Origin of the sequence: Micrococcus endophyticus, from assembly GCF_014205115.1 — a bacterium.
Lineage (GTDB): Bacteria > Actinomycetota > Actinomycetes > Actinomycetales > Micrococcaceae > Micrococcus > Micrococcus endophyticus.
Window position 1 is genome coordinate 2,436,175 of record NZ_JACHMW010000001.1, and the last position, 53,499, is coordinate 2,489,673.

57 protein-coding genes and 2 pseudogenes (2 of these 59 cut by a window edge) are annotated in these 53,499 nt (G+C 72.1%); 31 read left to right on the forward strand and 28 right to left on the reverse strand.

Going from position 1 to position 53,499, the window contains the following annotated elements:
* Nucleotides 1-153: the beginning of an L-lysine exporter gene (gene lysE / locus HDA33_RS11250; protein ID WP_184173297.1), read on the reverse strand. The gene continues 462 nt to the left of window position 1, outside the view; 153 of the gene's 615 nt are visible here — the first part of the coding sequence; it begins with the start codon at nt 151-153; its stop codon lies off the left edge, out of view.
* A gap of 71 nt (nt 154-224) precedes the next feature.
* Here lysE and HDA33_RS11255 point away from each other — a divergent pair, with 71 nt between their 5' ends.
* Nucleotides 225-1,100 (forward strand): ArgP/LysG family DNA-binding transcriptional regulator, encoded by an 876-nt coding sequence (locus tag HDA33_RS11255; protein ID WP_184173299.1) that lies wholly within the window; start codon nt 225-227, stop codon nt 1,098-1,100.
* Nucleotides 1,101-1,125: 25 nt separating this feature from the next.
* On the opposite strand, the gene HDA33_RS11260 is transcribed toward HDA33_RS11255, so the two are convergent.
* Nucleotides 1,126-2,196: a GNAT family N-acetyltransferase gene (locus HDA33_RS11260; RefSeq protein WP_184173301.1), complete on the reverse strand. Its 1,071-nt coding sequence runs from the start codon at nt 2,194-2,196 to the stop codon at nt 1,126-1,128.
* A 408-nt stretch (nt 2,197-2,604) separates the two neighbouring features.
* Nucleotides 2,605-3,933: a pentapeptide repeat-containing protein gene (locus tag HDA33_RS11265; protein WP_184173303.1), complete on the reverse strand. Its 1,329-nt coding sequence runs from the start codon at nt 3,931-3,933 to the stop codon at nt 2,605-2,607.
* Nucleotides 3,934-4,590: 657 nt separating this feature from the next.
* Between HDA33_RS11265 and HDA33_RS11270 the strand changes: the two genes are divergently transcribed.
* Complete coding sequence (locus HDA33_RS11270) at nt 4,591-5,250, forward strand: hypothetical protein (RefSeq protein WP_184173305.1); 660 nt, start codon at nt 4,591-4,593, stop codon at nt 5,248-5,250.
* A 413-nt stretch (nt 5,251-5,663) separates the two neighbouring features.
* Nucleotides 5,664-6,236 (forward strand): recombinase family protein, encoded by a 573-nt coding sequence (locus HDA33_RS11275; RefSeq protein ID WP_184173307.1) that lies wholly within the window; start codon nt 5,664-5,666, stop codon nt 6,234-6,236.
* Nucleotides 6,237-6,275: 39 nt separating this feature from the next.
* On the opposite strand, the gene HDA33_RS11280 is transcribed toward HDA33_RS11275, so the two are convergent.
* The gene (locus HDA33_RS11280; protein WP_184173309.1) at nt 6,276-6,512 is read right to left on the reverse strand and encodes a hypothetical protein; all 237 of its coding nucleotides are present in this window, start codon (nt 6,510-6,512) and stop codon (nt 6,276-6,278) included.
* On the opposite strand from HDA33_RS11280, the gene HDA33_RS11285 reads away from it, so the two are divergent.
* Nucleotides 6,496-6,768, forward strand: coding sequence for a hypothetical protein (locus HDA33_RS11285; protein ID WP_184173311.1), 273 nt, complete (start codon nt 6,496-6,498; stop codon nt 6,766-6,768). The two genes, HDA33_RS11280 and HDA33_RS11285, sit on opposite strands and share 17 nt — an antisense overlap.
* On the opposite strand, the gene HDA33_RS11290 is transcribed toward HDA33_RS11285, so the two are convergent.
* Nucleotides 6,765-7,217 carry an acyl-CoA thioesterase gene (locus HDA33_RS11290; protein WP_184173313.1) on the reverse strand — a complete coding sequence of 151 codons (453 nt, stop codon included), beginning with the start codon at nt 7,215-7,217 and terminating at the stop codon, nt 6,765-6,767. The genes HDA33_RS11285 and HDA33_RS11290 overlap by 4 nt on opposite strands.
* Nucleotides 7,218-7,303: 86 nt before the next feature.
* Between HDA33_RS11290 and HDA33_RS11295 the strand changes: the two genes are divergently transcribed.
* Complete coding sequence (locus HDA33_RS11295) at nt 7,304-7,666, forward strand: hypothetical protein (RefSeq protein WP_017488148.1); 363 nt, start codon at nt 7,304-7,306, stop codon at nt 7,664-7,666.
* Nucleotides 7,667-7,770: 104 nt separating this feature from the next.
* Here HDA33_RS11295 and HDA33_RS11300 read toward each other — a convergent pair whose 3' ends face one another.
* Together HDA33_RS11300 and HDA33_RS11305 are read right to left on the reverse strand one after the other, a co-directional pair.
* Complete coding sequence (locus HDA33_RS11300) at nt 7,771-8,457, reverse strand: SGNH/GDSL hydrolase family protein (RefSeq protein WP_221432998.1); 687 nt, start codon at nt 8,455-8,457, stop codon at nt 7,771-7,773.
* A gap of 174 nt (nt 8,458-8,631) precedes the next feature.
* The gene (locus HDA33_RS11305) at nt 8,632-9,111 is read right to left on the reverse strand and encodes a hypothetical protein (RefSeq protein ID WP_184173317.1); all 480 of its coding nucleotides are present in this window, start codon (nt 9,109-9,111) and stop codon (nt 8,632-8,634) included.
* Between the two features lie 246 nt (nt 9,112-9,357).
* On the opposite strand from HDA33_RS11305, the gene HDA33_RS11310 reads away from it, so the two are divergent.
* From HDA33_RS11310 to HDA33_RS13060, 3 genes and pseudogenes are all read left to right on the forward strand, one after another.
* Nucleotides 9,358-11,013: an ABC-F family ATP-binding cassette domain-containing protein gene (locus tag HDA33_RS11310; RefSeq protein ID WP_184173319.1), complete on the forward strand. Its 1,656-nt coding sequence runs from the start codon at nt 9,358-9,360 to the stop codon at nt 11,011-11,013.
* Nucleotides 11,013-11,375 (forward strand): annotated as a pseudogene (locus HDA33_RS13055) (MFS transporter); the annotation flags it as partial. The gene HDA33_RS11310 and the pseudogene HDA33_RS13055, both read left to right, overlap by 1 nt.
* A 34-nt stretch (nt 11,376-11,409) precedes the next feature.
* The gene (locus HDA33_RS13060) at nt 11,410-11,985 is read left to right on the forward strand and encodes a hypothetical protein (RefSeq protein ID WP_338104368.1); all 576 of its coding nucleotides are present in this window, start codon (nt 11,410-11,412) and stop codon (nt 11,983-11,985) included.
* On the opposite strand, the gene HDA33_RS13110 is transcribed toward HDA33_RS13060, so the two are convergent.
* Complete coding sequence (locus HDA33_RS13110; protein WP_184173321.1) at nt 11,902-12,378, reverse strand: zinc-ribbon domain-containing protein; 477 nt, start codon at nt 12,376-12,378, stop codon at nt 11,902-11,904. The two genes, HDA33_RS13060 and HDA33_RS13110, sit on opposite strands and share 84 nt — an antisense overlap.
* Between HDA33_RS13110 and HDA33_RS11325 the strand changes: the two genes are divergently transcribed.
* Both HDA33_RS11325 and HDA33_RS11330 read left to right on the forward strand, forming a co-directional pair.
* On the forward strand, nt 12,362-13,315 hold the full coding sequence (locus HDA33_RS11325) for an IS3 family transposase (RefSeq protein WP_184173323.1): 954 nt from the start codon (nt 12,362-12,364) through the stop codon (nt 13,313-13,315). The genes HDA33_RS13110 and HDA33_RS11325 overlap by 17 nt on opposite strands.
* A gap of 49 nt (nt 13,316-13,364) precedes the next feature.
* Nucleotides 13,365-13,847: a beta/alpha barrel domain-containing protein gene (locus HDA33_RS11330; RefSeq protein ID WP_017488143.1), complete on the forward strand. Its 483-nt coding sequence runs from the start codon at nt 13,365-13,367 to the stop codon at nt 13,845-13,847.
* Between the two features lie 106 nt (nt 13,848-13,953).
* Here the strand turns inward: HDA33_RS11330 and HDA33_RS11335 are convergent, their stop codons facing one another.
* The 6 genes from HDA33_RS11335 to HDA33_RS11360 all read right to left on the reverse strand — a co-directional run bounded on the left by HDA33_RS11335 (nt 13,954) and on the right by HDA33_RS11360 (nt 20,446).
* Nucleotides 13,954-15,009 (reverse strand): type II glyceraldehyde-3-phosphate dehydrogenase, encoded by a 1,056-nt coding sequence (locus HDA33_RS11335; protein ID WP_184173324.1) that lies wholly within the window; start codon nt 15,007-15,009, stop codon nt 13,954-13,956.
* 88 nt (nt 15,010-15,097) lie between these two features.
* On the reverse strand, nt 15,098-15,781 hold the full coding sequence (locus tag HDA33_RS11340; protein WP_002854313.1) for a DUF305 domain-containing protein: 684 nt from the start codon (nt 15,779-15,781) through the stop codon (nt 15,098-15,100).
* 59 nt (nt 15,782-15,840) lie between these two features.
* Nucleotides 15,841-18,078 (reverse strand): copper-translocating P-type ATPase, encoded by a 2,238-nt coding sequence (locus tag HDA33_RS11345; protein WP_144824176.1) that lies wholly within the window; start codon nt 18,076-18,078, stop codon nt 15,841-15,843.
* Nucleotides 18,079-18,153: 75 nt separating this feature from the next.
* On the reverse strand, nt 18,154-18,483 hold the full coding sequence (locus tag HDA33_RS11350; RefSeq protein ID WP_184173326.1) for a heavy-metal-associated domain-containing protein: 330 nt from the start codon (nt 18,481-18,483) through the stop codon (nt 18,154-18,156).
* Between the two features lie 71 nt (nt 18,484-18,554).
* The gene (locus HDA33_RS11355; protein ID WP_184173328.1) at nt 18,555-19,724 is read right to left on the reverse strand and encodes a HAMP domain-containing sensor histidine kinase; all 1,170 of its coding nucleotides are present in this window, start codon (nt 19,722-19,724) and stop codon (nt 18,555-18,557) included.
* The gene (locus HDA33_RS11360) at nt 19,721-20,446 is read right to left on the reverse strand and encodes a response regulator transcription factor (protein ID WP_017488138.1); all 726 of its coding nucleotides are present in this window, start codon (nt 20,444-20,446) and stop codon (nt 19,721-19,723) included. The genes HDA33_RS11355 and HDA33_RS11360 overlap by 4 nt, the downstream gene beginning before the upstream one ends.
* 156 nt (nt 20,447-20,602) lie before the next feature.
* Here HDA33_RS11360 and HDA33_RS11365 point away from each other — a divergent pair, with 156 nt between their 5' ends.
* Nucleotides 20,603-21,469 carry a F510_1955 family glycosylhydrolase gene (locus HDA33_RS11365; RefSeq protein WP_184173329.1) on the forward strand — a complete coding sequence of 289 codons (867 nt, stop codon included), beginning with the start codon at nt 20,603-20,605 and terminating at the stop codon, nt 21,467-21,469.
* 148 nt (nt 21,470-21,617) lie between these two features.
* Nucleotides 21,618-22,843 (forward strand): IS3 family transposase gene (locus tag HDA33_RS11370; protein WP_184173331.1). Its coding sequence is split into 2 segments (ribosomal slippage): nt 21,618-21,891 and nt 21,891-22,843, totalling 1,227 coding nucleotides; the frame shifts between segments, so codons are not numbered across the junction.
* 162 nt (nt 22,844-23,005) lie between these two features.
* Here HDA33_RS11370 and HDA33_RS11375 read toward each other — a convergent pair.
* From HDA33_RS11375 to arsB, 6 genes are read right to left on the reverse strand one after another with little or no spacing between them, the layout of a single operon-like run.
* A complete protein-coding gene (locus tag HDA33_RS11375) occupies nt 23,006-23,638 on the reverse strand; it encodes an arsenate-mycothiol transferase ArsC (RefSeq protein WP_184173334.1) in 633 nt (210 codons plus the stop codon).
* Between the two features lie 27 nt (nt 23,639-23,665).
* Nucleotides 23,666-25,087, reverse strand: coding sequence for an FAD-dependent oxidoreductase (locus HDA33_RS11380; protein ID WP_184173336.1), 1,422 nt, complete (start codon nt 25,085-25,087; stop codon nt 23,666-23,668).
* Nucleotides 25,080-26,093 (reverse strand): thioredoxin-disulfide reductase, encoded by a 1,014-nt coding sequence (trxB, locus tag HDA33_RS11385; protein ID WP_158493944.1) that lies wholly within the window; start codon nt 26,091-26,093, stop codon nt 25,080-25,082. Before trxB ends, HDA33_RS11380 begins: the two co-directional genes overlap by 8 nt.
* A gap of 14 nt (nt 26,094-26,107) precedes the next feature.
* Nucleotides 26,108-26,548: an arsenate reductase ArsC gene (locus HDA33_RS11390; RefSeq protein WP_017488131.1), complete on the reverse strand. Its 441-nt coding sequence runs from the start codon at nt 26,546-26,548 to the stop codon at nt 26,108-26,110.
* A gap of 43 nt (nt 26,549-26,591) precedes the next feature.
* Nucleotides 26,592-27,035, reverse strand: a complete 444-nt coding sequence (locus HDA33_RS11395) for an arsenate-mycothiol transferase ArsC (protein WP_017488132.1) — start codon at nt 27,033-27,035, stop codon at nt 26,592-26,594.
* A 28-nt stretch (nt 27,036-27,063) separates the two neighbouring features.
* Complete coding sequence (arsB, locus tag HDA33_RS11400) at nt 27,064-28,185, reverse strand: ACR3 family arsenite efflux transporter (protein ID WP_420826921.1); 1,122 nt, start codon at nt 28,183-28,185, stop codon at nt 27,064-27,066.
* Between the two features lie 82 nt (nt 28,186-28,267).
* Between arsB and HDA33_RS11405 the strand changes: the two genes are divergently transcribed.
* The 3 genes from HDA33_RS11405 to HDA33_RS11415 all read left to right on the forward strand — a co-directional run bounded on the left by HDA33_RS11405 (nt 28,268) and on the right by HDA33_RS11415 (nt 30,074).
* Nucleotides 28,268-28,651, forward strand: a complete 384-nt coding sequence (locus HDA33_RS11405; protein WP_246416954.1) for an ArsR/SmtB family transcription factor — start codon at nt 28,268-28,270, stop codon at nt 28,649-28,651.
* Between the two features lie 41 nt (nt 28,652-28,692).
* Nucleotides 28,693-29,805 carry an ArsO family NAD(P)H-dependent flavin-containing monooxygenase gene (locus HDA33_RS11410; protein WP_184173944.1) on the forward strand — a complete coding sequence of 371 codons (1,113 nt, stop codon included), beginning with the start codon at nt 28,693-28,695 and terminating at the stop codon, nt 29,803-29,805.
* 68 nt (nt 29,806-29,873) lie between these two features.
* Nucleotides 29,874-30,074, forward strand: a complete 201-nt coding sequence (locus HDA33_RS11415) for a hypothetical protein (RefSeq protein ID WP_158508148.1) — start codon at nt 29,874-29,876, stop codon at nt 30,072-30,074.
* Between the two features lie 24 nt (nt 30,075-30,098).
* Here HDA33_RS11415 and HDA33_RS11420 read toward each other — a convergent pair.
* The 3 genes and pseudogenes from HDA33_RS11420 to HDA33_RS11430 form a co-directional block, all read right to left on the reverse strand.
* Nucleotides 30,099-31,324, reverse strand: a protein-coding gene (locus HDA33_RS11420; RefSeq protein ID WP_184173331.1) for an IS3 family transposase whose coding sequence is annotated in 2 segments (ribosomal slippage) — nt 30,099-31,051 and nt 31,051-31,324 — 1,227 coding nt in all. Because the reading frame shifts where the segments join, the coding sequence is not laid out codon by codon here.
* Between the two features lie 45 nt (nt 31,325-31,369).
* A complete protein-coding gene (locus HDA33_RS11425) occupies nt 31,370-31,987 on the reverse strand; it encodes a class I SAM-dependent methyltransferase (protein WP_338104351.1) in 618 nt (205 codons plus the stop codon).
* A 145-nt stretch (nt 31,988-32,132) separates the two neighbouring features.
* A pseudogene (locus HDA33_RS11430) lies at nt 32,133-32,264 on the reverse strand (ArsR family transcriptional regulator); the annotation flags it as partial.
* A 78-nt stretch (nt 32,265-32,342) separates the two neighbouring features.
* Between HDA33_RS11430 and HDA33_RS11435 the strand changes: the two are divergent.
* The 3 genes from HDA33_RS11435 (at nt 32,343) to HDA33_RS11445 (ending at nt 33,833) form a co-directional block, all read left to right on the forward strand.
* Nucleotides 32,343-32,717, forward strand: a complete 375-nt coding sequence (locus HDA33_RS11435) for an ArsR/SmtB family transcription factor (RefSeq protein ID WP_036334148.1) — start codon at nt 32,343-32,345, stop codon at nt 32,715-32,717.
* The gene (locus HDA33_RS11440; RefSeq protein WP_002854089.1) at nt 32,717-33,628 is read left to right on the forward strand and encodes a cation diffusion facilitator family transporter; all 912 of its coding nucleotides are present in this window, start codon (nt 32,717-32,719) and stop codon (nt 33,626-33,628) included. Before HDA33_RS11435 ends, HDA33_RS11440 begins: the two co-directional genes overlap by 1 nt.
* Nucleotides 33,629-33,692: 64 nt before the next feature.
* The gene (locus HDA33_RS11445) at nt 33,693-33,833 is read left to right on the forward strand and encodes a hypothetical protein (RefSeq protein ID WP_002854087.1); all 141 of its coding nucleotides are present in this window, start codon (nt 33,693-33,695) and stop codon (nt 33,831-33,833) included.
* 271 nt (nt 33,834-34,104) lie between these two features.
* On the opposite strand, the gene merA is transcribed toward HDA33_RS11445, so the two are convergent.
* Entirely contained in the window at nt 34,105-35,568 is a 1,464-nt protein-coding gene (gene merA, locus HDA33_RS11450) for a mercury(II) reductase (RefSeq protein ID WP_002854085.1), read from the reverse strand.
* A gap of 56 nt (nt 35,569-35,624) precedes the next feature.
* On the opposite strand from merA, the gene HDA33_RS11455 reads away from it, so the two are divergent.
* From HDA33_RS11455 to HDA33_RS11465, 3 genes are all read left to right on the forward strand, one after another.
* On the forward strand, nt 35,625-36,014 hold the full coding sequence (locus tag HDA33_RS11455; protein WP_002854084.1) for a heavy metal-responsive transcriptional regulator: 390 nt from the start codon (nt 35,625-35,627) through the stop codon (nt 36,012-36,014).
* A 223-nt stretch (nt 36,015-36,237) separates the two neighbouring features.
* Nucleotides 36,238-36,597 (forward strand): Cd(II)/Pb(II)-sensing metalloregulatory transcriptional regulator CmtR, encoded by a 360-nt coding sequence (gene cmtR, locus HDA33_RS11460; RefSeq protein WP_017488126.1) that lies wholly within the window; start codon nt 36,238-36,240, stop codon nt 36,595-36,597.
* The gene (locus HDA33_RS11465) at nt 36,594-37,196 is read left to right on the forward strand and encodes a cadmium resistance transporter (protein WP_184173338.1); all 603 of its coding nucleotides are present in this window, start codon (nt 36,594-36,596) and stop codon (nt 37,194-37,196) included. The genes cmtR and HDA33_RS11465 overlap by 4 nt, the downstream gene beginning before the upstream one ends.
* Nucleotides 37,197-37,522: 326 nt before the next feature.
* Here the strand turns inward: HDA33_RS11465 and HDA33_RS11470 are convergent.
* A protein-coding gene (locus tag HDA33_RS11470; protein WP_184173340.1) for an IS5 family transposase occupies nt 37,523-38,417 on the reverse strand; the annotation gives its coding sequence in 2 pieces (ribosomal slippage) (nt 37,523-38,065 and nt 38,067-38,417; 894 coding nt in all).
* A 35-nt stretch (nt 38,418-38,452) separates the two neighbouring features.
* Nucleotides 38,453-38,914 (reverse strand): GNAT family N-acetyltransferase, encoded by a 462-nt coding sequence (locus HDA33_RS11475; RefSeq protein ID WP_184173342.1) that lies wholly within the window; start codon nt 38,912-38,914, stop codon nt 38,453-38,455.
* A 339-nt stretch (nt 38,915-39,253) separates the two neighbouring features.
* On the opposite strand from HDA33_RS11475, the gene HDA33_RS11480 reads away from it, so the two are divergent.
* From HDA33_RS11480 to HDA33_RS11520, 9 genes are all read left to right on the forward strand, one after another.
* Entirely contained in the window at nt 39,254-39,889 is a 636-nt protein-coding gene (locus HDA33_RS11480; protein ID WP_184173344.1) for a biotin transporter BioY, read from the forward strand.
* A gap of 4 nt (nt 39,890-39,893) precedes the next feature.
* Nucleotides 39,894-41,258: an AMP-binding protein gene (locus HDA33_RS11485; protein WP_184173345.1), complete on the forward strand. Its 1,365-nt coding sequence runs from the start codon at nt 39,894-39,896 to the stop codon at nt 41,256-41,258.
* Nucleotides 41,255-42,418 carry a thiolase family protein gene (locus HDA33_RS11490; RefSeq protein ID WP_184173347.1) on the forward strand — a complete coding sequence of 388 codons (1,164 nt, stop codon included), beginning with the start codon at nt 41,255-41,257 and terminating at the stop codon, nt 42,416-42,418. The genes HDA33_RS11485 and HDA33_RS11490 overlap by 4 nt, the downstream gene beginning before the upstream one ends.
* A 13-nt stretch (nt 42,419-42,431) precedes the next feature.
* On the forward strand, nt 42,432-43,244 hold the full coding sequence (locus HDA33_RS11495; RefSeq protein ID WP_184173349.1) for an energy-coupling factor ABC transporter ATP-binding protein: 813 nt from the start codon (nt 42,432-42,434) through the stop codon (nt 43,242-43,244).
* The gene (locus HDA33_RS11500) at nt 43,241-43,876 is read left to right on the forward strand and encodes a CbiQ family ECF transporter T component (protein ID WP_184173351.1); all 636 of its coding nucleotides are present in this window, start codon (nt 43,241-43,243) and stop codon (nt 43,874-43,876) included. The genes HDA33_RS11495 and HDA33_RS11500 overlap by 4 nt, the downstream gene beginning before the upstream one ends.
* Nucleotides 43,877-44,047: 171 nt before the next feature.
* Nucleotides 44,048-44,443, forward strand: coding sequence for a PadR family transcriptional regulator (locus tag HDA33_RS11505; protein WP_184173353.1), 396 nt, complete (start codon nt 44,048-44,050; stop codon nt 44,441-44,443).
* Nucleotides 44,440-45,582: a hypothetical protein gene (locus tag HDA33_RS11510; protein ID WP_017489741.1), complete on the forward strand. Its 1,143-nt coding sequence runs from the start codon at nt 44,440-44,442 to the stop codon at nt 45,580-45,582. Before HDA33_RS11505 ends, HDA33_RS11510 begins: the two co-directional genes overlap by 4 nt.
* Nucleotides 45,583-45,904: 322 nt before the next feature.
* Nucleotides 45,905-47,167, forward strand: coding sequence for a hypothetical protein (locus HDA33_RS11515; RefSeq protein ID WP_184173355.1), 1,263 nt, complete (start codon nt 45,905-45,907; stop codon nt 47,165-47,167).
* Nucleotides 47,164-49,866, forward strand: a complete 2,703-nt coding sequence (locus HDA33_RS11520; RefSeq protein ID WP_184173357.1) for a hypothetical protein — start codon at nt 47,164-47,166, stop codon at nt 49,864-49,866. Before HDA33_RS11515 ends, HDA33_RS11520 begins: the two co-directional genes overlap by 4 nt.
* Before the next feature lie 140 nt (nt 49,867-50,006).
* On the opposite strand, the gene HDA33_RS11525 is transcribed toward HDA33_RS11520, so the two are convergent.
* Nucleotides 50,007-52,541 (reverse strand): HAD-IC family P-type ATPase, encoded by a 2,535-nt coding sequence (locus tag HDA33_RS11525; RefSeq protein ID WP_184173359.1) that lies wholly within the window; start codon nt 52,539-52,541, stop codon nt 50,007-50,009.
* A gap of 103 nt (nt 52,542-52,644) precedes the next feature.
* Nucleotides 52,645-53,211 carry a DinB family protein gene (locus tag HDA33_RS11530; RefSeq protein WP_184173361.1) on the reverse strand — a complete coding sequence of 189 codons (567 nt, stop codon included), beginning with the start codon at nt 53,209-53,211 and terminating at the stop codon, nt 52,645-52,647.
* 168 nt (nt 53,212-53,379) lie between these two features.
* Between HDA33_RS11530 and HDA33_RS11535 the strand changes: the two genes are divergently transcribed.
* Nucleotides 53,380-53,499, forward strand: partial view of a PadR family transcriptional regulator gene (locus tag HDA33_RS11535; protein WP_184173363.1) — the 5' portion only. It continues 315 nt past the right edge of the window; only the first 120 of its 435 coding nucleotides appear in the window; it begins with the start codon at nt 53,380-53,382; its stop codon lies beyond the right edge, outside the window.

The window sequence follows — 53,499 nt, forward strand, 5'->3', positions numbered from 1 at the left end:
GATCAGCACGGCGTCCGAGGCCATGCACACCAGCACGACGGCGCCCACATGCTCCCGGCGCACGCCCTGGCGGAGCACTAAGGCGTTCTGGGCGCCGATGGCGACGATGAGGGCGAGTCCGGTGAGCAGGCCGGTGCCGGCGAGGGTCCACATAGGTGAGGACGCTAGAGCCCGGCCGGGCCTGAGCCAAACGAAGAGAACGACAGACGCCTAAGCTCTGCTTCATGAACCTGGATCAGCTGCAGGCGCTGCGTGCGATCGCGGACGAGGGCTCGTTCGAGGCGGCCGCGTACGAGCTCGGCGTCAGCGCCTCCGCGGTCAGCCAGCGCATCCGCGCCCTGGAGCGGGAGGTGGGCCAGGTGCTGCTCCGGCGCGGCACACCCTGCGAACCGACCGAGGCCGGTGTCGGCCTGGTGCGCGTGGCCCGGCACATGCGGGTGCTCGAACAGGAGGCGTGGGCCGGGCTGGGCCGCACGGCGGCCGGGCGCAGCGTCACCTCCCTGGCCGTGCCCGCCGACGTGCTGGGCACGTGGTTCGGGCCGGTCCTGGCGGAGGCCGCCGACTGGGACGACACGGTCCTGGACCTGCACGTCGAGGACCAGGACCACAGCGCCCGGCTGCTGCGCCGAGGCGAGGTGCTGGCCGCCGTCACCACGGAGCCGCAGCCGGTGCAGGGGTGCGCGGCGGGGCCGCTGGGGAGCATGCGCTACGTCCCGCTCGTGGCGCCCGCCCTGCTCGCGCGGCACGCGGCGGGCGACGTCGTCGACCTCGGCGCGATGCCCATGATGCGCTACAACGCGAAGGACGACCTGCAGCGCCTCGCGCTGAGCGGCGCCGGGCTGGACGTCGCCCCGCCCACGCACCTGGCGCCGTCGTTCGACGGGTTCCACCGGTCTGTCCGGGCCGGCCTGGGGTGGGGGATGCTCGTGGACGCCCAGGCCGTCGAGGACGTGCGCGCCGGTCGGCTGGTCCGCGTGCCCGGGCTCGACGACGTCCTCGTGCCCCTCTACTGGCAGGCGGCCACCCTGCCCGTGACGCGCCTGGTGCGGCTCACGCGGGCGGTGCGGGAGGCGGCCCAGCGGACTCTCGAACGGGGGTGAGGCGGCACCACGGGGTCGCGGGCCGTCAGCGACGTCGCAGCGGTGCCGGCGCCTCCATGGAGGCCTCGACCAGCACAGGCCGGAAGCCCAGCGCCTCGTTGACGTCGAGCATGTGCCGGTTCTCCTCGGCGTTCCACGTGATGATCGCGCGGGCCTCGGGCAGTGCGTCGCGGACGGCGATGAGGTTCGCCGCCTTCACGCGCATGCCGAGGCGGTGGCCGCGGTGCTCGGGCAGCACGATGGTGTCCCACTGGTCGATGAGCCCGTCGGGACGCGAGCGGGGCGCCACCAGCTCGCTCAGGGCGACGATCCGGCCGGTGGCACGGTGCCGCGCCACCGCGCGGAAGAGCCGGCCGGTCGTGAGGATCTGCCCGTCCAAGCGACGCACGCGGGCCGCGTCCCAGACCTGCTCCACCACGGTGCGTTCCCCGGAGGGCACGTCCGTGGCCATGCGGGCCTTGAGGACGGCGAGGTCGTCCTGCAGGGCCGCGTCGGCCGCACCTTCCCAGGCGTGGAGCTCGTAGTCCGACGAGACGCGTTCGGCCTCGGCCAGGGCGACGGCGGGGTCGATCCCCGGATCGGCGAAGTCATACCGGCTCACCCGCTCGATCTGGACGAGCGCGAAGCCGTAGGACTGGGCGAGACGCACGCCCGGATGCCCGGCGGGCACCGCGCCGGCGCCGTTGGGCGGGGTGAGCGCCCGTTGCCCGGACACCGGCCGCGGCGTCAGCGGCCAGGTCTCGAAACGGGTGAGGCCGGCGGTGTCCAGGACGAGTCGCTCGGCCAGTGCGCGGCCGTGGCCGCGTCCGCGGTGCCGCGGGTGGACATAGACGGTGAGGGAGGCCGCGTCAGGGTCGTCGACGTGGTTGATCAGGACGCGGGCGTAGCCGACCGCCTCGCCGTCGACGTACGCCAGGTAGCGGCGCAGCGTGTGGTCGGTCTCGGCGGCGGCCTGGATGAGCGCGTCCGTGGGGGTCTCGTCCCACTCGGTCGTGCCGATCAGCTCGTGGTTGTACTCGTCTCCGAGCTGGCAGTAGGCCCGCCAGTGGGGGTCGTCCGACGAGGCGGGCAGGGGGAATTCGATGATGTCAGGCATGCGGTGACTGCTTTCTGCAGAAAGGGGTGGGCGCAGAGGCACCCGTCGAGCCGTGCTCGAGACGGGCGCGCGGGGAGGTCCGGTGGTGGGTCGTCGGACCCACGGGGTCACTTCTGCTGCATCATGGGGTGAACTGTGTCACGACGCGGACCGGTGGGCAAGGGCCTTCGCTGTCGAGATGCAGGCAGATTTCACCTGACGCGCGGGGAACTCTTCGCATATCGGTCGGGATCCGGTCGACGTGACACTGGGTGTCCAGGTGCGCGCCCCCGCGGTCCCCAGGCATCGGCCGAGACATACGGGCGGCTGCCGCTCTAGCGCGTTGATTGTGGCGAGTCATGTGGCGAGTGAAACGCCGGGCCGGCAGCGCGCAGAGCGCGCCGCCGGCGGACGCGCCAGAAACGACCATTACGGCTCGACTGCGAATTGCGCCCCGTTGAAGGCATCCTGTGGCACGACCGCTCCCTCAAACACTCGCTCACGGTTGCCGGTGAACTGCGCCTCGGCGAACGAGGTGGTTTTGCCGGTGAACTGTGCCTCGGTGAACCAGGTGTGCTCGCCGGTGAACCGCGCCTCGGCGAACGTGGTGTTCTCGCCGGTGAACCGCGCCCGGTCGAACCAGGTGGTTTTGCCGGTGAACTCCGCTATGGCGAACGTGGTGTTCTCGCCGGTGAACTCCGCTCTGTTGAACCAGGTGTACTCGCCGGTGAACTGCGCCTCGGCGAACGAGGTGGTTTTGCCGGTGAACTCCGCTCTGTTGAACCAGGTGGTTTTGCCGGTGAACTGAGCCCTGTCGAACGTGGTGTTCTCGCCGGTGAACTGCGCCTCGGCGAACAAGGTGGTTTTGCCGGTGAACCGCGCCCTGGCGAACGTGGTGTGCTCGCCGGTGAACCGCGCCTCGGTGAACGAGGTGTGCTCGCCGGTGAACCGCGCCTCGGTGAACGAGGTGTGCTCGCTGGCGAACCGCGCCCGGTCGAACCAGGTGTGCTCGCCCGTGAACTCCGCCCCGGTAAACAAGGTGTTCCGGCCGGTAAAGCGAGCACCTATGAGGTTCAGGTCGACCAAGTAGGCGCCGATGAGGTTGAAGTCGAGCCCGCACCACGCGCCTCCTTCTTGTAGATGGTCGCGGAGGACAGCGCCGATGGTGGTACGGATCTTCGCGTCCGCAGCCCGTAGAGCTTCATCGGCGGGTGGGGGGAGGCGGAGAAACCCGCACAGCACGTCGACGCACTGCTGGCGCTGTTCAGGCCAGTCGTCGGCCAGGTTGGCCATCGCGTATACCCCGGCCAGCTGCACCGCCGCCCGGTCACTGCCGAGCTGGGTCGCGGCCTCACCGTAGCGGGACCGGAACGCCGCATCGACCTCTCTTTGGGCCGCAGCCTCGGCCCGTTGGCCTTCGGCGTCGCGCTCGAGGATGCGCTGTTTGAGCACGGAGATGGTCAGCGCGACCGCACCGCCTGCGCCGGCCACGACGGTCAGGGCGAGCTTCAGCAGGTCGATGCCCTTGACCTTGAGCCTGTCGCTGTCATCCCAGGGCCATACGCCTCGGAACATGAGCCACAGCACGATCGTGAGTACGGCGGCCACGATCAGGCCCAGGATCACGGCGGTGGCTGCCCAGCCCAGCACTCCCCACAGGCGCGGGTGTTTCACCCGTCCGCGCTTGGGCTTGGCCGCAGGCTGCGCGGGCACCATGCCGACTTTCGGGTGCGGGGGAGTGATTGGGCTGTCGCTCATGCGCCCAGTGTCGCAAACTCGTCGTTCGGTCCGCTCACTAACGAGGGATTTCGGCCAGGTGGCCGGGTCGGGGCGTGGCCAAGGCGTCGCACGCTCACGCGGTCTGCCCGCAAACGATGGCCGAAACACCAGATGGGCCGAAACCCGCAGTGACCGTTAGGGAACAAAGTCAGGACGCGCGAGGATGTCCACCCAACGGGGTCAACCTCAAGATTCAGAAGGCGTCTTCGGACCTCGAGGCTCATGGTTACCTCGAGCCCGGTGGTACCAGTTCGTACCGGCCCGTCCTCACGTCCGCAGGCCTCGAGCTCGGACAGCGCTTCAACTTGGGCCTCATCGACGAAGTGATCCGCATCCGTGAACAGGAGCATCAACTCATCTGGAACCGTGTTCTTGCCGTTCAACGGTGTCAGCCGGCTCCCTGTTTCAAGCTGCCACCATGCGCCCATGCTTCTACCGTAACCGAGCTCCACGGACTACTTATGTGAACCCCATCCCCATAGCACGCCAGCCATGTCGAAATGGAGGCACAGCCTCGTGGGCACCAGGTCGACTGACCGAACGCGTTGATCGATCCCTTAGCAGCAGCGTGAGTGCGCCCTCCCACAGGGCCACCGTGGTAGATCAATCCGGCCAGCGGCCTCGTATGGTGTGTCCATGTTCAACGAGTCTTGGCCGTGGAAGCGCGATCTTGCCAACGCTGCCGAGCGCTTGGAACGGGCCCGGCTGGGCCTCCCTGCGGTCCTAGACCAGGCCGTCGATGGAGAACTAGATGGCGCGGATTCATATGAGGCGGAGATAGAAGCGCTCTACCTTGTTGAGCGGGACGTCGTGAACGGAGCCTTCGCCGTCCGGCGCCTGATCGGGATGCCGTCCAAGGTCACCAAAGCAACGAGGGAGACAAAGGCAAGAGTGGTCCGTTACCCCCTGCGGGTGGGCGCGAAGACGCCTGACGTCTGGGATGCCTTTGGAGATCTCGACATGTACGACATGGAGGCACCCGCGGAGGTGGTGGTCACGGCAAACGAGGTCTGTAACCTCTTCATTCACAGCCTCATCATGCGCTTCGCGTGGACCCTCGAATCTCTGCCCCTTGGTGACTGGTGGGCCCTAGACGAGAGTGATCCTCGCGTCGAGTGCACCCCGGACGAACTGGCTGGATGGCTGGTCGCTTCCGACAGGTCCAGTACCCAGCATTTGACTTTCATCCCGCTTCGTGAACTCGTTCGAGTTATGCGCCTCTTTGCTGAGGATGAGGTAACGATGGTGACGAATCGCCGGGACCCCCAAGGTCGTATGCATTCCACGGCATCGTGACACTGGTTGATTAACCTTGCCCTTTGCGGAGATCGCCCTCTGGTGAGCGTCGTGCAGATGCGTCGCATGCGGCATCCAAAAGGCCCGGCCGCCAACCTGCCCGCCATGGAGACCCACACTGGCCGAGCCCTGCGCGCGCAGCTCACGCGGAAGCATTCGTGAACTAATAACGCCCAGCCCGGCCCACTCCCACCGATCCGTGTACCCGGGCCTCGTGAGATGCGTCGCGCGAGGGTGCCCGCCGCCCATCCTGGCCGGGAGGAGGCCACGAGGTGGGGATGCCGCTCTAGGGTGTGCCTGAGAAACCGTCCAGTCGGGCATACCCCTTTACGCACCCCCGGCCCTACGAGACCATCACGTCAGAGTCGGTTCAGTTCGGACCCGTTGGACACAAGTGGCGGAGCGTCTAGGACGTGGTTGGACAGACTGTGGCCTATGTGCGGACCAGCTCGGCCGACCAGAACCTGGACCGTCAGCTCGAGGCGGTGGGGGAGTGCGACCGCATCTTCCAGGACAAGATCTCCGGCAGCTCGAGGGCCAAGCGCGCCGGGTTGGCGGAGCTGATGACCTACGTGCGGGAGGGGGACCTGGTGAAGGTCGCCTCCATGGACCGCCTCGGCCGCGACACTCGGGACCTCTATGCGATCGTGGACGAGCTCACCGCCAAGGGGTGTGCGGTGCAGTTCGTGTCCGAGCGGATCACCGTGGACAAGTCGGGCACCTCCCCGGTGGACGGGCTGATGTTGGGGATTCTGGCGGCGTTCGCTGAGTTCGAGCGCCGGCGGATCAAGGAGCGCCAGGCCGAGGGCATCGCCCTAGCCAAGGCCCGCGGCAAGTACGTGCAGGTCCCGAAGCTCTCGGACACCGACGTGGAGCAGGCGCGCGTGATGATCGAGATGGGGATCCCGAAGGCCGAAGTGGCGCGCACGTTCGGGGTGAGCCGGCAGACCCTGTACACCTCGTTGCGCAGGCAAGCCTCAGACTGAACCCCATCCTCGGCCGCCGGCGTCCCTTGAGTTTCTGCTTCAGTACGCGGGCGCGGCCTTGTACAGGGATTCAGCGTCTTGGGCTGCGTGGACGCCGGCCCGGACGACGTCGTTCTTCAAGTCCAGCACCCGCAGCTGGCCGTCGATCTCAGCGACGGCCTCGATCCGGCCGAATGCGTCCCCGTGGGCCTGGGCGTACTCGGCCAGGCCCCGCAGCTTCGGTAAGGCGTCGGCCAGGTGCGTGCCGTGGGGATCCACGATGTCCGCGCGGCTCATGCTCGACCTGGACCTCCAGCGTCTCGACGCCGTCGCCGTGCTGGGCCGCGGTCCCGCCGCGGACGCGCGCGAGGCCGAGCAGCGCCTGTGGGAGTCGGCCCTGGTCAGCGCCTGGCGGGAGGCGGACGAGATCGAGCGGCTGCCGCTGCCGCAGCAGTGGGACGAGGACGTCAAGCGCCGCGCCGCCGCCCTCGCCGCGCGGGTGGAGGACCTCGCCGCGCACCGCAGCGACGTCGCCGCGCGGGCGGAGCTCTAGCGCGCCGTGTCCTGCGGGAGGCGGTCGCGGTCGAAGGTGATGTCCGTGTAGCCGTGGGGCACCGGGTTGCCGTCCTCGTCCAGGGACACGAACACGATCTCCTCGATGGTCAGGATGACCTCGCCGCTGATGATGTTGCGGACCTTGGCCCGCATGGTCAGCGAGGTGCGGCCGAACTTCACGGCGCGCAGGCCCATCTCGATCATGTCCCCCTGGCGGGCGGAGGAGCGGAAGTTGATCTCGGAGATCAGCTTGGTCACGGAGCGCGGGTTGCCGAGCTGGATGATGGCGTAGATCGCCGCCTCCTCGTCGATCCAGCGCAGCAGGGACCCGCCGAAGAGGGTGCCGTTGGCGTTGAGGTCCTCGGGCTTGACCCACTTGCGGGTGCGGTAGGAGATGTCGTCGGCGGCGCGGCCGTGGTCCGCGCCCGGGGCGGTGGAGGTGTCCATGGCCCCACGCTAGTGCGCCGCGCGGACTCCGGTGCCGAGTCCCCGCGCGGGGGTGCTCGTGTGACGCGCGCCCTACGCTGGGGACCATGAGCGCCGCCTTCGACCACATCCGCCGCGACGACGGCGAGCACGTCGGCTACCTCGAGATGACCGACGACGGGCTGTTCGTGCCCCGCGACCGACTTCGCCGCGTCTGCGGTGATCCCATGGAGCTGGAGGAGGCGGAGGAGCTGCTGGACGCCGTCGGGCTGCGGATGCTCGCCGAGGACTGGCTGTTGGACGCCGCCGACGGCGGCGCGGCCCGGCGGGTGCGCATCCGCGAGATCACGCGGGACACGGTCACGGTGGCCCCGGTGCTCGACGACGCGGCGGTCGCCCTGTCCGTGGACCTTGCCCGGGCCGAGGTCCTGACGCTGCCCACGGATCGGCTGCGGCCGGCCGACGGCTGACGCCCGTCTCGCCCATTCGACCGACCCTCAGCGACATCACCGCAGTGCAGCGCCGCGGTGATGTCGCTGGGGCTCGGTGACTTCGGCGGGGCGGTGCAACGGGCTCAGTGCGTCGGCGCCTCCCCGCGGACCTGGCGCAGCACCTCGGGCAGGACGGCGCGCGCCCAGTCCCGGTAGCCGGCCCCGTTGGGGTGGAAGAGGTCGTGGGAGAGCATGCTGACCTGGTGGCGCAGCGAGGTGCGCCGGGTGGCCGCGTGCACGTCCGCGACGCCGAGGCCGTGGCGGGCGGCGATCACGCGGACGGCCGCATTCGCGCACTCCACGCGCGACTCGTACGGCGGGATGCGGAACACCGGGACGGTGCCGAGGGTCGCGCCCGCGGGCAGGCGCTGGGCGACCTCTTCGAGCGGGGCCGCGAACCGGTCCACGCGGAAGCGGACCGGCCAGGCGACGTCGTTCCCGCCGACCACGCACGTCACCGCGTCCACGCCGTCCGCGGGCAAGAGGGGGAGCTGGTCCGCCAGCACGTGCGCGGCGGTGGCGCCGGAGACCGCGAGGTTGAGCACGCGCACGGGCCGGCCGGTCCGCTCGGCCACGCCCGCGGCCACCTGCGCCACGTACGACTCCTCCACGCGCGCGGCCCCCACGCCGACGGCGGCCGAGTCGCCGAGGACCGCCCAGGTCAGGGCGTCCGGGGTCCCGACGTCGGCGCTCGCCGCCGCCTTCCAGTGCGCCCGGTACTCGGCGTCCTGGGAGGCGGCGCTGCGCCAGCGCGTGCGTCGCTGCGTCATGGTCCCCACGCTAGCGGCCTGCCGTCCCGCAGCGCGTTCCGGGACCGTGCGGGTGGGGCGGATCGACCTGACGATCGCGACATCCCCTGGGTTCTGCCGGCAGGTCATGTCGCGATCGTCAGGTGGGTCCGCGGCGGGCGATGGCGGTGCGCAGCAGCACGGCCTCCGGGAGCGTCACGTCAGGCCCAGGAAGCGCCGCAGCTCGTCGGCGCCCGTGATCCGCACCGGGTCGTCGCCGCGCACGAACTCGTCGGGGCGCAGCTCGAAGAAGACGTCGGTGGTCGGCATCCCGCGGCGCTCGGCCTGGCCACGGCCGGTCTCCATGCGGCGCGACCCGGCGACGTCGGCGCCGTTCATCGCCTGCACGCCGACGACCCGCCCGCCCCGGCGGACCACCAGCTCGATGCTCGCGCCGCCGCCCTGGGTGCGGGCCAGCGTGGAGGCGAAGAACCGCAAGTAGTTCGCCGGGATCTCCTCCGCGGGGGCGTCCGTCCACGGGAAGGCGAACGGCGTCCAGGACGGGTCGTGGATCCCGCCGGCGACGACGTCGAGCACCTCCGGGACGTCCGCCTCGCGCAGGGCGGTCATCCGCAGGTCGCCGGACTCCACCACGAGGCCGGAGGGCGGCCAGATCTCCTCCAGGGTGCCGGTCATGACGGGAGGCTGCCGGTGCTGGCGGGCCGCCGCCCCGTCAGCGCCCGCTAATCCCGCCCACGCCCGCTCTTGCCGCCGCTGATACGGTGGTCCGCATGTCATACAGAGGCATCGCATCGATGAGGCTCCGCTCCGCCCGCTGACGGCGGCGGCGACTCCTTCTCCCTGACTCCGCTCGCCGTCCTCGCATCCCGCCGGGCGGCCCCCTTCGTGCTGCCCGGCTCCATGACGAGCTGAGAGACCACGATGACTCTGACCCCTCCCCACGCCACTGCCCTGCCGGCGGGCGCCTCCGCCCACATCCGAGCCGAGTGCATCACGCTCACCCTCGGCGACCGCACCGTCCTGGACCAGGCGGACGTGACGGTCTCCGCCGGCTCCCGGCTGGCGATCGTCGGCGAGAACGGCCGCGGCAAGACCACCCTCCTCCACGTGCTGGCCGGCACGCTGGCGCCCGACTCGGGCACCGTGACCCGCGCCGGCACCCTCGCCCTCGTCGAGCAGGACCTCGACGCCGACGACGACCGCACGGTCGGCGACCTCATCCACGACGCCATCGGGGAGTCGCTCGCCGTCCTGGACCGTCTCGAGGCCGCCACCCGCGCGCTGGCCGAGGGCCGGCCGGGCGCGGACGACGACTACGCCCGCGCGCTCGAGACGGCCACCGCCCTCGAGGCGTGGGACGCGGAGCGGCGCATCGACGTCGCCCTGGAGGGGCTCTCCGCCTGCACGGACCGCACGCGCCCCCTGAACTCGCTGTCCGTCGGGCAGCGATATCGCGTCCGGCTGGCGGTCGTGCTCGGGTCGGCCGTGGACCTGCTCCTGCTGGACGAGCCCACCAACCATCTCGACGCCGGGGCCCTGGAGCACCTGACCCGTGCCCTGCGGGAGCATCCGGGCGGCGTCGCGGTGGTCACCCATGACCGCGCCCTGCTGAAGGACGTCGCCGAGACCTTCCTGGACCTGGACCCCACGTCCGACGGGCGCCCCCGGCAGTACGCGGGCGGCTACGCGGGGTGGGAGAAGGGTCGGCGCGCCGAGCGTGCCGCCTGGGAGCAGGCGCACGAGCAGCAGGTGGCCGAGCATGCGGCCCTCGCCGAGGCGGCCGAGGCGGCCCGCGGTCGCCTGCAGGACCGGTGGCGCCCGGACAAGGGCACCGGCAAGCACCAGCGGGCCACGCGGGCCGCGGGCGTGGTGCAGGCCTTCAACCGCCGGGTGCGGGACCTGGAGGCGCACGAGGTCACGGTGCCGGAGCCGCCCCGGGCACTGGCCTGGCCGGCGTCGTCCACCCGGGCCGCCCGCCCGCTGCTGAGCGCCGAGGGGGTCGACGTCGCCGGGCGCCTGCGCGGGCCGGTCTCGGCGGACCTCACGGGCGGCGACCGCCTGCTGCTCACCGGTCCCAACGGCGCCGGCAAGTCCACGCTGCTGCACGTCCTGGCCGGGCGCCTCGACCCCACGGCGGGCCGCGTCCTGCGGCACACGGGCGCGCGGATCGCCCTGCTCACCCAGGAGGCCCCCGCCTGGAACCCGCGGCACACAGCGCGCCAGGCGTTCGAGGTGCACCTGCACCGCCGGGGCCTCCTGGCGGACGACGACGGCGGGGCGCCGCCGCTCGCCTCGCTCGGGCTCCTGGAGCCCCGGAGCATGGACGCCCCCGTCGGCCGCCTGTCCCAGGGGCAGCAGCGGCGCCTCCACCTGGCCCTGTGCCTCGCCGAGCGGCCGGATCTGCTGATGCTCGACGAGCCCACCAACCACCTCTCCGCGACGCTCGTCGACGAGCTGACGGAGGCCCTCCGCGCGACCCGGTCGGCGGTGGTCGTGGCCACCCACGACCGGCAGATGCTCCGCGACCTCTCCGACTGGCCGCGGCTGGAGCTCACCGCCGAGGCGGTGGCCCGATGATGCCGACCGCCGCCCTGAAGCCGCTGTCCGCCTCGCTGCCCGCCGGCGTCATCGCCGACCGGGTGTCGAAGAAGCGGATCCTGGTGATCGTCCTCGCGGCGAACGCCGTGGCGGCCGGCACCGTCTCGGGGCTCGCCCTCGCCGGGGCGGCGCCGTACTGGCTCCTCGGGCTCTCGGCCCTGCTCATCGGGGCCTCGACGGCGTTCTTCTTCCCGGCCTACACGGCGCTGGTCCCGATGCTCGTCGACGAGGATCAGCTGATGGCCGTGCACGGCCTGGAGGGGGCGACGCGGCCCGTCGTCGGCCAGGCGCTGGCACCGGCCGTGGCCGGGGCTGTCATCGGCGCCGCGAGCCCGCCGGCCGGCGGCCTGCTGATCGCCCTCACCCTCGCCGCCGGTGCGGTCCTCGCCGCCCGACTTCCCGACGTCGGCGCTCGCCTCCCCGACGCGGCCGGCGGTCTACGGGGCGGTGCTGGCCGCCCTCGGCCTCGGCGGCCTGGTGGGCTCGCTGGTGGCCGGCGGAACGTCGGCGCCCCGGCGGTTCCTGCCCGCCATGGTGACCGCCTGGGCCCGCGCCTGCCTGCCGCTGGCCCTGCCCGCGTGGACGTCGAGCCCGTGGATCATCGGGGCCGGGCTGATGCTCTACGGCGCCGGCATCGGGGTGGGCATGGTGATCTGGGGGACCGCGCTCCAGACCCACGTGCCGCTGGTGCTGGCCGGGGTGCTGGCCGCGGCCGGGCAGCTGCGCTCCGAGGATGTAGAGATGCAGCCAAGATTTCACACGACACGCGGTGGACACTTCCGACATCCGGTGAGGAACCCTGAGGTGTGGAAAGTAAGTGCGCCCGTCTCCACCTCCAGAGTTTCCAAGGGTGGGCGGGCCGAGGTGTCACGCGGAGTCGGGGGAGTCCGGGCCTGCGTCGCCGTGAGCCTCGGACGATGGGCGTTTGGATGTGCGGTTATAGACAGATGACTCCCACTCCTGCCCACCGGGACTTCTCCACCACACCCGCTTATGCGAACCGGGTCTGACGTCATGGGGCGTCAACGGCGCGTTTCGGGTCGGGTGCCACTGCGCGGCCAGGTCCGGGCGGAGGTCTGCCAATGACAGCCCAGGCTGGGGGCGGGATCGTGCTGCTCCGGCGCGCGCTTTCCCGCAGTCCGGGCAGCCAAGGGTCTGACGTCGAGTTCGCTGCCCGACGACAGCCTCCCATTCGGCACCGCAGAGACTGCAGAGCCACCACGCGGATGCGTTCCGCGCATTCGCCACGTCCGCCGGTGTCAGGCCGCCATTCTTTGATGGATGCCACGGCCGATCCTGCGCTCGGCGTCGGCTTTCTTCGCGGCGGATGCTCGAGACGCCCACAGCGCTGATCGTGGACTACATCGACGAACACAAGCACGAGTTCGGTGTCGAGCCGATCTGCGCCACGCTGTCCGCGGCAGGCACACAGATCGCACCGAGCACGTACTACGCGGCCAAGACGCGCCCTCCTTCAGTGCGCAGCCTGCGCGATGAGCAGGTGCTCGTGGAAATCCGGGGGGTGCATGAGGCCAACTACGGGGTCTACGGGGCCCGGACGGTCCACGCGCAACTGCGGAGGGAGGGCCTGCAGGTGGCCAGGTGCACGGTGGAGCGGCTCATGCGAGCCGCAGGCCTGCGCGGGATCAGCCGCGCGAAGGGACCGAGGACCACGGTCCCAGGCCGCGGCCCGGATGAGCGTCAAGACCTGGTCCAGCGAGACTTCACCGCGGCGGCTCCGAACCAGCTGTGGGTCGCTGACATCACCTACTGCCGCACTTCCAGCGGATGGGTGTACGCCGCGTTCATCATCGACGTGTTCTCCCGACGGGTGCTGGGCTGGCAGCTGTCGAAGTCGTTGCGCACGGACCTGGCCCTGGACGCGTTGGAGATGGCGTTCTGGACGCGTCAGCGCGCAGGCCAAGACGTGGCCGGGCTACGGCATCACAGCGATAAAGGAGTCCAGTACGTCGCCGTGCGATACACCCAGCGGCTCGCCCAGGCCGGCGCAGTCGCCTCAGTCGGCTCGACGGGGGACTCGTATGACAATGCCCTCGCGGAGGCGTTCAACTCGCTGTTCAAGGCGGAGCTGATCCGGAACAAGGGGCCATTCAAGTCCATCGAGGACCTGGAGATCGCGGTCGCGGAGTACATCGACTGGTTCAACCATCGTCGTGTGCACGGCGAGATCAGGCTGGTCCCTCCGGTCGAGTTCGAGGACGTCTACCATCATGAGAACCCCGTGCCGGCGCCCGCCGGGACGGCACTTACGAGCCTCTAACAAACCCGGGGCGATTCATGACTTACTGTCTCGAGCCGTCGAAAAGCACATGTTCGGGACGAAGATGCGCTCGGTCATCAAGCTGCCCGGGGATGGGGTGGGCTCCGTCGTGGAGCAGCAGTTCGGGCTCGCCCGTCAGATCCTCGTTACCGGGCTGGTGCCCATCATCGAGCCCGAGGTGGATATCCGCAGCCCCCGCAAGGCCGAGGTGGAGGACCAGCTCAAGGCGGCAATCCTCGCCCAACTGGACAAGCTCGGAGACGACCAGTCGGTCATCCTCAAAGTGACGCTGCCGGAGCGGGCGGACTTCTACCGCGAGTTCGTGGACCATCCCCGAGTGATCCGCGTCCTGGCCCTGTCGGGCGGCTATACCCGGGCCCAGGCCACCACCCTGCTGGCCCGCAACCACGGCGTGATCGCCAGCTTCTCCCGCGCCCTGACCGAAGGGCTGAGTACGGCCCAGAGCCCAGCGCAGTTCAATGCGGTGTTGGATGAGGCCATCAACGCGATCGCGACGGCCTCTCGCACCTGACCGGAGGCCATAGGACCGCTGCGGTAGTCCGCGGCCGCCGAAGCGGTGTCCGACCACCCCCCATTCCTGGGGCCGGGCACCGCCTCAGCGGCGTCTGCCGCGCAGTTCAACGGGCAGCCACCGAGGAGCGCACGAAGTCCTGGCGCACCCCCAAGGCGCGGTCGGTGCGCCGGATGGACTCGCCGCCGTCGTCGACGGTTCCGGTGAGGGCCCGGATCGCGTCGATGTTCTCGGGGACGACGATCGCCTGGTTGTCCACCGTGTAGGTGTAGTACAGCTCGTTGCCGTCCACGGTGAGGATGTCTTCCCAGAGGGCCACCTCATACATATCACCCCGGGGCCGGCCCAGGTCCTCCATGAGTTCCACGGTGCTATTGACCGCCACGACGCCGTCCGAGCGCCGGACGAAGGCGATCCGCGGCATCGCCCGGAACGCCTCCAACACCTCCTGCTTCTCGGCCGGGCGGGTGAGCTCGATCGTCCAGTAGTGCAGGTGGTTCTGAGTGTGGGCTCCCTTGGCGGCCATGGTGACCACGTCCAGGTCCGGGACCACCGACTGGGCGTCGGGCCCCTGATGGCTGGGGATTCGGCCCTCGGGGACGATGGTGTTCATGATCCCGGAATGGTCCGATTCCCACGGATCGGTGGCCCGGCGGATGAGCACCCCCCGGGCCTTGGACAGCAGTCCGACGTCCTTCAGCGCGGTAAGGGCCCGGACGGTGGCGGTGGTATTGCAGGACACCACCCGGGTGCTGTCCCGGCCCAGGGCGGTGGCGTAGTTGGCGTGGGCGACGAAGGAGTGGCCGGTGAGATCGTGCTTCTCCCCGCCCTGGAACACGGATTTGACCCCGTGGGCACGGTAGAGCTCCAGGTTGCCGGCGCCCACCTGGGCCGGGGTGCAGTCCACCACGACGTCAACGTTCTCGAGCAGGTCGTGCAGGCCTCCGACGACGGGAAGGCCGGCATCCGCCATCACCGGTAGGGCCTGCTCGGTAGAGGCGTAGACGGGGATGCCCTTCCCGGCCGCAGTCGCGATCCGGTAGTCAGCGATGACGTCACTGACTCCGACCAGCGCCATGTCCTCCTGGGCCCGGACCGCGTCGGCGACGCGTTTGCCGATGACCCCGTACCCGTTCACCGCGACCTTGATCTTGCCCTGCATGCTCGTCTCCTTTCCTGGAGGACCTGTTCCGGTTTCGGGGTCTATCGCCAGCCGCGTCTCACCGGATGCCCGCAGCGGACGACGGTGCTCAGAGCTTGTCGAGCATCTGTTGCATTTCGGTGATCTCGGCCTCCTGGTCGGCGATGACCTGCTCGGCGAGCTGCACGGCCTGCGGGTTTTGGCCGTCCTTGGCCTCGTCCTTGGCCATGTCCACGGCGCCCTTGTGGTGGGCGGTCATCTGCTCCAGGTACAACCGGGCGGCCTCGGTGCCCTGGGCCTGGTCGAGGGCGGTCATGTCCTCCTCGGACATCATCCCGGACATCCCGCCGTGGTCCATGCCCTCCATACCGTCCATGCCGTCCGTGTCCACGGGGTCTTGGCCCCAGGCGGTGAGCATGGAGTTCATGCGCTTGATCTCCGGCCCCTGGGCGTCGATGACCTTCTGGGCGAACGCGGCCACCTCCGCCGGGACGTCATCCTTGGCCAGCAGCATCTCGCTCATCTCAACGGCCTGCTGGTGGTGCGGGATCATCATTTGGGCGAACATCACGTCCGCGTCGTTGTGCTCGGCGGAGACCTCCTCAGCCGAACCGGTCGCCGTGGTGGACGGTGTCGCGGTGGCCGTGGCCGCAGGGGTGGCGGCCGGGGCGGAGCTGGTCGCAGTGGCCGAGGCCTCAGCGCCGGCGTTCTCGTCCTGGGCGCCGGTGCCGCAGGCGGTCAAGGTCAGGGCGGAGGCCAGGGCCAGGGCGGTCAGCGTCATGGTGCGTTTCATGGTGGGTCCTTCCACAGTGGGTTGAGGGTTCATATCAGAGTTCGCGCCAAGAGGCGCGATCAGGAGGTCGCGGGTTGAAGGGCAGCCTCCGGCCGGGGGGCGCCGAGGGGGGCCAGGTGGCCCGGGTCCAGGTTGATCCGGCGCAGCAGTTGGGCGTTGAGGGCGACCACGATGGTGGAGGCGGACATCAGGATCGCGCCCACCGCGGGGGAGAGCACGAACCCGATCGGGGCGAGCACGCCGGCGGCCAGCGGCACGGCGAGCACGTTGTAGCCGGTGGCCCACACCAGGTTCTGGATCATCTTGGTGTAGCTGGCCTGGGAGAGCTCGATCATCGACAGCACCGCGCGGGGGTCGTTGCTGGCCAGCACAACGCCGGCGGACTCCATGGCCACGTCGGTGCCGGCGCCGATGGCGATGCCGACCTCGGCCCGCGCCAGTGCCGGGGCGTCGTTGACGCCGTCGCCCACCATGGCCACGGACAGTCCCCGGGACTGCAACTCGGTGACCTTGGTGTCCTTGTCCTGGGGGAGGACCTCGGCGAAGACCTCGTCGATGCCCAGGTCCGCCCCGACGGCCTCGGCGACCTGGCGGGCATCGCCGGTGATCATCGCGACCTTGATGCCGCGGGCGTGCAGGGCGGCCACGGCGGCCCGGGACTCGGGGCGGACCTTGTCCTCCACGGCGACCGCGCCGATAACGGACCCCTCGCGCAGCACGTGCAACACCCCGGCCCCGCGCGCGGTCCAGGAGGCGGTGTGCTCAGTGATCTCCGCCGGCATGGTCAGGTTAAGCTCGCGCAGCATGTTCGGGCCCCCGACGAGGATCTCGGAGCCGTCCACGGTGGCGCGCACCCCGCGGCCCATGGCAGCACTGAAGTCCGTGCCGCGCTTGCGCAACGTGCTGGCCTGCGGGTGCTGCCCGGCGGCGGTGACGATGGCCCGGGCCACGGGGTGCTCGCTGTCAGCCTCGGCCGCGGCGGCCACCGCCAGCAGTTCTGCCTCGGACACGCCGGGCATCGCGGTGACGGCGGTGACGACGTGGGCGCCCTCGGTCAGGGTGCCGGTCTTGTCGAACAGGACCACGTCGATGGTGCGCATCCGCTCCAGGGCCATCCGGTCCTTGATCAGGACCCCGGACTTGGCGGCCTTCTCCGTGGAGAGGGCGATCACCAGCGGGATGGCCAGGCCCAGGGCGTGCGGGCAGGCGATGACCAGCACGGTCACGGTGCGGGTGACCGCGTCGGTGGGCTGGCCGATCGCGGTCCACACGATCGCGGTGATGATCGCCGCAACCAGGGCGAACCAGAACAGCAGGGCCGCCGCCCGGTCCGCCAACGCCTGGGCCCGGGAGGAGGACTCCTGGGCGTCGGCGACCATCCGCTGGATCCCGGCCAGGGTCGTGTCGGTCCCGACGGCGGCCACCTTCACCCGCACGGTGTTGTCGGTGGCCACGGTCCCAGCGACCACCGTGTCCCCGGCCTGGCGCAGCACGGGCTTCGACTCGCCGGTGATCATCGCCTCGTCGAACTCCGCGGCGCCCTCGAGGATGGTCCCGTCGGCCGGCACCCGGGCCCCGGCCCGCACTAGCACCACATCGCCCACGGCCAACTCGGTGATCGGCACGGTGATGGTGTCACCGTCCACGACCTTCTCGGCCTCCTCCGGCAGCAGCGCCGCCAGCGCGTCCAAGGCGGAGGAGGCCGCGCCCAGGGCGCGCATCTCCATCCAGTGGCCCAGTAGCATGATGACCACCAGCAGCGCCAGCTCCCACCAGAAGTCCAGCATCAGGTCCCCGATGCCCAGGGTCGTGACCCAGGAGGCGACGAAGGCCACCGTGATGGCCATCGCGATCAGCAGCATCATCCCGGGCTGGCGGGCGCGCAACTCGGTCAGCCCGCCCTTCAGGAAGGGCATGCCGCCATAGAGGTAGATCACGGTGCCCAGCACCGGGGCGATCCACGCCGAGCCCGGGAACTCGGGGACGTGGTAGCCCAGCAGCTGCCCGACCATGTGGCTGAAGAACACCACCGGGATGGAGAGCACCAGTGAGACCCAGAACCGGTTCTTGAACATCGCGGTGGAATGCCCGGCGTGCTGACCGTGGTCGTGGACCTGGTGGTCCTCGTCCAGGGCCGAGTGGGCGTGACCCTGGGGCATGGCCTGCCCGTGGGTGGCCGCGTCCGCGGGGTGGTGGGCGGCATGGTCGGTGTGGTTGGCGTGGCCGGCGTGGGGGTTCGGGTCTGGGTGTTCGGCGGTCTGGTCGGTGGGGTGATCGTGGTGGTGCGGGGTGCTCATGGTGTTCCTTCTGCTCGGCGGTCTGTTCGGCGACCGGCTCGGCGGTGGGGCGCCGACCTCGAGGGGATGGGTCGGTTAGATCCGGACGCGGTAGCCGGCCGCTTCGATGGCCGTCCGCACGGAGTCCGCGGAGGCGGGCCCGGTCACGGTGACGGGGGAGGCCCCGCCGGCGACCAGTTCGATCCGGACATCGTCCACCCCGTCCAGGGCGCTCACGGCCTCGGCGACGGAGCCCACGCAGTGTCCGCAGGTCATGCCCTCCACCTGGTAGGTCGCGGCACCGGCGCTCGTCCCGGTTGGGTCGGCACTCTGGTGCCCGGCGGGGGCGGTGGCGTCGGCGGCTGGGGCGCAGCACGAGCAGCCGTTGGTGGCCCCCGGCAGCGGGGTGCGGGCGGATTCGGTCATGACGGTCTCCTTCAGGTCTGAGGGCGGCGCCGGACGGCACCTCTCCTCTTGGTATATACCCCCCGGGGGTATCATTCAAGGGGTGGAGCGCCGGTGTTCACGGTGGATGAACGGGTGCGCCGGTAGGTGGGCTGGTCGGGGGGCTGCTTGGTGGGCATGTCGATGGTGAACGTCGCCCCGGCCGTGGTGGAGGTGGCGCTCAAGGTGCCGCCGTGGGCCTGGATGAGAGCTCGGGAGATGGCCAGGCCGACCCCGGAGCCGCCGTGGTCACGGTCGCGGGCGGTGTCCCCGCGGTAGAAGCGTTCGAAGACGTGCGGCAGGTGCTCGGGAGAGATCCCCTCCCCGGTGTCGGTGACGCTGAGCGTGACCCCGGACGGGCTTTGTCGGGCCTCGAGGGTGACCCGGCCCCCGGCCGGGGTGTGGCGCAGGGCGTTGGTGAGCAGGTTGCCCAGGACCTGGCCCATGCGCTGGCGGTCCACGTCCACGGCCAGGCCCGGATCGGCGTCCATGGTCAGGGCCACGCCCTTGGTGGCGTAGGCCTCCTTGTGGGCCTCGGTCGCGGCATGCAGCAGCCCGCTGACCCCTTGGGGGCTGCGGTCCAGTTCGATCCGGCCCTCCTCGGCGCGGGAGACGTCGTTGATGTCCTCCACCAACCGGGTCAACCGGGCCAGCTGCTCGCCCATCAGCTCACCGGTGGGCTCGTCCCAGTGGGACACCCCGTCTTGCAGGGCCTCGTGGTAGACGGTCAGCACGGAGACGGGGGTGCGCAGCTCGTGGGCCAGGTCCGAGAGCATCCGTCGACGGGTGTCCTCGGTGCGCTGAAGCCGTGCGGCCATGGTGTTGAAAGACCCTGCCAGCTCCTCCACCTCGGTGCCGGCGCCCATGGCCGGCACGCGGGTGTCGTACCGTCCACCGGCCATGGCCTTGGCCGCCTGGGTCAGGGCGTTGATCGGACTCTGGATCCGGCGGGCGACATGCCAGGTCAATGACAGACAACAGAGCAAGGCCGTGGCCAGGGCCACGCCCAGGGTCCAGAAATTGGCGTCCCGGTAGGCCTGCTCCACGTGCAGCATCTGGGCTGCATCGTGTCCGGCCCCGGCCTGTTCCAGGTGCTCGTGGAACAGTGGTGGGCCGGCCAGGGAGGCCACCACCACCGCGGCCAGCACGCTGGCCCCCACCACCAGCAGCTGGGAGAGGAAGAACCGGGCCGCTAATCCTTGGTAGCGCCGCCGGCCGGTCATTGCTCCGCCATCCGGTAGCCGACCCCGCGGACGGTGTCGATATAGCGGGCCGGGTCCGCGTCGAGCTTGCGGCGCAGGTTCTTGATGTGCACGTCCACGAGCCGTTCATCGCCCACCCAGGCCGGGTCCCAGACGATATCGATCAGCTGGCGCCGGGAGAAGGCCTGGTGCGGGCGCCCCGACAAGGCGGCCAGCAGGTCGAACTCCGTGCGCGTTAGTTGCACCACCTGGCCCGACACGCGGGCCTCGTGGGCGGCCAGGTCGATGACCAGGTCACCGCAGACCCGTTCCGGTTCGGGGGCTGACACCGTTGTGCGCGGCCGGCGCATGACCGCCCCCACCCGGGCGACCAGCTCCCGGACGCTGAAGGGTTTGGTGATGTAGTCATCGGCCCCCACCGCCAATCCCTCCAACCGGTGGTGCTCATCGCCGCGGGCGGTGAGCATCAGCACATAGCACTCGGAGAAGGCCCGCACCCGCCGGCACACCTCGATCCCGTCCAGCCCGGGCAGGCCCAGGTCCAGGACCATCACGTCGGGCTCGTGAACCCGGGCGGCCTGCACTGCGGCCGGGCCGGTGTGGGTGAGGGCCACCTCGTAGCCGGCCCGCTCCAGGTAGGTGGCCACCATGCGCGCCAGCGGCTTCTCGTCATCGACCACCAACACCCGGCCGGCCGCCGGACCAGTCCCAGTGTCAGTCCCAGTGCCAGTGCCAGAGTTCATGGGTCCAGTCTCGCTCTGTCTCGCGCCCCGGCGGCTCAGAACGGTGCCGGGGCGGGGAATCTTCATCGAATCTTCAAGGCAAACCGCCCCATCCCCGCGCGTCACCGGCCGACAATGGTAGAAGCCCCGCCTTTTGGCCCGGGGCGGAAAGGCTCCATGACCCCCCTGACCCGCAGAACCCTGATCGCCGGCGGGCTGACCCTGCTCGGCGCTGGCACCCTCACCGCCTGCGCCGCGCCGAACCCCGCGACATCCCCGGCGGCCGGCACCGGCACGCAGGGCACCGGCACGGCCATCACCCACGTCCATGCCCTCACCCGGGACCCCGAGTCCGGTGAGGTGCTGCTGGCCACCCACCAGGGCCTGTTCCGGCTCCAGGACGGGGAGCTGACCCAGGTCGGTCCGGTCGTGGACTTCATGGGCTTCACCCTGACTCCCGAGGGCCGTTATCTGGCCTCCGGTCACCCCGCGCCGGGCACCGACCTGCCCGAGCCGCTGGGCCTGGCCGAGTCCACCGACCGGGGCCAGAGCTGGACGGTGCTCTCCCGCGGCGGCGCATCCGATTTCCACGCCCTGGCCGCCGGCCCGAACGGGGTCCTCGGCTTCGATGGGCAACTGCGCGCCAGCACCGACGGCCTCACCTGGCAGAGCCTTGAGATCCCCGTTGCCCCGGCATCGCTGGCGATCTCCCCCCAAACCGGGACCGTGCTGGCCACCACCGAAACCGGCATGTTGCGCTCGACCGACCACGGCGCGACCTGGACCACCCTGGACACCCCCCAGCTGATGCACCTGGTCGCCTGGGCCGATGACACCACCGCCGTGGGCGCCGGCACCGAGGGACACCTGCTGACCAGCACCGACGCCGGCGACACCTGGACCGCCAGCGACCGCCCGGTCGGCACGGCCACCGCCCTGGGAGCGGGCATCACCGACGACGGGCAGACCGAAGCACTGCTGGTCGTCGGCTCGACCGTGCTGTCCACCACGGACGGCGGGAACACCACCGAATCGCTGCTGTGACCTCCCCCCGCCGCCCCCTGTCCGGCTGGCCCGCCCTTCGAACCGTTCTGGGCACCCTCGTGTTGATCCTGGGCCTGCTCGGGATGCACGCTGGTACGGGTGAAGCGCACTGGGTTTCGTTCCGATCCAACTGAAGGAGAATCGGAACATGCCCAAGAAGTACACCCCCGAGCTGCGTGAGCGCGCCGTGCGGATGGTCCTGGAACGCCAAGCCGCTGAGGGAGGCCCGCGTTCGCATTCCATCCGAGCCATCGCCCCGCAGGTCGGAGTCGGTGAAGAGACGCTGCGGATGTGGTGCAACCGCCACGGCCACGAGGTAGCACCGGTGCCTGCTGGCGAGAGTCCGGCGGAGGAGATCCGCAGGCTCAAGCGAGAGCTCGCCGAGGCCCGCCGGGCAAACGAAATCCTCAAGGCCGCCTCGGCTTTTTTCGCCAGGGAACTCGACCGCCCCACGACGAGATGATCCGGTTCATCGACGAACACCGCGATCGTTTCGGGGTCGAGGCCATCTGCCGCACCCTTGGTGCGACAGCGCGTGGGTTCATCACCTCTCGCGGCTACCGCGCCGCGAAGAGACGGCCTGCCTCCGAGAGGGCTCTGCGAGACGAGCTCCTCATCGAGGAGCTCGAGCGGATCCACGCGGAGAACTACAGCGTCTACGGGGTCCGGAAGATGCACCAGGCGATGGCCCGGGCCGGCTGGCAAATCGGGCGCGACCAGACCGCCCGGCTCATGCGGGCCGCCGGTCTGCAGGGAGTGCGGCGGGGCCGCAAGCCAATCACCACGCGACCGGCATGTGAACCGGATGCTCGTCCTGATCTCGTTGAGCGCCGATTCGCCGCTGAGCGTCCTCACCAGCTGTGGGTCGCTGACATCACCCATGTGCGTATTCTCGGCGGGTTCTGCTACGTCGCGTTCATCACCGACGTCTTCACCCGCCGGATCGTGGGGTGGGCCGTGTCAGCCAGTCTGCATACCCAGGGGCTGCCGCTGCTGGCCCTTGAACATGCCCTCCTGAGCACTGGTGCCAGCCGGGGCCGGGAAGGCCTCGTCCACCACTCAGACCGAGGCGCCCAGTACGTCAGCTTGGCCTATTCGGACGCGCTGATCGCCGCGGGGGTGAGCGCTTCGGTGGGCACCGTGGGCGACTCCTATGACAACGCCCTCGCCGAGACCGTGAACGGCCTCTACAAGGCCGAGCTCATCCATTCCAAGCGGGTGTGGGAGTCCGTCGAAGAGGTGGAACTGGCCACGATGGGGTGGGTGCACTGGTGGAACACTGCCCGCCTCCACGAGGCCCTCGGGTACTGCACTCCCGCGGAGGTCGAGGCGACCTACACTCACGACCAGGACTCAGCGCCCGTTGCGTCCTGACCTCGGAACGAAACCCAGGGCGCTTCACGTACTCGGCGCCGGCGGTGGCACCCCCAGATGGAGCCCGCGGTGTGTGTCACAGCGTGCCGCACCGGTCGGTTCCGGCAGTCCGCGGCGAGGCGGCGGGAGCCGGGGCACGTGGTGTTGCGGAAAGGGTGGGGACTAAGTGGCGCTGCGGAGCTCGTCCCAGAGGGCCTTCACTCGGGTATCGATGGCGTCGACGATGGCGCGCACGCCGTCGGGGGTCTCTGCGGCGGGGTCGGCGATCTCCCAGTCGAGGTAGCGCTTGCCCGGGTAGACCGGGCAGGCGTCCCCACAGCCCATGGTGATGACGTAGTCCGCGGCCCTCACCACATCATCGGTCAGCGGCTTCGGGTACGCCCCGGACAAATCGATCCCGCGCTCGGCCAGGGCCTGTACGACCAGGGGGTGGACCTCGGAGCCGGGCAGGGACCCCGCGGAGCGGACCTCCACCTTATCCCCGGCGTGGTGGGTGAGCAGGGCCGCGGCGATCTGGGAGCGGCCGATGTTGTGCACACACACGAAGAGCACCTGCGGAACCGGGGAGGCGATCTTGCCCTCGGACTGGGCCAGGGCCCGCAACCGGTTGTCGGCGAAGTGGCTGGCCGTGGAGGCCAGGTAGGTGCGCACCTTTGCGGTGCGCGAGAGGGTGGCGTAGGACTCGAAGACGTAGCGTTCCACGGTCTCCGGGGAGAAGACCCCGGCGTAGCGTTCGGCCAGGTGCTCGGCGGAACGCTGCAACACGTGGGTGTCCAGGGTGGTCGGCTCAGACATGACGGCTCCTCAGGGTCAGCGGGCTGGTCAGCAGCAGGTGGCGGCCTGAACCGGCAGCAATACCGGCAGTCTGGACGCGGGTGCGGGCAGGGTTTGGGGGGCCGGGGCGCAACAGCCCTGGTCGGCGGTGTCGGCGGCTGTGGCGGGGGCCGGGGCGTCGCAGGATCCGCCGAGGTCGGTGGAGCAAACCCCGGTCTCGGGCAGCTGCAGCTCGACGTTGTCGGCGGCGGTGCGGTCTCCGGCCAGGGCGGCGGCGATGGAGCGGACCTGCTCGTAGCCGGTGGCCATCAAGAAGGTCGGGGCCCGCCCGTAGCTCTTCATGCCCGCGATGTAGAAGCCCGGCTCCGGGTGGGCGAGCATCTTCTCCCCGTGCGGGGTGACCGAACCACAGGAGTGGAACTCCGGATCGATCAGCGGGCCCAACTGGCGGGGAGCCTCCACAGCCGGGTCCAGCTCCAGCCGCAGTTCCGAGAGCATGCCCAGTGCAGGACGGAACCCGGTGGCCGGCACCACCACGTCCACGACCAGATGTTCCTTCCCGGCCGGGGTGGAAGCCTGCACCATCATCCCCAGACCGGTGGTGGTGAAGGCGGTGATGGTGAAGGAGGGGTGCACCTGGATGGTCCCGGTCTCCACCAGGTGGCGCAGCCGGGTGCCCAGGGCGCCGCGGGCGGCCAGCTCGTAGCGGTCCTCCCCGCCATAGACCCGGGCGACGTCGGCCGAGCGGACCGCCCAGGAGATTCGGGTGCCCGGGGTGTCCTGGGCCAGGGTGCCGAGCTCGAGCAGGGTGTTGGCTGCCGAGTGCCCGGCCCCGACGACCAGCACATGCTGACCGGCGAACCGGGCCTGGTCGGCGCCGAGGACGTCCGGCAGCGGGGCGGTGATCTGCCCGGCGGCAAGGGCCTCGGCTTCGCCGGGAGCGGGCAGCCCGGCCTGGCCCAGCGGGTTCGGGGTGGTCCAGGTGCCGGAGGCGTCGATCACCGCGCGGGCGTGAACGTCCTCCACGGCGCCGTCCGCGTGGGCGACTCGGACCAGAAACGGGGTCTGGGCCCGGCCGGTGGTGCGGGTCTTGTCCATCCCGGCCCGGGACACCGCGACGACCCGGGCCCCGGTGCGGATCCGGGGGGCCAGGGCTTCGGTGGCGGCCAGCGGCTGAAGGTACTGCTCGACGAGCTCAGCCCCGGTGGGCAGGGCCTCCGGGTCCGGGGCGGTCCAGCCTCTGGTCTCCAGCAGACGGGCGGCGGCGGCGTCGACGTTGTACCGCCACGGGGAGAACAACCGGGTGTGGCCCCACTCCCGGATCGCCGCCCCGACCACGGGGCCGGCTTCCAGGACCAATGGGGTCAGGCCGCGCTCGGCCAGGTGGGCGGCCGCGGCCAGGCCCACGGGGCCGGCCCCGATGACGACGACCGGCAGGCCGTCGGTGTCCGCGCCAGTGGTGTCAGCCATGGGTGGGTTCTTCGACGAGTGCGGTGGCGATGCTGTAGGCATCGTGCAGGGCGGCCAGGTAGCGTTCGGCGTCCAGGGCGGCGGCACAGCCGGTGCCGGCGGCGGTGATGGCCTGGCGGTAGCGGTGGTCCACCGCGTCCCCGCAGGCGAACACCCCGGACAAATTGGTGTGGGTGGTGCGGGCGTCCACGACGATGTACCCCTCGTCATCCAGGTCCAGCTGCCCGGCGACCAGTTCGGTGCGCGGCAGGTGCCCGATGGCCACGAACACCCCGGTGGCGGCCACCTCACGCGTGTCCCCGGTGATGGTATCGGCCAGGGTGACCCCGGTGACCTTGTCGGTGCCGTGGATGGCGGTCACGGCGCTGTTGTAGGCGAAGCGGATCTTCTCGTTGTCCTTCGCCCGGGCGGCCATGATCTTCGAGGCCCGCAGGGCATCCCGGCGCACCACGACGGTCACGGACTTTGCGAAGCGGGTCAAGAACAGGGCCTCCTCCATAGCCGAGTCCCCGCCGCCGACCACGATGATGTCCTGCTCGCGGAAGAAGAACCCGTCGCAGGTCGCACACCAGGACACCCCGTGCCCGCTGAGCTTCTTCTCCTCGGGCAGGCCGAGTTCCCGGTAGGCCGAGCCGGTGGCCACGATCACCGCCGGGGCCCGGTACGTCTTCCCGGCCAGGGTGGTGACCTCCTTCAGATGCTGCTTGAGCTGCACGGTGTCGGCGTCGTCGTACTCGATGACTGCCCCGAACCGGGCGGCCTGTTCGGCCAGTCCGGCCATCAGCTCCGGTCCCTGGATGCCGCCGGGGAAGCCGGGGAAGTTCTCCACCTCGGTGGTGTTCATCAGGGCCCCGCCGTGGGTGACGGAGCCGGCGATGACCCGGGGGGCCAGTCCGGCGCGGGCGGCGTAGATCGCGGCGGTGTACCCGGCCGGACCGGACCCGATGATGATCAGCTGGTCCGTGGCCTGCTCAGTGCTCGTGGTGTCCGTGCTCGTGGTGCTCATGGAGTGGTTCGCCTTCAGTTCGCGGTGGACTCGGCCGGGAGCAGTTCGGTGATGAGCTGCTGGATGCGGGTCTTGATCTCGTCGCGGATCGGGCGCACGCCCTCGACGCCCCGGCCGGCCGGGTCGTCCAGCTTCCAGTCCTCGTAGCGCTTGCCCGGGAAGAACGGGCAGGCGTCGCCGCAGCCCATGGTGATCACCACGTCGGAGTCCTTCACGGCCTGCTCGCTGAGCACCTTGGGCTGGTTCGCACTGATGTCGATGCCCTCCTCGGCCATGGCCTCCACGGCGGCAGGGTTCACGGTGTCGGCCGGGGCAGAGCCGGCGGAGCGGACCTCGATCCGGCCCCCGGCCAGATGCTGCAGGTAGGCGGCGGCCATCTGGGAGCGGCCGGCGTTGTGCACGCACACGAACAGCACGCTGGGCTTGGTGGTCTCCGGGGTGGTCTCTGCGGTCATCAAGTCATCCATTTCAGTCAGGAGGTGAAGGGCGAACGAGGGATCAGGAGGCGGGGCTGCCGGTGAGTTCGGTGAGCAGGGTCCGCACGCGGGCGTCGATGTCGTCGCGGACCAGGCGCATCCGTTCGATCCCCTCGATGCCGCGGGTGGAGGGCTCATCGGTGTGCCAGGTGACGATGGTCCCGGCCATCCCGTCCACCGGCTCGACCCTGGCCTCGTCGCCGAGCACGACGACCCGGTCCACCCGGGCCAGCAGGTCCGGGTCGATGGGCTTGGGGTGCCCGGCGGACATGTCCGCCCCGGCCTCGGCGATCACCTCAGCGGACAGGGCGTTGATCGACTTCCCGGGCTTGGTGCCGGCGGAGTGGACCTGAACGGCGCCGGCGGCGTGGTGTTCCATCAGGGCCGCGGCCATCTGGGACTTGCCCCCGTTCTTGGCGCAGACGAACAAGACGGACGGCCGGGAGGCGGACTCTGGGGTGGTCACTGGTGGTCTCCTGTCGGGGGGTGCGGGTTCAGGCGCGATGCGCGGCGGCGGCCTGGGGTCGGGCGGGGACGGTGGGGTCCCCGGGGAAGAGCTTGCGTCCGGCCCACAGGGAGACGTAGACCAGGCCGACGAGCACGGGGACCTCGATCAGGGGTCCGACGACGCCGGCCAGGGCCTGGCCGGAGGTGACCCCGAAGGTGCCGATCGCCACGGCGATGGCCAGCTCGAAGTTGTTGCCCGCGGCGGTGAAGGCCACGGTGGTGGACTTGGCGTAGTTCAGGCCCACGGCCTTGGAGGCGATCAGCGAGATGGAGAACATCAGCACGAAGTAGGCCAGCAGCGGCAGCGCGATCCGGGCAACGTCCCAGGGGTTGGAGGTGATGGCCTCGCCCTGCAGGGCGAAGAGCAGCACGATGGTGAACAGCAGCCCGTACAGGGCCCAGGGCCCGATCCGGGGCAGGAACCTCTCCTCGTACCAGGTGCGCCCCTTGGCCCTCTCGCCCAGGAGGCGGGTCAGGAAGCCGGCCAGCAGGGGGACGCCGAGGAAGACCAGGACACTGAGCACGATCGCCCACACGGAGAAGTCGGCGCTGGTGGTGGGCAGGCCCAGCCAGGACGGCAGCACCTGGAGGTAGAACCAGCCCAGCGCGCCGAAGGCGACGACCTGGAACACGGAGTTGATGGCCACCAGCACGGCGGCGGCCTCCCGGTCGCCACAGGCCAGGTCGTTCCAGATGAACACCATGGCGATGCACCGGGCGAGCCCGACGATGATCAACCCGGTGCGGTACTCGGGCAGGTCCGGCAACAGCATCCAGGCCAGGGCGAACATCAGCGCCGGACCGACGATCCAGTTCAGCACGAGGGAGGTGATCATCAGCCACTTGTCCCCGGCCACCCGATGGGCCTCGTCGTAGCGGACCTTGGCCAGTACCGGGTACATCATCACCAGCAGGCCGATGGCGATCGGCAGGGAGACCTCCCCGATCTTCACCGCCTCCAGGGCGGTGTTCAGCCCGGGGACGAAGCGTCCCAGCAGGAGGCCGGCTGCCATGGCCAGCAGGATCCATCCCGGGAGCCAGCGGTCCAGGAAGGACATCTCCTTCAGCACCGGCTGGTGCGGGGCGGGTGCGGTGGTGCTGACGCTCACGGGTAACCCATCTGTTGTATCGACTGATATCGATACGGACACTACATGGGCATATCGATGTCCGTCAATGTAGGATGGGGTGATGGTCGCGACAACTACTATTCCCGCCCCCGAGGACACCGACCGCCCCAAGGGTGACGACGCTCTGGGGTCGGTGGCGTGTTGTTCCCTGTCGGCCGGTCCGATCGACGCCGCGCAGGCCCAGCGCGCCGCCGGGATGTTCAAGGCCCTGGCCGATCCCATGCGTCTGCGCCTGCTGTCGCACGTGGCCGCCCAGGGTTGCGCTGCGGTGTGCTCGTGCGACCTCACCGAGGAACTCGGCATCAGCCAGCCCACCGTGAGTCACCACATGAAGAAGCTCGTCGAAGCCGGACTGCTCACCCGCGAACAGCGCGGGCGGTGGGCGCACTACACCGTGGTCCCGGCGGCCTTCGCCGAGCTGGGCCGGATGCTGGAGCTGGGTTGACCCCGCCCGCACCGTCAGCAGACCCGACAGCGCAGTCCGTGATGGCCGGTGCGGTCGACGTCCTGGTGATCGGGGCAGGCCAGGCCGGGCTGGCCGCCGGGTTCTACCTGCACCGGATGGCCCGCGACGCCGCCCGGGGCCGCGGCGGCCCGGCGCCCAGCTTCGCGATCCTGGACGCCAACGAACAGCCCGGTGGGGCCTGGCAGTACTACTGGGACACCCTGGAGTTGTTCTCCCCGGCGGACTATAGTTCCCTGCCCGGCTACCGGATGCCGGCCTGGACAGGCCCAGGTAATCCCTCGGCCGCCCATGTGGTGGACTACCTGCGCGCCTACGAGGACCGCTACGGGCTGCCGGTGCACCGGCCCGTCACCGTCCACGCCATCGAGGATCACCCCGACGGCGGCTACCTCACCCGCACCGACCGGGGCACCTGGACCAGCCGGGCGGTCATCAACGCAACGGGCTCTTGGCGCCGCCCCTTCGTCCCGAGGATGCCCGGTGCGGAGGATTTCACCGGCTCCCAATTGCACACCACCGGCTATCGCGGACGGGAGCCCTTCGCCGGGCAACGGGTCGTGGTGGTCGGCGGGGGCAACTCCGGTGCGCAGATCGCCGCCGACCTGCTCCCGGCCGCCGCCGAGGTGACCTGGGTGACCCGCCGGCCCCCGCGCTACCTGCCGGACGACGTCGACGGCCGGGCCCTGTTCGCCCTGGCCACCGGCCACGTCCAGGCCACCCGCCGCGGTGAACCCAGCCCCGGCGGGGTCGGCTCGCTCGGCGACATCGTCGCCGTGCCCCCGGTCCGCCAGGCCCGCGACGCCGGCCGCTTGCAGGCCCAGCCGATGTTCTCCGGTTTCACCCCCACCGGTATCCGCTGGGACGACGGCCGGAAGCTCGAGGTCGACACGGTGCTCTGGTGCACCGGTTTCCGTCCAGACCTGGCCCACCTCCGGCCCCTGCGCCCGGCGATGGAGGGCACCGTCCCGGCCACCGCCGGTGACCCGCCCACGCGCTCTCGCGACCGGGACGGGCTGTTCTTCCTGGGCTACGGGGACTGGTGCGGCCCGGCCTCGGCCACCCTGATCGGCGTCGGGGCCCCCGCCCGGGCCACCGCCACCGCGGCGGCACGACACGTCCTGTCCGGGGGCTGATGGAGCCCGGCTGCTCCCGGTGGTGCTCGTAGACGGGGCGATTCCCCGATTCCCATACACTGGTTTCTATGAGTTCTCCGTTGCCCGATTTCGGTGTGCCCGTTCCCGCAGGTCCGGGCCGACTGGCCCCGGATCGGGCCGCTGCGGAGGACCTGGCTCGGCTGCTGCGCGCCTTGGCCGATCCCACCCGGATCCAGTTGCTGGCCCTGATGCACGGCGCCGGCCCCGAGGGGGCCACGGTCAAGGAACTCACGGATGCGCTGACGTGAAGCGCCCTGGGTTTCGTTCCGAGGTCAGGACGCAACGGGCGCTGAGTCCTGGTCGTGAGTGTAGGTCGCCTCGACCTCCGCGGGAGTGCAGTACCCGAGGGCCTCGTGGAGGCGGGCAGTGTTCCACCAGTGCACCCACCCCATCGTGGCCAGTTCCACCTCTTCGACGGACTCCCACACCCGCTTGGAATGGATGAGCTCGGCCTTGTAGAGGCCGTTCACGGTCTCGGCGAGGGCGTTGTCATAGGAGTCGCCCACGGTGCCCACCGAAGCGCTCACCCCCGCGGCGATCAGCGCGTCCGAATAGGCCAAGCTGACGTACTGGGCGCCTCGGTCTGAGTGGTGGACGAGGCCTTCCCGGCCCCGGCTGGCACCAGTGCTCAGGAGGGCATGTTCAAGGGCCAGCAGCGGCAGCCCCTGGGTATGCAGACTGGCTGACACGGCCCACCCCACGATCCGGCGGGTGAAGACGTCGGTGATGAACGCGACGTAGCAGAACCCGCCGAGAATACGCACATGGGTGATGTCAGCGACCCACAGCTGGTGAGGACGCTCAGCGGCGAATCGGCGCTCAACGAGATCAGGACGAGCATCCGGTTCACATGCCGGTCGCGTGGTGATTGGCTTGCGGCCCCGCCGCACTCCCTGCAGACCGGCGGCCCGCATGAGCCGGGCGGTCTGGTCGCGCCCGATTTGCCAGCCGGCCCGGGCCATCGCCTGGTGCATCTTCCGGACCCCGTAGACGCTGTAGTTCTCCGCGTGGATCCGCTCGAGCTCCTCGATGAGGAGCTCGTCTCGCAGAGCCCTCTCGGAGGCAGGCCGTCTCTTCGCGGCGCGGTAGCCGCGAGAGGTGATGAACCCACGCGCTGTCGCACCAAGGGTGCGGCAGATGGCCTCGACCCCGAAACGATCGCGGTGTTCGTCGATGAACCGGATCATCTCGTCGTGGGGCGGTCGAGTTCCCTGGCGAAAAAAGCCGAGGCGGCCTTGAGGATTTCGTTTGCCCGGCGGGCCTCGGCGAGCTCTCGCTTGAGCCTGCGGATCTCCTCCGCCGGACTCTCGCCAGCAGGCACCGGTGCTACCTCGTGGCCGTGGCGGTTGCACCACATCCGCAGCGTCTCTTCACCGACTCCGACCTGCGGGGCGATGGCTCGGATGGAATGCGAACGCGGGCCTCCCTCAGCGGCTTGGCGTTCCAGGACCATCCGCACGGCGCGCTCACGCAGCTCGGGGGTGTACTTCTTGGGCATGTTCCGATTCTCCTTCAGTTGGATCGGAACGAAACCCAGTGCGCTTCAGTCCCTGACAGCCTCGATCCACCCGTGCCAGCGGGCCCCCGGGTCCTGCCGTGTGCCGCGGTCGACCACGGTGAACCTCGCCGCGGTCATCACGCCCGCGAGCTCGTCGACCGGCCAGTACCACGCCGTGGTGACGGCGTGGTCGAAGGCCTCCAGCTGGTCTGAGGCGAAGAAGCCCAGCAGCAGTGACCCGCCAGGGCGCAGCGCCTGGTGCGCGCGCTCCAGGAGGGCAGGCATCTCCACCGGCGGCGTGTGGATGATTGAGTACCAGCCCAGGATCCCGTTGAAGGCGGCTACGGGCAGGGTCTGGAACGAGCCCGATTTCACGCGTACCTCCGGGTGGGTTCGGTGTGCGTGGGTCACGAACTCTTCGACCGGCTCGATGCCCGTCACGTCATGGTCCAGCGAGGCCAGGTGTGCGGTCCAGTGGGCCGGCCCGCAGCCGACATCGGCCAGAACCCCATCCACCCGGTCGGCCCAGGCTTCGACCAGGAGCCTGTCGTCCTCGGCCACGGCGTCCATGGTCCCCAGCAGCTCCGTGTACTCGGCCGCGCGGGCGTCATAGGCGGCCGGGCTGGTGGAAAGTCCTTCCCGGGCGGTGTCGTCAGGGGTCACCGCTGCCCCTCCGCCGGCGCGAGGATCTGCCAGAGCTCGTGGTCCTGCCAGCGGCTGGCGATCCGCAGGTACTGCGGAGCTAGGGCGTGTCTGATAATGCTTCGAGGGTTTGGCTAAGGCCCTGGATCCATTCTCAGACACGCCCTAGGTCGCGGGCGAGTACCGCCGGGTAGCTCGGGCCCTCGAGGAGTGTCATGAGGATGCGGGAGCGGGTCGGGTCGGCCATCGCCCGGCCCAGCCGGTTCATCACGTCCAGCCGCGAAGCAATAGTCAGCATGCGCTGACCATACAGAACCTGCTGACCTCTCGTGTGTGGCTCCCGCTGCTGATATCTGCATAGGTGTATGGTCGTGGCATGAGTGTGACGCCGTTGGATTCGTGTCAGGTCACCGCCGTCCATCCGGAGAAGGTGGCGCTGACCCGGGAGAGGATCCCCGACGAGCGCGAGGCCGGCAGGTTGGCCGGGCTGTTCAAGCTCCTGGGGGACCCGCGCCGTGCCCGGGTGCTGTATGCGTTGCTGGAGGCCGGCGAGCTGTGCGTGTGTGACCTGGCGGCGTCGGTCGATGTCGCGGAGGCGTCGGTGTCCCAGGTGCTGCGGGTGCTGCGTACCGCTGGGGTGGTCGAGAACCGCCGGGAGGGGCGGATGGTGTACTACCGCCTCGCTGACGGGCATGTGCGGATGCTGCTGGACGTCTCCCGTGAGCACGCCCGCCACGAGGGGCAGGGCTGATGGGGGCGGGACACAGCCATGCCCCGGCGACCGGGCATGCCGGTGGCCGCTACCGTCGGCGGCTGGCGGGGGCGTTCGCCCTGACGGCGGGCTTCTTCCTGATCGAGCTGGTCGCGGGGCTGGTGTCGGGGTCGTTGGCGCTGCTGTCGGATGCCGGGCACATGGCTGCCGATGTGGTGGTGCTGGGTGCGGCGCTGCTGGCGACGCGCATCGCGAGCCGGCCGGACTCCACGGGGCGACGCACCTATGGCTCCTACCGGGCCGAGGTGTTCGCCTCGGCGTTGGCGGTGCTGGCGATGCTCGCGGTCGGGGTGTACGTGGTGGTCGAGGCCATCAGCCGGCTGGGCGACGCGCCGGAGGTGGCCTCCGGCGCCATGCTCGCGGTCGGCTTCGCCGGCCTGGTGATCAACATCATCTCCATGCTGCTGCTGCGCAGCGGGGCCAAGGACAGCCTGAACGTCAAGGGCGCCTACTACGAGGTGATCGCCGACGCCGCCGGGTCGGTGGGTGTCATGGTCGCCGGCGTGCTGATCATCCTCACCGGCCAGCCGATCTGGGACGTCGTGGTCGCGGCGCTCATCGCGGTCTTCGTCATCATCCGGGCGGTGGTTCTGGGCAGGCAGGTGATCGCGGTGCTGGGCCAGCACGCCCCGGAAGGGGTGGACCCGGAGGACGTCGCCGGTGACCTGGACGCGGTCGAGGGGGTGGAGGAGGTCCACGACCTGCACCTGTGGACCCTGACGTCGGGGATGAACGTGGCCACGGCCCACCTGGTCGCTGACCAGGGCGCGGACCACGGCGCCGTGCTTGCCGGCGCGCGCCGGGTGCTGCGCGACCGTTACGGTATCGCCCATGCCACCTTGCAGGTGGAGGGCGCCGGCAGCGACGGCTGTCACGACCTGAGCTGGTAGCACTCGGCACGGAAGCCCGCTCGCGAGAGCCGCACATGCTTGAGCAACGTCTTAGGAGCGCGCGATGACCGCGAAGCACGGCAAGGGCCCCGGGCCGGACGAGGGCCAGCGGCCGGCCCGGCGCGGGGTGGTGCTCACCCTGCTGGGGATCGGTCTGGTCGCCGCGGCTTACGTGGTGACGATCGTGGTCATGGTGGTGCGGTGACGCGGCCCAAACGGACCGCGGCCTCATGGCGGCGCCGCAAGGCGGTCATCGCGTCGTCCAGTGCTGTCCTCGTCGGGTCGAGCACGTAGAGGTCGTGAAGACGTCCAGATATAGGCCTGGGACGGGAGTTCTTGCATCGACTGAACTCCCCGGTGGTTGCAGGTCCGATACGCAGGGGTGCCAGTAAGTAGGGCTGATCGGCGCCCATTTTCTTGTCTCGCGCCCCGGGGCGAGGCGGTCCCCTATCGGTGTCCCTGTGTGCGGGGCAGGTTCACGCCGCGCAGCAGGAGAGCTTGGCGATGTCGGTGGTGAAGGCCTGCGCGGTGAGCTTGAGGCCTTCGGCCATGGTCAGGTAGGGGCTCCAGAGGTTGGCGACCTGGCTGGTGGTCATGCCGGCCTCGAGCATGTAGACCCCGGCGGCGGCGAGGTCGCCGGCGTCCTGGGCCAGGGCGGTAATGCCGATGATGCGGCCGGTGTCGGCGTCGGTGACCATCTTGATGAACCCGCGGGTGTCGCGGTTGACGATCGCGCGTGGGACGTGCGCGAGTGACAGGACACGGCTGTCGTAGCGGATCCCGGCAGCGGAGGCCTGCCGTTCGGTCATCCCGACGGCGGCCAGGGCGGGGCTGGTGAACACGACCCGGGGCAGGTGGCGGTAGTCGACCTCGAGGCCGGCGCCGGTGAGGGCGTTGTCGGCGACGAGGGCGCCGTGGGCCGCGGCGACATACACGAACTGACGGTGGGCGGTGACGTCACCGGCAGCCCAGACGCGCGGGTTGGTGCTGCGCAGATGGCTGTCGACGACCACCTCGCCGTGGTCGCCGGTGCGCACGTCGACGGTGTCGAGACCGAGCGTGGCGGTGACCGGGCGGCGCCCGGTGGCGACGAGTACCTCGGCCGCCCGGAGTTCCTGTGAGCCGTCAGTGGTGGTGGCAGTGACCGTGACCTCGCCGGTGGCCGGGTCGCGGCGGACCGCGCTGGGCACCGCGCCGCGGATGATCTGGATGCCTTCGTCCGTGAAGATCTCATCCAGGGCGGTGGACGCCTCGGGTTCTTCCTGGGACGCCAGCCGTGAGCGGACCAGCATGGTGACCCGGACGCCGAGCCGAGCGAAGAGCTGGGCCTGCTCCATCGCGACGTAGCCGCCGCCGATGACCAGCAGCGACTCCGGGACGTGGTCCAGTTCCATCGCGGTGGTCGAGGTCAGGTAACCGGCCTCCTGCAGGCCGGGGACCGGCGGCGCCCAGGGCCTGGAGCCGGTGGCGATGAGGTAGTGCGCGGCCCGGACCGTCTCCACCGTGCCGTCAGGGCCGGTGACGCGCAGTGCCGGCTCGCTGGGTGTGCCGACGAACGTGGCGTCCCCGGGGTGGAAATCCCATCCGTACTCGGTGGCCAGGTCCAGGTACTTCTCGCCACGCAGTGACCCGACGAGCCGATCCTTGCCGGCGATCAAGGCGGGCATGTCGACCGGCCGGACTTCGGGGAGCGGCAGGCCGGGGAACCGGGAGGCGTCGAGTGTGACGTGGCGGGCCTCGGCGGTCGCGAGCAAGGCCTTGGAGGGCACGCACCCGGTGTTCACGCAGGTACCGCCGACGGTGCCACGCTCGATCATCACCACCCGTCTGCCGAGGTTGGTGGCGCGGATCGCGGCCGCGAACGCCGCCCCACCGGACCCGATCATTGCCAGGTCATACGACCTGCTGTTAGCCGTTGCCGTCATGAACTCCTCCTTCATCGCCCTCAGGATCGACCTTCCAGTGCACTGGAAGGTCAAGGGGGAGAATGAGTGGCATGCGGATCGGTGAGGTGGCTCGGGCGTCGGGCACGACGAGCAAGACCCTGCGGTACTACGAGGAGGTCGGGCTGCTACCCGCCGCGGACCGCACCCCGGCGGGCTACCGGGACTACGGCGCCGAGGTGCTCGACCGGCTGGACTTCATCCGCCGGGGGCAAGCGGCCGGGCTGACCCTGGCCCAGATCGGTCAGGTGCTGGACATCCGCGACCGGGGGCAGGCCCCCTGCCGGCACGTCACCCACCTGCTCGACACCCGCCTTGATGTGATCGACCGGCAACTCGCCGAGCTCGCGCAGCTACGCACCACGATCGCCGACCTGCGCGAGGACGCCGCCGCCGGCGACCCGGCCACGTGCTCCCCCGAGGATGTCTGCCGCTACCTGTGACACCGAAGTTCACGGGCCCGTGGCAGCGCATGGCGGCCCACTCTGTTGCGTTGGGGTGTTAGATCTTTCGCAACGGTTCTGTTGCGCGGGGTGCACCCTATCGCGACGCCTATTCCTCCGGCCTGCCGTCGGCCGCTGTCCCGGTGAAGGATCCCCTTACGGGCATGCGATCTGGGCTGACGCCTGTGACCGAGTGTTCAGTTCGCGCTGTATAGTTCAGTCCATGATGACTATTGCTTCGCGTCTCGACGTGATGAACCGCCTGGGTCGTGCACTGGCCGACCCCACTCGATCCCGGATCATCTTGACCCTGCTCGACCATCCCGCTTACCCGGCGGAACTGGCCCGAGATCTGGACCTGACACGCCCGAACGTGTCCAACCACCTGGCATGCCTGCGCGATTGCGGGATCGTCGTCTCCGAGCCCGAGGGTCGTCGGACACGATATGAGATCGCCGATTCGCACCTGGCGCAGGCGCTGACGGCACTGGTCGATGCCACCCTGGCAGTGGACGAAGACGCCCCGTGCATCGATCCCGCCTGCTCGCTTCCCGGATGCGACGCAGCTGGGGAGGGCGCATGATCCTCACCTCGGTCTTGCAGGCGATGGGCCTGTTCGCAGCGACCAACATCGACGACATCATCGTGCTCTCCCTCTTCTTCGCGCGAGGGGCAGGCCAGCGCGGCACTGCCGCCCGCATTCTGGCCGGCCAGTACCTCGGATTCGCCGGCATCCTCGGTGCCGCGGTCCTGGTGACCATTGGCGCCGGAGCATTCCTGCCCTCGGCAGCCATCCCGTACTTCGGTCTCATCCCTCTGGGCCTCGGCCTCTGGGCCGCATGGCAGGCCTGGCGCGGAGACGATGACGACGATGACGACGAGGCCAAGGTTGCCGGCAAGAAGGTCGGCGTGTGGACAGTCGCAGGCGTCACCCTTGCCAACGGCGGCGACAACATCGGCGTCTACACCCCTGTCTTCCTCAGCGTGAAACCTCTCGCAGTAGTCGCCTACTGCATCGTCTTCCTCGCGCTCGTCGCGGTCCTGGTGGCCCTGGCAAAGTTCGTCGCCACCCGCCCCCCGATCGCCGAAGTGCTCGAACGCTGGGAGCACGTCCTCTTCCCCATCGTTCTCATCGGCCTCGGCATCGTGATCCTCGTCAGCGGCGGAGCCTTCGGACTCTGACGTAGCGGCAGCGATCCAAACGGCCCCGACCGGGCGCACCCCTCTCGGTTCAGACCGCGACACCTACCTGCAGCCAGTCCTGCGTGATCGCGGCAACAAGACCGCCTCGGAGCGCTGCAAGAACCCCGCCACCAAGCGAACGAAGCCACACCCATTTGCCGAAGAGGGAGCGCTGCTGTTGGTGGACGCCGTGGACGTGGCGGAGCCCGACGAGGAGGAGAGATACTCGTGTCCGGTCCCCTCCACCCTGCCTGCCTAAAGAAGCCCCGCACCGTCCCGGTGCGGGGCCTTTTCCACTGCATCCGATTATGTGTGCGGCCGGGCAGCTAGGGCGTGTCTGACAATGTCTTTGCCCAGGCGATGACGGCGTTGAGGACGACGGCCGCGCGGTAGACGATGGCGTGTTTGTCGTACCTGGTGGCGAGTCCACGCCACTGCTTGAGGTGGCAGTACTGTCGCTCGATCACGTTGCGGTTCTTATAGTCGATGGCGTCAAGTCCGATCGGGCGCCCGCCGCGCGAACCACGTCGCCGGCGATGGCCCTTCTGGTCATCAGGTTCGGGGATCACGGCCTTGATGCCGCGGGAACGGAGGTGCCCGCGGATCGCACGGGACGAGTACGCCTTATCGGCTCGGACCGCGTTCGGCCGGGTGCGCGGTCGGCCCCTGTCGCGACCCACCCGCAGCTGGCCCATCAGAGGCAAGAACATCGGCGAGTCGCCCGCCTGTCCCGGGGTGATCAGCGTGACCAGCGGGCGCCCCTTGCCGTCGACGAGCTGGTGGATCTTCGTCGATAAGCCGCCTCGGGAGCGGCCAATGCCGTGGTCAGGCGGCTCTTCCCGCAGATTCTTGTAACTCGATCCAGCCCCCTGTGAGGCGGGTCGTGTTCGTCGCGTGCTGATGCGCGCGAGCGATAGTCGAGTCCACCGACAGTGACCAGTCCACCAAACCGGCGGCGTCTGCGGCAGCGGTGAGCTTGGCGAGCACCCGATCCCACGTCCCGTCGCTCGCCATCCGGTAATGCCAGGTCCACACCGTCTGCCACGGACCGAACACCTCAGGCAGATCACGCCACGCGATGCCCGTCCGATACCGATAGACGATGCCCTCGACCATGGTGCGCGCATCGGAGAACTTCCGACCCGGCCTGCCCGTCGGGCGCGGCAACATCTCCTCGATCAACGACCACTGAACATCCGAGAGCACCTGAAAACGCGACACGCAATCACCCTCTCAGCCCTCGCCCCCAACCTTTGTCAGACGCGCCCTAGGCCGTACCGCTGGAACCTGTGGTGTTCCAGCACGCGGCGGGAGGCGTGGTTGTGGGGGAGGATCTCGGCCTGCACGCGGTGCAGGCCGAGCTCGTCGAAGGCGATCTGCAGGGCCTGCCCGACGGCGGCGGTCGCCACGCCGCGGCCGGTCGCCTCGCGGGCGATCCAGTAGCCGATCGAGCAGAACTGGCCGGCCCCGCGGACCACGCTGGCGAGGGTGAGACGGCCGAGCAGGTGCCCGGCGTCGTCAGTGATGACGAAGGCGTAGGAGCGGCCGGCGGCCCGGTCACGGTCTGCCTGTTCGAGGGCCTCGCGCTGGCCGGCTTCGGTGAACCAACGGGCCTGGCGTTCCGGCTCCCACGGGGCCAGATGCTCGCGTTGGCTCCGTGCCAGGGCGGCGAGGGCAGGGGCGTCTGCGGGAACGGTGGGACGCAGGCGGAAGGGCATGAATCGAGGGTAGCGACCGTGATCCCGTGCGCTGGTCAAGCGAGGGGCAGGAGGAGCCGGTGTCAACCCTTCAGACCCTGATCGACGTATGAATCAAATTGGCGCGCTTCTGAAATCTTCGTTGCATCTCGACAGAGGAGTCCGCCGCCGCCTGATCGGGGCGGGGCTCGCGTCTGGGGCCCTTCGACGCCATCGCCGTCGTCCGGGTACGCACCCGCCCCCGCTTGCCGCTATCCTCTCCTGAACGGTGTTCAGTGATCGCCTGCGCTCCCGCAGGCGTCCCCCTGGACGTCCGACCGCCCGACGACCATCACCCGCACGTCCCCGCCAGGAGCCCCCATGCCCACGTCCGACACCCTCGCCTCCGGGCGCCCCGCGCACCGCACCGACGACCGCCGGCCCCGCCGGTCCTCCGCCGGCTCCGGCCTCGCCCGCGTCGCCGTCTTCGCGGCGCTCATGGCGGTGCTGGGCCTCGTTCCGCCGGTGCCGGTGGCGGGCATCCCCGCCCCGATCGTGCTGCAGAACCTCGCGGTCACCCTGGCCGGCGTGATCCTCGGTCCGTGGCGCGGGGCCGCCGCCATGCTCCTCTTCAACGCGCTCGTGGCCCTCGGTCTGCCCCTGCTCACGGGCGGCCGCGGCGGGCTGGGCGTGTTCGTCGGCCCGTCGTCGGGCTTCATCCTCGGCTACGTGGTCGCCGCGGCCGCGGTGGGCCTCGTGTTCTGGGCCCTGACCGGCCGCGCCCGCCCGGGCCTGCGCCCCGGACGCGTCCTGGCGGCCGCCCTCGTGGCGGGCCTGGTGGGCATGGTGGTGCTGTACGCGGCCGGCGCGGTGGGCTTCATCGTCGCCGCCCACATGGAGCCCGGCGCCGCGGTCCTCGCGATGGGCGCGTTCGTCCCCGGGGACACCGTCAAGGTCGTCCTGGCCGCGCTCCTGGTCACCGGCCTGTGGAAGGCCTACCCGCGGGCGTTCCGCTGATCCCGTGACCCTCGCCCACCCCGCCTCCCGGCCCATGCCCGCCACCTCACCCGCGACCACCGGCGCCACCCCGCCCGACCCGGCCGCCCGCCTCGTGCCCCTCCGGGACGCCGACCACGCGGCGGTCCTGGCCGAGGCGGTGCGCGTCCGCGCGTCCGGCGGGATCCCCGTGGTCGGCGACGAGCGCTGGCCGGCGGCGCTGATGGCCGCGCAGGTCGAGCACGCGGCCGCCACTCTGCGGGACCTCGCGGCGCGGGATCCGCGGGCGGCCGCGGAGATCGCGTGGGCCGCGTTCACGTCCGGCTCCACGTCCCGCCCGCGCGTCGTGCTGCGCACCGAGGCGTCCTGGCGCGCGGGGCACCGCGTCGCCGCCGACTGGCTGGGGCTGAGCCCGGGGGAGGAGCTGCTCGTGGCCGTGCATCCGGTCTCCTCGATGGCGGTGCACGCCGCCTCGCTGTGCGGCGCCCTGGGCGCGCGGCTCCGGGTCACCGCCCGCGCCCGGCTGAGCGCCGCCGACCTCGCCGGGCCGGCCGTCCTCGACGCGACGCCGTCGCAGCTCGTCGACGCCCTCGACCTGCTCGACGACGGCGCCCCCTCCACCCTGCGCGTCGCCCTGATCGGCGGGGACCGGCTGCCCGCGGGCGCCCGGGACCGGGCCGCCGCCCACGGGATCCGGGTGGCCCACTTCTACGGGTCCGCGGAGGCCAGCTTCGTGGCCGTGGACCTCGACGGCGCCGGCCTGCGTCCCCTGCCCGACGTACGGCTGCGCATCGCGGACGGAGCGGACGACGCCGGCCCGGCGGGCCCGAACACGCCGGACCCGAACACGCCGCGGGCCCGCACCGGTCTGCTCGAGCTGCGGTCGGACCAGCTCGCCGCCCCGGACGACTCCCGCCTCTCCTCGGGGGCGCCCCGCTGGCGCGAGGACGGCTGGCTCACCACCGGCGACCGAGCCACGTGGGACCCGGACGCGGGGGTGCTCGAGGTCCACGGCCGGGCGGACGACGTGATCCTCACCGCCGGCGCCACCGCCGCCGCGGCAGACGTCGAGGCCGAGCTGGCCGCGGCCCGGGACGGGTCCGGCCGCCCCGTCGCCTCCGGCGTGCTGGTGGTCGGCGTCCCCGACCGGCGGCTGGGCGAGCGGGTGTGCGCCGTCGTCGAGCCGGCCCGGGGACAGGATCCCGAGGCCGCGCTGCAGATGCTGAAGACCGCCGCCCGCGCCGGGCTGTCCCCGGCCGCCCGGCCGCGCCGCTGGGTGCTCGTGGACCGGCTCGAGCGCACCGGCAGCGGGAAGATCCGCCGCGTGCTCCCCGACGCCGCGCTCCCCGCGGCGACCCGGCACGCAGCCGGACGGCAGGGCCACGCATGAGCGGGCCGCAGCGGCACCCGGAGTCGGCCTGGATCACGGCGGTCGCGCGCACCCCGATCACGGGCCGCTCCCGCGCTCAGGGCCGGATCGGCGCGGGGGAGCTCGCCGCGGGCCCGGTGGCCGCGGTCGCCGCCGGGACGCGGCCGGCCGCCGTCGTGCTCGGCAACTGCGCGGGCCCCGGCGGCAACCTCGGACGGATCGCCGCCCTCGGCGCGGGGCTGGGGGTGCAGACCCCCGGCTGGACGGTCGACGCCCAGTGCGGCGCGGGCCTGCTCGCCGTGGCCCAGGCGGCCCGCCACGCCGTGGACACCGTTCGGCCGGCCGTGGGCGGGGGCGTCGAGTCGCCGAGCACCGCCCCCGAACGCTCGCTCGACGGCGTGCCCTACGCGCAGGCGCCCATGGTCCCGGCCGGCTGGGACGACCCCGGCATGACCGCCGCCGCGGACGCCCTCGCCGCCGCCCGCGGCATCTCCCGCGCCCGCCAGGAGCGGCTCGCGCTGCGCTCCCATGCGCTCGCCCGCGTCGGCGCGCTGCTCCTCCTCGGCGACGACGGCCCCCGCGCCCTGGCGCCCTCCGCGCTCTCCCGATTCCCCGCGGTCACCCCCGGCGCGGACCCCGCCACGGCGGTCACCGGGGCGACGGCGGCCCGCATCGCCGACGGCGCCGCCGCCGTGCTGCTGGTCCCCGGATCCGCGGCCGCGGCGGCGACGGTCGCGCCGGCCGGCCCGCCCGGGGACGCCGCGGCCCTCCGGCCCTGCCGCGTGGTGGCCTCCGCCCTCACCGGCGGGGACCCGGCGCTGCCCGGGATCGGACCGGTGGCGGCGGTCCGCGAGGTGCTGGACGCCGCGGGCATCGCGCTGGCGGAGGTGGCCGTCGTCGAGGTGGTGGAGGCGTACTCGGCGCAGGTCTGGGCCGTGCTGGACGAGCTCGGCCTGAGCGCCGAGGCCGGTGCCGCCCGAGCCGACGACTGGGGAGTGGACCCGCGCGTCAACGCCGAGGGCGGGGCGCTCGCGTTCGGCCACCCGTGGGGCGCCTCGGGCGCCGTCGCGGCGACGCACGCGGTGCGGCGCCTGCAGTCCTGCCCGCCGGGGTCGAGCGCCCTGGTGGCCTGCGCCGTGGGCGGCGGCATGGGCGTGGCGCTCGTGCTGGAGGTGGCCTGAGATCATGCGAGGCATGACGGAGCAGACGACGGGCGTGAGGCTGCGCGGGGCGCGCGTGGAGGCGGACGGGCCCGAGGGCGTCGTCGCCCTGCTGCAGGACGTGGACCTGGACCTCACCGCGCCGCGCGTCGCCGTGGTGGGGGAGAACGGCTCGGGCAAGTCCACGCTGGCGCGCGCCGTGGCGGGGCTGGTGGACGTCGTCGCCGGCGAGGTCACGGTGCACGGCGTGGACGCGGTGCGGGACGTGAAGGCGCTGCGCCGCGTCGTCGGGATGGTGTTCGCCAACCCGGCCGCGCAGGCCATCATGCCCACGGTCCGCGAGGACGTGGAGCTCACCGTGAAGTCGCTCCGGGACGACGACGGCCGGCGGCTCTCGAAGGTCGACGTCGCCGCGCGCGTGGCCGCGGCGCTCGCCGAGCACCGGCTCACCGAGCTCGCCGAGCGGCCCTGCCTCGCCCTGTCCAGCGGGCAGGCCCAGCGCCTGGCGATGTGCTCCGTGATGGCCGGGCGCCCGCGGCTGGTGATCGCCGACGAGCCCACCTCCCTGCTGGACGGGCGGCACCGGCGCATCATCGCGGACCGGCTGCTCGCCGCCGACGGGTTCCAGCTGCTGCTCGTCACCCACGACCTCGAGCTCGCCCGCGCCTGCGACGACGCCGTGTGGGTGCACGAGGGCCGCGTGCGGGCGGTCGGGCCGGCCAGCGAGGTCGTGGACGCCTACGCGGCGTTCCTGGACGAGGCCGTGGCGGCGGAGTCGGCCGTGCCGGCAGCGGGCGATCCGGCCGCGGGGAATCCGGCCGGGGCGTCGGCCGAGGCGCGACCGTGATCTCCCTGTACGTCCCCGGCGACTCGCCCCTGCACCGCGCCCCCGCCGGCCTGAAGCTGGCCCTGTTCGCGGCGTGGGCGCTCGCGGTGACGCTGGCGCCGCCGACCCCGTGGACCGCGGGGGCCGCCGTCGGGATGGCGCTGGCCGCGTACCTGACGGGCTTCGGGCCGCGGCGCGGGGCGGCGATGCTCGGCCGCGACCTGCGCGCCCTCTGGGTGTTCTACGCGTTCCTGTTCGCCGCGCAGTGGCTGTTCGCGGACCTCACGGCGGCCGCGCTCATGGTGGGCCGCGTGCTCGGGCTCGTGCTGGCCGCGCAGGTGCTGACGCGGACCACGCGGATCGCCGAGCTGGTGGGCGTGGCCGAGGCGGTGCTGTCGCCCGTGGAACGGATCCCGTGGCTGGGGCCTCGGCTCGCCCGGGCGGGGCTGCGGCCGGAGCGCGTCGGCCTGGCCATGGGCCTGGTGCTCGCCTCGATCGGGCACCTGCGCTCCGTGGCCGAGCAGGTGCGGCAGGCCCAGGCCAGCCGTGGCGTGCGCATGGCGCCCTGGGCGTGGGTGCTGCCGCTGCTCGTGCTCTCGGTGAAGCACGCGGACGATGTCGGCGACGCGCTCGCCGCCCGCGGCATCGAGTAGGCGCGGGTGCAGACCCTCCGCCCGCAGGCACGCCGTTGCGCTCACGACTCGCCGCGTGCAGGAATCCCGCACGGCGAGTCGTGAGCGCAACGCCGGGGCGGCCCGGAGGCGCCCCGCCCGCAGGAAAAGAAGGGATGATCCCGTACCTAGGTACGTGCTATACCTAGGTACATGAACGAGCCCACCGACCGACCGCCGTCAGGAACGGCGCCGGAGGCCTGGCCCTCCGCCTGGGTCCGCGCCGCCCTCGAGCCCGCCATCCTCGGCAGCCTCGCGGGCGGGCCGCTGCACGGCTACGGGATCGCCCAGGCGCTCGCGGACCACGGCTTCGGCCGGCTCCGCGGCGGCTCGCTCTACCCCGTGCTCGGCCGCCTCGAGGAGGCCGGTCACATCACCGCCCGCTGGGCCCCCGGCGACGCCGGCCCCGGCCGGAAGGACTACGAGCTCACCGACGCCGGGCGTGCGGCCTATCGCGACGCCGTCGCGAATTGGCGCCGCCTCGGCGACGCGCTGGCCGACCTCGGCGCGACCCCGCGCCTGACCGCACAGGAGGGAACCGCCCGATGAGCACCCACGACCACGACCACGATCACGACCCCGCCGACCCGCGGCGCGCGACCACGTCCGCCCCGGCCTCGCTCGAGCCGGAGATCGAGGCCATGCACGCGGCCCGCGGCAACGAGGAGGACCGGGACTGGGCCCTGCTCCTCGTCGGGGTGCTCGTCTTGGACGGCGTCTCCACCGCCGCCGCGCGACGCCACCTCCGGCGCGCCGCCGAGGCCGTGGCCCAGAGCGGCGAGGGCCCGGACGAGCTCTTCGGCACCCCCGTCGAGTTCGCCGCGCAGATGCGGGCGGACGCGGCGGAGGCCGGGGAGCCGATCGTGGACTCCACGCCCGACGCGTCCTGGCGGGACGTGCCCGTCGTGGGCTTCACCGTGGCTGCCGCGATCAGCGTCCTGTTCTTCGTGGTCTGGCTCGTCCGGGACGGCCTCACCACGGAGTACTCGTGGGGGCTCCTGGCGGGCCCCGTGCTGATGTCGCTGCTGGGCGTCGGCGCCATGACGCTGTGGGAGCGGCTGCTCCCGCGCGTCTCCCGGCTCGTCGCCGTCCTGGCGGCGGGGGCCGCGTTCGTCGTCGTCGTCGGCGGGCTGGCCGGGTGGCTGGTGACGGGCGGCGGGACCGAGACGCTGTTCACCGGCAGCACCTTCTGGCTGCTCGCGCTCGCCCCGGTCCACGCCGCGCTCGCGTGGCTCGCGAACCGGGTCCTGCCCGAGGCGCGCCCCGTGGCCACCAGTTCCGCCGACCCCCTCGACGACGACGCCTGGGCCCGCGAGCTGGCCGGCACCCTGCGCCTGCGCATGCAGCTGTCCGACGCGCGGATCCGCGAGATCGTCCGGGAGGCGCAGGCCCACGCCGCCGACGCAGGCCGCCCGCTGGCCGAGGAGTTCGGCGCGCCGGCGGGGTACGCCTCGCGCTTCGCGAAGGACGGCGTCGCCGGGAAGCGCCGGATGGCGTGGTTCTTCACCGCTCTCGCCGGGCTGGTGGTGCTCACGAACGTCGCCGGGGCGGTCGAGGACGGCGGGATCGATGCGTGGAGCGTCGCGCAGATCCTGGCCCTCGTGCTGGTGGTGGGCGTGTCGTGGCGGGAGTACCGGGCCGCCGTGCGTCGTCGTGATGCTGTCGCGCCGGGCGCGGGCGGGCGCTGACCGCCGCCCGGCCCGTCACTGCTCCCGTCACTGCGCCGGGTGTCCGGCCCCGGCGTTGCGCTCTCGACTCGCCGCGTGCAGGAATCCCGGACGGCGAGTCGTGAGCGCAACGGGGGCCGTTGCCGCTCTTCGCCCGCGCCACCCCTGCGCAGAGTGGTCACGACACGCCGTCTCCCTCCCGCGGACGCGGCCTGTCGTGACCACTCTGGGGGCGGCTCGGGGTCCGGGGCGGCCGGGCAGCGAGGGCGGGCCTCCGTACACTGCAGGGGACGACGCCGGACGGGCCAGCGGGCCCGACGGCGAGAGGCCGACAGGGGGCAGGATGCGCACAGCGGGACGGGGCCGGATCGTCGGCGCGCTCGCCCTGGCCGGAGCGCTCGCCCTCGCCGCACCCGCAGCCGCCACGCCCGCCCCCGCAGCCGCCACGCCCGCACCCGCAGCCGCCGCCCCCACCCCGGTCTACCCGTCCGCCCCGGGCGGGCCGGCGCACTCGACCCCGACGCCGTCGCTGATCCCGCTGGACTCGGACGAGCACGGCTTCGGCGACCGCCTCGCCGCGGACGGCCGGGTGGTCCCGTCTCTGGGCATCCTCACGGAGAGCATCCACTTCGCGGTGCTCAACCCGGAGGAGCCCTACGTGGACCAGAACACGCTCATCATGCTGGCCCGCAGCCTGCCGCTCGAGGGCCGGATCGTCATGCTCACCGTGGACGTCGCGGACCCGGGCGCGGACGAGGCCGCCATGCGCGCGGACGCCGAGGCCACGGCCCGCGCCATGGTCCTGGAGTACCGCACGGGCATGCCCGAGGACCCGCCGAGCACCGGCCCGGACGGCTTCCCCCTGCTGGACCCGCCGTGGGTGATGACCACCGTGATGCTCCCGCCCGCGGACGACGACGGCGCCCTCGCCCCCGTCGTCCACCTCGCCACGGGCACCGGGGTCACCCCGGGCCCGGACCTGGTGTCCCGGCTGGAGGCGGACCTGCGCGACGCCCGTCCCGGCACCGAGCACACCGGGGCGCTGGAGGCGCTGGTGCGCACCGCCGTCGCGCACACGACGCCCTCGGATCAGGTCCGCGCCCTGGCGGAGGAGGAGGAGGAGTCGCTGTTCGCGGACCGGCCGGCCTGGCAGTGGGCCGCGCTGGGGGCGCTCGTGCTGGGGCTGGTGGCCGTCGGGGTGCTGGCGCTGCGCCGTCGTCGCCGCGGCACCGGCACCGGCCCCGCCGAGGCGCCCGCGCCGCTCCCCGCGGACCCGGCCCGCTTCGCCCACGCGGGCGACGACCCGGCCCTGCGCCTGCGCGCCCTCACGGAGCTGCTCGCCCTGGCCGCGGACGCCCCCGGGGCGCGCGCCCTGCCGCAGGCCCGGGAGGCGACGGCCGCCGTCGTGGAGCACACCCTCGCCCTGGACTCGCTGGCTCCCGGCAGCCGCCGCGGCCGCCCGGACGCGTTCCGCCGGTCGGTCCGCCCGGAGCTGGAGGACCGGGTGGGGCAGGCCGAGGCGACGCTGCGCGCGCTGGTCGAGGCGGGCCGGCGCGCCCGGCCCGCGGTCCGCTTCCCCGACGTCGTCCGGGAGGCCGTCCGATGAGAGAGCGCACCCTCGCCGGGATCGCGGTGGCCTGCGCGGTCCTCACGGCGGTGCTCGCGGGGCTGGCCCTGTGGGTGAGCGTCGTGCAGCCGCGGCACACCGTGCGGATCGAGGTGGAGGAGGGCACCCCGTTCGGCATCAGCCAGGGGACCGTGGACGCCGTCCTCGCCCAGCGGCCCGTGCGCTCGTGGGAGCCGATGACCCTGCGGGTGACGCCGGAGCACCTCACCTTCGAGCAGTCCTTCCGCGGCGAGGGCCTGCCCGAGGGCGTGGACGTGCTGCTCTCCGCCCAGACCGAGGGGTGGGGCCCGCAGCACCCGGACGCGGACCCGGAGGACCGCCCGGAGCAGGACTCCGCCGGGGTGGTCATCCGTCCCCGGCTCGGCCTGGACGAGGACGTGGCGGACCGGGTCAACCTCGAGCGCATGTACCACTCCGGCCTCGGCGCCGGGCAGGGGCCGACGGCGGTGGTCAACGTGGCGCGCGCGATGGGCGAGGCCTCCTACGGCGGCCCGGCCCGCGTGCCCGCCCTGCACCTCGGGCTGGCGCTGCCCGTGCTCGCCGGGGCGCTCGTGGCCACGGCGCTGTGGGCGCGGGCCCGCCGCCGCCGGGCCGACGTCCGCCGCTCCCTCGACCGCGGCCGCGCATCCCTCGCCCGGGTGCTCCTCGAGATGGAGGCGCTCGAGGTCTCCATGGCGGGCGTCGCCCCGCACGCCCTGCCCACGGGTCACGCCCAGTGGCGGGCCGAGCTGCGTCGCGGCCTGGAGCGTGAGGCGAAGGAGGAGCGGACGCTGACCGCCGCCGTCGAGAGGGAGGGCGGGGCGGCGCCGCGCCGGACGCGGGGCACGAAGGGCGCGAAGGCCGCGACGTCGAAGAAGGCGAGGGAGCGGGGCCTGGAGGCGGAGGCGCTGGGCGCGCGCGTCGCCGCGTTCGAGGCGGCCACGCGCGGGTTCGAGGACGCCGTCGAGCAGCTGATCGACTCCGCGGACGTCCTGGCGGCCACTCCGCGGCGCACCCGGGTGCTGGACCGCGTGCTGGCCCCGGTGGCCGAGGAGGTGCTGGCGCTGACCGGCCTGCTGCGCCAGGCCCCCGACGGCGCGGTGGACCCCGCCGTCCGGCACGGCCTGGAGGCCGCCTACGACGACCTGCTCGCCGTCGCCCAGCACGAGCGGCTGGATCGGGCCGCGGCCCGGCGCTGGAAGGACGCGGAGAAGCGCCTGGCCGGCCGCGCCCGCGAGGTCACCGCGCAGCTCGAGCGCTTCCCGCTCGGTCAGGACGCGGGCCTGACCGAGGGTCCCGACGACGGCGACGGCGGCCTGGTCGCCCTGCGCGCCGGGCTCGGGCTCAGCGCCCGCCCGGCCGGGGACCTGATGGCGCAGCTGGCCCGCGCGCGGCGCACCGCCGTCGCCCTGGTGGGGCCGCTGGGCGGGGGCGACGGGACCGACGCCGGGACCGGGGCGGCCTCGGCGTGGGTGCCCGGGACGGGCCGAGCGAGCGGAGCGGCGGGCGACGGCGCGGACCCGTCGGATCCGCCCCGGACGGACGGGCCGTCGTCGCGCCGCGCGGTGCGGGCCGCCGGCCCCGCCGAGTCGCCCCACCTGCGCCGCGCGGCGTGGGCGCTCGTGGCGGTGCTCGCGGTGCTGGTCAGCCTCCCGTTCGCCCAGCGCGCCACGGACGCCGCCCTGCCGCCCGACCCGTACCGACTCGTGGGCTCCGAGGCGCTGCGCAGCGTGAGCGTGGACGGCCCGGCGGACGGGATCGACGTCGAGCGCGTCGCCGAGCACGTGGACGGCACCTTCCCGCGCGCCCTGGACGTGGTGGTGGCCGTGCGCGCCGGCGAGGCCTACCTGACCCCGCGCGCCACCCGCACCGACGCGGAGGACGGGAAGGGGCCGTGGTCCGAGCTCGGCGTGGACCTGGACCCCACGGCCACCGCGGAGGGGCTGCGGCGGGTCGTGGCGGAGTCGGGCGCGCTCCTGGACCCGGCCACGGGCGAGCTGCGCCGGGACGCCGTGGTGCTGCCCGTGTTCGTGTTCGAGGACGGCCGCCGCGTGATGGGCCGCATGCCCCTGAACACCGTGGACACGGCAGAGCCCTGGACCGTGGCGGGCGTGGTGCTCAGCTCCCTGCCGCACGCGCAGGGTGCGAGCCTGGCCGGGGAGGTCGGCTCGGCCGTGGTGCGCGCCGGGCAGGCCATGCAGTCCGCGGACCGCGAGGGCGAGGCGCCCGCCCCGGACGTCGAGCCGGCCGTGCTGACCACGGTGCTCACGCTCGGTTTCGCCGCCGCTCTGCTCACCCTGGCGCTGGCCCTGGAGTCCCTGGCGACGACGGCGGCCGGCCTGCGCGGCCTCGGCTCGCTGACGTCCTCGGGCCGGCGGCTGCAGGCGATCACCCGGCGGCTCGAGGCCCTCATGCTCGGCCTGGACGACTCCCGCCTCGACGCCGTGGCGGTGCTCGGCCGCGGCCCCGCGGGGACGGCGAAGGAGGCCGGGCAGCGCCTCTACGAGCGTGAGCTGGTGGCCGCCTGGCGGGAGGCGAAGGCCCTCGCCGGCACCTCCGTGGTGGAGCGGCTGCGCGGCGGCATGGCGGACCGGCTGGACGCCCTGGAGGCCGCCGCGAGCGTCCTCGAGGGGCGCGAGGCCGACGTCGCCGAGCGCGCGGCCGACGTGCTGGAGCGGGCCCGCCGCCACCCGGCGTGAGGTGAGGCGGGGCGCCGCCGAGGCTGGCCGCCCGCCGGTGTTGCGCTCACGACGCGCCGCGTGCAGGAATCCCGCACGGCGAGTCGTGAGCGCAACGCGAGGGGAGTGCCCCACCCGGCCCGGCGTGAGTCAGTCGCCGCTCAGGCCCCGGCGGCGGCGAGCACCCGGGCCACGTGGCGGCGGTGCACCTGGTGGATCAGCTCGATCAGCGCGCAGCCGAGCACGGCGATCACCAGGGCGGCCGTCAGCACGTCCGCCGGCGGCAGCTCCATCTGGTGGTACCAGCGGGAGGCCGGCACCAGCACGACGGCGGCCAGCACCGCGTACATCCCCAGGATCAGCACCACCACGCGGCGGGTCAGCGGCCGGGACATCACGCTGAGCACCCACAGGCCCACGAGGGTGAGGGTGATCATGAACGCGGTCTGCTGCTGGGCGAGGTCCACGTGGGCGGCGGTGAGGCGCACGTACGCCTGCAGCGCCACCATGGACAGCAGGATCACCACGCCGGAGGGGATGGCGAAGCGCAGCGCCCGGCCCAGGAACCCGGGCACGTAGCGGCGCGGGTTCGGCAGCAGGGCGAGGAAGAACGTGGGCAGCCCGATCATGATGAAGTCCACGGTGGACGCCTGCCGGGGCAGCAGCGGGAACTGCCAGGCCAGCAGGGAGAACACCACGCCGAACAGCAGGGCGTACGTGGTCTTGGTCAGGTAGATGTGGGCCAGGCGCTCCATGTTCGCGATCACCTGGCGGCCCTCGCCGAGCACGGCGGGCAGACGGTCGAAGCGGCCGTCCAGCAGCACCATCCGGGACACCGCCTTCGTGGCGGGGGCGGCGTTGCCCATGGCGATGCCCAGGTCCGCGGTCTTCAGGGCGAGGGCGTCGTTCACGCCGTCGCCGGTCATGGCCACCACGTGCCCGCGCGACTGCAGGGCCGCCACCATGGCCTTCTTCTGGTCCGGGCTGACGCGGCCGAACACGTCGTGCTCGGCCATGACGTCCGCGAGGGCGGCGGGGTCCTCTGGCAGGGTGCGGCCGTCGTGGGCGTGGCCGGGCACGTCCATGCCCACCTCGCGCGCCACCGCGGCCACGGTGCGGGGGCTGTCCCCGGAGATCACCACGGTGCGCACGCCCTGCGCGTGGAAGTAGCCGAGGGTCTCGGCGGCGTCCGGGCGCACGTTCTCGCGGAACGTCACGACGGCGGCCGGGACGCGTCCGGCGGGCAGCGCGTTCCCGGCCAGGGGCGCGTCGGTGCGGGCCAGCAGCAGCACGCGCAGGCCCTCGTCCGAGAGGGCGTCCGCCTGGGCGCGCACGGCGGCGACGTCGTCCCGGCCGGTCCCGGCCTCGCCCGGCCGGGCGTCGGCGTCGCCCAGCAGGGCCTCGGGGGCGCCGAGCAGCCACGTGCCGGTGGCCGCCCCGACCTCGGGGCCGAACGCGACGGCGGACCACCGGCGGGCCGAGGAGAACGCCACGCGGTCCGCGGGCTCGTGCGGCGGGGCGTCGGCGAAGGGCTCGTGCAGGGCGGCGGCGGTGGGGTTGGCGTCCGGGTCGGCGCCGAACCAGGCGAGCACCGCGCACGCCGCGGCGTCGACGTCGGCCGGGGCGCCGTCGTCGTCCGTGGACGTGGAGGTGGACGGGGACGCGGAGGCGGGGGCGAGGAGCTCGTGGAAGCGCACCCCGCCCTCGGTGAGGGTGCCGGTCTTGTCCAGGCAGACGGTGTCCACGCGGGCGAGGACCTCCACCGCGGGCTGCTCCTGGATGAGGACCTCGTGCTGGGCGAGCTTGAGCGCGGACACCGCGAACGCGATGGTGGTCATCAGGGCCAGGCCCTGAGGGATCATGCTGGTCACGGCGGCCACGGACGCGATCAGGGCGGGCTCGAGGGCGGCCTCGCGCGGCTGGGCCAGGGCGTGCGCCCACCCGCCGACCGCCGTCATCTGGCCGTACACGATCACCGCGATGATGGGCACCAGGCCGATCGTCAGCCAGCGGGCCACCTTCTCCAGGGCGCCGCGCAGCTCGGAGCGGATCGCCGAGAACCGGCGGGCCTCCGCGCTGAGCCGGGCGGCGTGCGAGGCCGGGCCCACCGCCGTCGCGCGCACGAGCCCGGTGCCGGCCACCACGGACGAGCCGGAGAGCACGGCGTCCCCGGGGGCCTTGGGCACGGGGTCGTTCTCGCCGGTGAGCAGCGCCTCGTCCAGGTCCAGGCCGTCCGAGGCGAGCACCTCGCCGTCCACGGGCACCTGGTCGCCGCGGCGCAGCACCACGACGTCGTCGCGCACGATCCGCGCCATCGGCAGGGACACGCGGGCCCCGTCCCGGACGACGACGGCGTCGTCCTGGTGCAGCAGCGCGATCCGGTCCAGCTTGCGCTTGGCCGAGTACTCCTGGACGACGCCGATCACCACGTTGGCGATCGCCGCCAGGGAGAACAGCAGGTCCAGCCAGCGGCCCAGGGAGATCACGACGACGGCGCACAGTGCGATCGCCAGATTGAACAGCGTGAGCACGTGCACGCGCAGGATCTCGGCCAGCGAGCGGGAGGTGTCCTTCGACTGCTCGTTCGTCAGGCCCGCGGCCTCGCGCTCCGCGACCTCCGCCGAGGTCAGCCCGGAGACCCCGGACAGCGCACCCGGTGCGGCGGCGGGCGGGGGCGCGGGAGCGGGCGGCGTCATGGCTCAGACGCTACCGACTCCGGCGGGCCGGACACATCAGACCCAGGGGTGAATCGCGCCTCAGACCGGGGTGGGGGCGGGGCCCCGGGGGTGGGGCGGGGGCTCACTCGCCGGTCTGGCCGTCGACCGCCTCGCGCAGCAGGTCCGCGTGGCCGCAGTGCCGGCCGTACTCCTCGATCATGTGCGTGAGGATCCAGCGCAGGGACACCGGGTCCCGCCCCTCCCGGATCCGGTGGGTCCGCGCCAGGGCGGCCGCGCCGTCGTCGTCCGCGCCGGCCAGCAGGTCCACCACGGTCTGCCGGGAGCGCGCCACCTGGTCCGACCACACGGCGCGCAGGTCGTCCGCGGAGTCCTGGGCGGCGCTGTGCCAGTCCCAGTCCGGGTCCGCGTCCCAGTCCGCGGAGACCCACGGCTCCGAGGTCGGCTCGCCGAGGGCGACGGCCTCGAACCACCAGAACTCCACGAACGCGAGGTGCTTGAGCATCCCGCCGAGCGTCATCTCGGAGGGGTGGCCGGGCAGGCGGCGGTGCAGCGCCTCGGTGTCCAGGCCCGAGCACTTCCACTCGAGGCTGGCCCGCAGGAAGTCGAGGAAGCCGAGCAGGGTGGCGGCCTCGCCGGCGGCGGCCGGCGGCTCGGGACGGCCCTGCTCGTCGTAGAACACGGTGGTCATGGGCGCCAGGCTACGCCCCACCCCAGTTTTCGTTCGGGAAACGGCGCGTCCGGGGGCGGCTGCACCGCACGGTGGCGAGCCGCTGAGCCCCGCCGTCGTGAGCTGCCTGGGGATCCGAACCCGAGGACAGCTTGACGTCATCTATAGATACGCCGTGTACTTAGATACATGAGCCCACTCCCTGGCGACGGCGCCCCCGCTTCCGCAGGCCCCCGCCCCTGGCCCGCAGCCTGGTTGCGCGCCGCGCTCGAGCCCGCGATCCTCGGCGCGCTCACGGCCGGGCCGCTG

Excerpts from the sequence above, each read along its gene's own strand:
- HDA33_RS11255 (WP_184173299.1), top strand. The coding sequence starts at position 225 with ATGAACCTGGATCAGCTGCAGGCGCTGCGTGCGATCGCGGACGAGGGC.
- HDA33_RS11260 (WP_184173301.1), bottom strand. The coding sequence starts at position 2,196 with ATGCCTGACATCATCGAATTCCCCCTGCCCGCCTCGTCGGACGACCCC.
- HDA33_RS11265 (WP_184173303.1), bottom strand. The coding sequence starts at position 3,933 with ATGAGCGACAGCCCAATCACTCCCCCGCACCCGAAAGTCGGCATGGTG.
- HDA33_RS11270 (WP_184173305.1), top strand. The coding sequence starts at position 4,591 with ATGTTCAACGAGTCTTGGCCGTGGAAGCGCGATCTTGCCAACGCTGCC.
- HDA33_RS11285 (WP_184173311.1), top strand. The coding sequence starts at position 6,496 with ATGTCCGCGCGGCTCATGCTCGACCTGGACCTCCAGCGTCTCGACGCC.
- HDA33_RS11280 (WP_184173309.1), bottom strand. The coding sequence starts at position 6,512 with ATGAGCCGCGCGGACATCGTGGATCCCCACGGCACGCACCTGGCCGAC.
- HDA33_RS11290 (WP_184173313.1), bottom strand. The coding sequence starts at position 7,217 with ATGGACACCTCCACCGCCCCGGGCGCGGACCACGGCCGCGCCGCCGAC.
- HDA33_RS11295 (WP_017488148.1), top strand. The coding sequence starts at position 7,304 with ATGAGCGCCGCCTTCGACCACATCCGCCGCGACGACGGCGAGCACGTC.
- HDA33_RS11300 (WP_221432998.1), bottom strand. The coding sequence starts at position 8,457 with ATGACGCAGCGACGCACGCGCTGGCGCAGCGCCGCCTCCCAGGACGCC.
- HDA33_RS11305 (WP_184173317.1), bottom strand. The coding sequence starts at position 9,111 with ATGACCGGCACCCTGGAGGAGATCTGGCCGCCCTCCGGCCTCGTGGTG.
- HDA33_RS11310 (WP_184173319.1), top strand. The coding sequence starts at position 9,358 with ATGACTCTGACCCCTCCCCACGCCACTGCCCTGCCGGCGGGCGCCTCC.
- HDA33_RS11325 (WP_184173323.1), top strand. The coding sequence starts at position 12,362 with ATGCTCGAGACGCCCACAGCGCTGATCGTGGACTACATCGACGAACAC.
- HDA33_RS11330 (WP_017488143.1), top strand. The coding sequence starts at position 13,365 with ATGTTCGGGACGAAGATGCGCTCGGTCATCAAGCTGCCCGGGGATGGG.
- HDA33_RS11335 (WP_184173324.1), bottom strand. The coding sequence starts at position 15,009 with ATGCAGGGCAAGATCAAGGTCGCGGTGAACGGGTACGGGGTCATCGGC.
- HDA33_RS11340 (WP_002854313.1), bottom strand. The coding sequence starts at position 15,781 with ATGAAACGCACCATGACGCTGACCGCCCTGGCCCTGGCCTCCGCCCTG.
- HDA33_RS11345 (WP_144824176.1), bottom strand. The coding sequence starts at position 18,078 with ATGAGCACCCCGCACCACCACGATCACCCCACCGACCAGACCGCCGAA.
- HDA33_RS11350 (WP_184173326.1), bottom strand. The coding sequence starts at position 18,483 with ATGACCGAATCCGCCCGCACCCCGCTGCCGGGGGCCACCAACGGCTGC.
- HDA33_RS11355 (WP_184173328.1), bottom strand. The coding sequence starts at position 19,724 with ATGACCGGCCGGCGGCGCTACCAAGGATTAGCGGCCCGGTTCTTCCTC.
- HDA33_RS11360 (WP_017488138.1), bottom strand. The coding sequence starts at position 20,446 with ATGAACTCTGGCACTGGCACTGGGACTGACACTGGGACTGGTCCGGCG.
- HDA33_RS11365 (WP_184173329.1), top strand. The coding sequence starts at position 20,603 with ATGACCCCCCTGACCCGCAGAACCCTGATCGCCGGCGGGCTGACCCTG.
- HDA33_RS11375 (WP_184173334.1), bottom strand. The coding sequence starts at position 23,638 with ATGTCTGAGCCGACCACCCTGGACACCCACGTGTTGCAGCGTTCCGCC.
- HDA33_RS11380 (WP_184173336.1), bottom strand. The coding sequence starts at position 25,087 with ATGGCTGACACCACTGGCGCGGACACCGACGGCCTGCCGGTCGTCGTC.
- trxB (WP_158493944.1), bottom strand. The coding sequence starts at position 26,093 with ATGAGCACCACGAGCACGGACACCACGAGCACTGAGCAGGCCACGGAC.
- HDA33_RS11390 (WP_017488131.1), bottom strand. The coding sequence starts at position 26,548 with ATGACCGCAGAGACCACCCCGGAGACCACCAAGCCCAGCGTGCTGTTC.
- HDA33_RS11405 (WP_246416954.1), top strand. The coding sequence starts at position 28,268 with ATGGTCGCGACAACTACTATTCCCGCCCCCGAGGACACCGACCGCCCC.
- HDA33_RS11410 (WP_184173944.1), top strand. The coding sequence starts at position 28,693 with ATGGCCGGTGCGGTCGACGTCCTGGTGATCGGGGCAGGCCAGGCCGGG.
- HDA33_RS11415 (WP_158508148.1), top strand. The coding sequence starts at position 29,874 with ATGAGTTCTCCGTTGCCCGATTTCGGTGTGCCCGTTCCCGCAGGTCCG.
- HDA33_RS11435 (WP_036334148.1), top strand. The coding sequence starts at position 32,343 with ATGAGTGTGACGCCGTTGGATTCGTGTCAGGTCACCGCCGTCCATCCG.
- HDA33_RS11440 (WP_002854089.1), top strand. The coding sequence starts at position 32,717 with ATGGGGGCGGGACACAGCCATGCCCCGGCGACCGGGCATGCCGGTGGC.
- HDA33_RS11445 (WP_002854087.1), top strand. The coding sequence starts at position 33,693 with ATGACCGCGAAGCACGGCAAGGGCCCCGGGCCGGACGAGGGCCAGCGG.
- merA (WP_002854085.1), bottom strand. The coding sequence starts at position 35,568 with ATGAAGGAGGAGTTCATGACGGCAACGGCTAACAGCAGGTCGTATGAC.
- HDA33_RS11455 (WP_002854084.1), top strand. The coding sequence starts at position 35,625 with ATGCGGATCGGTGAGGTGGCTCGGGCGTCGGGCACGACGAGCAAGACC.
- cmtR (WP_017488126.1), top strand. The coding sequence starts at position 36,238 with ATGATGACTATTGCTTCGCGTCTCGACGTGATGAACCGCCTGGGTCGT.
- HDA33_RS11465 (WP_184173338.1), top strand. The coding sequence starts at position 36,594 with ATGATCCTCACCTCGGTCTTGCAGGCGATGGGCCTGTTCGCAGCGACC.
- HDA33_RS11475 (WP_184173342.1), bottom strand. The coding sequence starts at position 38,914 with ATGCCCTTCCGCCTGCGTCCCACCGTTCCCGCAGACGCCCCTGCCCTC.
- HDA33_RS11480 (WP_184173344.1), top strand. The coding sequence starts at position 39,254 with ATGCCCACGTCCGACACCCTCGCCTCCGGGCGCCCCGCGCACCGCACC.
- HDA33_RS11490 (WP_184173347.1), top strand. The coding sequence starts at position 41,255 with ATGAGCGGGCCGCAGCGGCACCCGGAGTCGGCCTGGATCACGGCGGTC.
- HDA33_RS11495 (WP_184173349.1), top strand. The coding sequence starts at position 42,432 with ATGACGGAGCAGACGACGGGCGTGAGGCTGCGCGGGGCGCGCGTGGAG.
- HDA33_RS11505 (WP_184173353.1), top strand. The coding sequence starts at position 44,048 with ATGAACGAGCCCACCGACCGACCGCCGTCAGGAACGGCGCCGGAGGCC.
- HDA33_RS11510 (WP_017489741.1), top strand. The coding sequence starts at position 44,440 with ATGAGCACCCACGACCACGACCACGATCACGACCCCGCCGACCCGCGG.
- HDA33_RS11515 (WP_184173355.1), top strand. The coding sequence starts at position 45,905 with ATGCGCACAGCGGGACGGGGCCGGATCGTCGGCGCGCTCGCCCTGGCC.
- HDA33_RS11520 (WP_184173357.1), top strand. The coding sequence starts at position 47,164 with ATGAGAGAGCGCACCCTCGCCGGGATCGCGGTGGCCTGCGCGGTCCTC.
- HDA33_RS11525 (WP_184173359.1), bottom strand. The coding sequence starts at position 52,541 with ATGACGCCGCCCGCTCCCGCGCCCCCGCCCGCCGCCGCACCGGGTGCG.
- HDA33_RS11530 (WP_184173361.1), bottom strand. The coding sequence starts at position 53,211 with ATGACCACCGTGTTCTACGACGAGCAGGGCCGTCCCGAGCCGCCGGCC.